Origin of the sequence: Demequina soli (assembly GCF_000971195.1) — a bacterium.
GTDB lineage: Bacteria > Actinomycetota > Actinomycetes > Actinomycetales > Demequinaceae > Demequina > Demequina soli.
In genome coordinates this window covers 395,544-451,650 of record NZ_BBLZ01000002.1, presented here as the reverse complement: position 1 = coordinate 451,650, position 56,107 = coordinate 395,544, and the positions used below count along the sequence as shown (strand labels likewise).

49 protein-coding genes and 1 tRNA gene (1 of these 50 running past the window's edge) are annotated in these 56,107 nt (G+C 74.6%); 23 read left to right on the top strand and 27 right to left on the bottom strand.

What is annotated here, in order from left to right; all coding sequences use genetic code 11:
• From AOM04_RS14805 to mtrA, 4 genes are all read right to left on the bottom strand, one after another.
• A partial coding sequence (locus AOM04_RS14805) for a hypothetical protein (RefSeq protein WP_062463510.1) occupies positions 1 to 576 on the bottom strand: 576 nt, incomplete at its 3' end.
• An 87-nt stretch (positions 577 to 663) separates the two neighbouring features.
• On the bottom strand, positions 664 to 2,391 hold the full coding sequence (locus AOM04_RS05495) for an LpqB family beta-propeller domain-containing protein (RefSeq protein ID WP_082104410.1): 1,728 nt from the start codon (positions 2,389 to 2,391) through the stop codon (positions 664 to 666).
• Positions 2,388 to 4,025, bottom strand: a complete 1,638-nt coding sequence (gene mtrB, locus AOM04_RS05490) for an MtrAB system histidine kinase MtrB (RefSeq protein WP_062463506.1) — start codon at positions 4,023 to 4,025, stop codon at positions 2,388 to 2,390. The genes AOM04_RS05495 and mtrB overlap by 4 nt, the downstream gene beginning before the upstream one ends.
• Positions 4,022 to 4,705, bottom strand: coding sequence for an MtrAB system response regulator MtrA (mtrA, locus tag AOM04_RS05485; protein ID WP_062463503.1), 684 nt, complete (start codon positions 4,703 to 4,705; stop codon positions 4,022 to 4,024). The genes mtrB and mtrA overlap by 4 nt, the downstream gene beginning before the upstream one ends.
• Positions 4,706 to 4,783: 78 nt before the next feature.
• On the opposite strand from mtrA, the gene AOM04_RS05480 reads away from it, so the two are divergent.
• Genes AOM04_RS05480 through AOM04_RS05460 form a run of 5 tightly spaced genes read left to right on the top strand, consistent with a single transcriptional unit; the run spans position 4,784 to position 10,079 of the window.
• Positions 4,784 to 5,914, top strand: coding sequence for a hypothetical protein (locus tag AOM04_RS05480; RefSeq protein WP_062463500.1), 1,131 nt, complete (start codon positions 4,784 to 4,786; stop codon positions 5,912 to 5,914).
• Positions 5,911 to 6,552, top strand: a complete 642-nt coding sequence (locus tag AOM04_RS14480; protein WP_062463497.1) for a DUF4129 domain-containing protein — start codon at positions 5,911 to 5,913, stop codon at positions 6,550 to 6,552. The genes AOM04_RS05480 and AOM04_RS14480 overlap by 4 nt, the downstream gene beginning before the upstream one ends.
• A complete protein-coding gene (locus AOM04_RS05470) occupies positions 6,549 to 7,757 on the top strand; it encodes a DUF4350 domain-containing protein (protein WP_156160623.1) in 1,209 nt (402 codons plus the stop codon). The genes AOM04_RS14480 and AOM04_RS05470 overlap by 4 nt, the downstream gene beginning before the upstream one ends.
• Positions 7,754 to 8,785: an AAA family ATPase gene (locus AOM04_RS05465; RefSeq protein WP_062463492.1), complete on the top strand. Its 1,032-nt coding sequence runs from the start codon at positions 7,754 to 7,756 to the stop codon at positions 8,783 to 8,785. The genes AOM04_RS05470 and AOM04_RS05465 overlap by 4 nt, the downstream gene beginning before the upstream one ends.
• 1 nt (position 8,786) lies before the next feature.
• Positions 8,787 to 10,079, top strand: a complete 1,293-nt coding sequence (locus AOM04_RS05460; protein WP_062463489.1) for a DUF58 domain-containing protein — start codon at positions 8,787 to 8,789, stop codon at positions 10,077 to 10,079.
• A 166-nt stretch (positions 10,080 to 10,245) separates the two neighbouring features.
• Here the strand turns inward: AOM04_RS05460 and AOM04_RS05455 are convergent, their stop codons facing one another.
• Positions 10,246 to 11,241, bottom strand: coding sequence for a stage II sporulation protein M (locus AOM04_RS05455; RefSeq protein WP_062463486.1), 996 nt, complete (start codon positions 11,239 to 11,241; stop codon positions 10,246 to 10,248).
• Positions 11,242 to 11,282: 41 nt separating this feature from the next.
• Between AOM04_RS05455 and AOM04_RS05450 the strand changes: the two genes are divergently transcribed.
• On the top strand, positions 11,283 to 12,104 hold the full coding sequence (locus AOM04_RS05450) for an RDD family protein (protein WP_062463483.1): 822 nt from the start codon (positions 11,283 to 11,285) through the stop codon (positions 12,102 to 12,104).
• Positions 12,105 to 12,210: 106 nt separating this feature from the next.
• Here the strand turns inward: AOM04_RS05450 and AOM04_RS05445 are convergent, their stop codons facing one another.
• The 3 genes from AOM04_RS05445 to AOM04_RS05435 are packed head-to-tail and all read right to left on the bottom strand — an operon-like array spanning position 12,211 to position 14,954.
• Complete coding sequence (locus tag AOM04_RS05445; RefSeq protein ID WP_062463481.1) at positions 12,211 to 13,125, bottom strand: cation diffusion facilitator family transporter; 915 nt, start codon at positions 13,123 to 13,125, stop codon at positions 12,211 to 12,213.
• Complete coding sequence (locus AOM04_RS05440; RefSeq protein ID WP_062463478.1) at positions 13,126 to 14,559, bottom strand: phosphomannomutase/phosphoglucomutase; 1,434 nt, start codon at positions 14,557 to 14,559, stop codon at positions 13,126 to 13,128.
• A 35-nt stretch (positions 14,560 to 14,594) separates the two neighbouring features.
• Positions 14,595 to 14,954, bottom strand: a complete 360-nt coding sequence (locus AOM04_RS05435; RefSeq protein WP_062463473.1) for a DUF3499 domain-containing protein — start codon at positions 14,952 to 14,954, stop codon at positions 14,595 to 14,597.
• A gap of 128 nt (positions 14,955 to 15,082) precedes the next feature.
• On the opposite strand from AOM04_RS05435, the gene AOM04_RS05430 reads away from it, so the two are divergent.
• On the top strand, positions 15,083 to 15,484 hold the full coding sequence (locus AOM04_RS05430; RefSeq protein WP_062463470.1) for a metallopeptidase family protein: 402 nt from the start codon (positions 15,083 to 15,085) through the stop codon (positions 15,482 to 15,484).
• A gap of 13 nt (positions 15,485 to 15,497) precedes the next feature.
• Here the strand turns inward: AOM04_RS05430 and AOM04_RS05425 are convergent, their stop codons facing one another.
• From AOM04_RS05425 to AOM04_RS05415, 3 genes are read right to left on the bottom strand one after another with little or no spacing between them, the layout of a single operon-like run.
• Entirely contained in the window at positions 15,498 to 16,823 is a 1,326-nt protein-coding gene (locus AOM04_RS05425) for a DUF5719 family protein (RefSeq protein WP_156160622.1), read from the bottom strand.
• Entirely contained in the window at positions 16,820 to 19,966 is a 3,147-nt protein-coding gene (locus AOM04_RS05420) for a glycosyltransferase family 2 protein (RefSeq protein ID WP_082104408.1), read from the bottom strand. Before AOM04_RS05420 ends, AOM04_RS05425 begins: the two co-directional genes overlap by 4 nt.
• Positions 19,967 to 19,990: 24 nt before the next feature.
• Positions 19,991 to 20,245: a WhiB family transcriptional regulator gene (locus AOM04_RS05415; RefSeq protein WP_439645060.1), complete on the bottom strand. Its 255-nt coding sequence runs from the start codon at positions 20,243 to 20,245 to the stop codon at positions 19,991 to 19,993.
• 337 nt (positions 20,246 to 20,582) lie between these two features.
• Between AOM04_RS05415 and AOM04_RS05410 the strand changes: the two genes are divergently transcribed.
• Together AOM04_RS05410 and AOM04_RS05405 are read left to right on the top strand one after the other, a co-directional pair.
• Positions 20,583 to 21,806: an LCP family protein gene (locus AOM04_RS05410; protein ID WP_062463447.1), complete on the top strand. Its 1,224-nt coding sequence runs from the start codon at positions 20,583 to 20,585 to the stop codon at positions 21,804 to 21,806.
• A gap of 90 nt (positions 21,807 to 21,896) precedes the next feature.
• The gene (locus AOM04_RS05405) at positions 21,897 to 23,150 is read left to right on the top strand and encodes an LCP family protein (RefSeq protein ID WP_062463444.1); all 1,254 of its coding nucleotides are present in this window, start codon (positions 21,897 to 21,899) and stop codon (positions 23,148 to 23,150) included.
• A 68-nt stretch (positions 23,151 to 23,218) separates the two neighbouring features.
• Here the strand turns inward: AOM04_RS05405 and purE are convergent, their stop codons facing one another.
• Both purE and AOM04_RS05395 read right to left on the bottom strand, forming a co-directional pair.
• Positions 23,219 to 23,719, bottom strand: coding sequence for a 5-(carboxyamino)imidazole ribonucleotide mutase (gene purE / locus AOM04_RS05400; protein ID WP_062463441.1), 501 nt, complete (start codon positions 23,717 to 23,719; stop codon positions 23,219 to 23,221).
• Positions 23,716 to 24,858, bottom strand: coding sequence for a 5-(carboxyamino)imidazole ribonucleotide synthase (locus AOM04_RS05395; RefSeq protein ID WP_062463438.1), 1,143 nt, complete (start codon positions 24,856 to 24,858; stop codon positions 23,716 to 23,718). Before AOM04_RS05395 ends, purE begins: the two co-directional genes overlap by 4 nt.
• A 34-nt stretch (positions 24,859 to 24,892) precedes the next feature.
• On the opposite strand from AOM04_RS05395, the gene AOM04_RS05390 reads away from it, so the two are divergent.
• Positions 24,893 to 25,396, top strand: a complete 504-nt coding sequence (locus AOM04_RS05390; RefSeq protein ID WP_062463434.1) for a GtrA family protein — start codon at positions 24,893 to 24,895, stop codon at positions 25,394 to 25,396.
• Positions 25,397 to 25,404: 8 nt separating this feature from the next.
• Here the strand turns inward: AOM04_RS05390 and AOM04_RS05385 are convergent, their stop codons facing one another.
• Both AOM04_RS05385 and AOM04_RS05380 read right to left on the bottom strand, forming a co-directional pair.
• A complete protein-coding gene (locus tag AOM04_RS05385; RefSeq protein ID WP_062463431.1) occupies positions 25,405 to 26,712 on the bottom strand; it encodes a HAMP domain-containing sensor histidine kinase in 1,308 nt (435 codons plus the stop codon).
• Between the two features lie 8 nt (positions 26,713 to 26,720).
• The gene (locus AOM04_RS05380; protein ID WP_062463428.1) at positions 26,721 to 27,398 is read right to left on the bottom strand and encodes a response regulator transcription factor; all 678 of its coding nucleotides are present in this window, start codon (positions 27,396 to 27,398) and stop codon (positions 26,721 to 26,723) included.
• Between the two features lie 93 nt (positions 27,399 to 27,491).
• On the opposite strand from AOM04_RS05380, the gene AOM04_RS05375 reads away from it, so the two are divergent.
• On the top strand, positions 27,492 to 29,627 hold the full coding sequence (locus AOM04_RS05375) for a glycosyltransferase family 39 protein (protein WP_156160621.1): 2,136 nt from the start codon (positions 27,492 to 27,494) through the stop codon (positions 29,625 to 29,627).
• A 72-nt stretch (positions 29,628 to 29,699) separates the two neighbouring features.
• Positions 29,700 to 32,579 carry an FtsK/SpoIIIE domain-containing protein gene (locus AOM04_RS05370; RefSeq protein ID WP_062463423.1) on the top strand — a complete coding sequence of 960 codons (2,880 nt, stop codon included), beginning with the start codon at positions 29,700 to 29,702 and terminating at the stop codon, positions 32,577 to 32,579.
• A 3-nt stretch (positions 32,580 to 32,582) separates the two neighbouring features.
• Here the strand turns inward: AOM04_RS05370 and AOM04_RS05365 are convergent, their stop codons facing one another.
• Positions 32,583 to 32,990, bottom strand: a complete 408-nt coding sequence (locus AOM04_RS05365; RefSeq protein WP_156160620.1) for a hypothetical protein — start codon at positions 32,988 to 32,990, stop codon at positions 32,583 to 32,585.
• Between the two features lie 167 nt (positions 32,991 to 33,157).
• On the opposite strand from AOM04_RS05365, the gene AOM04_RS05360 reads away from it, so the two are divergent.
• Positions 33,158 to 33,412, top strand: a complete 255-nt coding sequence (locus AOM04_RS05360; protein WP_062463418.1) for a WhiB family transcriptional regulator — start codon at positions 33,158 to 33,160, stop codon at positions 33,410 to 33,412.
• Positions 33,413 to 33,584: 172 nt separating this feature from the next.
• On the opposite strand, the gene AOM04_RS05355 is transcribed toward AOM04_RS05360, so the two are convergent.
• Entirely contained in the window at positions 33,585 to 35,048 is a 1,464-nt protein-coding gene (locus tag AOM04_RS05355) for a sensor histidine kinase (protein WP_062463415.1), read from the bottom strand.
• Positions 35,049 to 35,106: 58 nt separating this feature from the next.
• On the opposite strand from AOM04_RS05355, the gene AOM04_RS05350 reads away from it, so the two are divergent.
• Genes AOM04_RS05350 through AOM04_RS14800 form a run of 3 tightly spaced genes read left to right on the top strand, consistent with a single transcriptional unit; the run spans position 35,107 to position 36,376 of the window.
• Positions 35,107 to 35,598, top strand: coding sequence for a DUF2505 domain-containing protein (locus tag AOM04_RS05350; protein WP_062463411.1), 492 nt, complete (start codon positions 35,107 to 35,109; stop codon positions 35,596 to 35,598).
• Positions 35,595 to 36,008 (top strand): FluC/FEX family fluoride channel, encoded by a 414-nt coding sequence (locus AOM04_RS05345; RefSeq protein WP_062463408.1) that lies wholly within the window; start codon positions 35,595 to 35,597, stop codon positions 36,006 to 36,008. The genes AOM04_RS05350 and AOM04_RS05345 overlap by 4 nt, the downstream gene beginning before the upstream one ends.
• Positions 36,005 to 36,376 carry a FluC/FEX family fluoride channel gene (locus tag AOM04_RS14800; protein WP_062463405.1) on the top strand — a complete coding sequence of 124 codons (372 nt, stop codon included), beginning with the start codon at positions 36,005 to 36,007 and terminating at the stop codon, positions 36,374 to 36,376. The genes AOM04_RS05345 and AOM04_RS14800 overlap by 4 nt, the downstream gene beginning before the upstream one ends.
• Here the strand turns inward: AOM04_RS14800 and AOM04_RS05335 are convergent.
• The 3 genes from AOM04_RS05335 to AOM04_RS05325 form a co-directional block, all read right to left on the bottom strand.
• Positions 36,360 to 37,598 (bottom strand): APC family permease, encoded by a 1,239-nt coding sequence (locus AOM04_RS05335; RefSeq protein ID WP_228373622.1) that lies wholly within the window; start codon positions 37,596 to 37,598, stop codon positions 36,360 to 36,362. The genes AOM04_RS14800 and AOM04_RS05335 overlap by 17 nt on opposite strands.
• Positions 37,599 to 37,600: 2 nt before the next feature.
• Positions 37,601 to 39,043, bottom strand: coding sequence for an amino acid permease (locus AOM04_RS05330; RefSeq protein WP_228373621.1), 1,443 nt, complete (start codon positions 39,041 to 39,043; stop codon positions 37,601 to 37,603).
• An 81-nt stretch (positions 39,044 to 39,124) separates the two neighbouring features.
• Complete coding sequence (locus AOM04_RS05325; protein WP_062463402.1) at positions 39,125 to 40,111, bottom strand: patatin-like phospholipase family protein; 987 nt, start codon at positions 40,109 to 40,111, stop codon at positions 39,125 to 39,127.
• 154 nt (positions 40,112 to 40,265) lie between these two features.
• Here AOM04_RS05325 and AOM04_RS05320 point away from each other — a divergent pair, with 154 nt between their 5' ends.
• Positions 40,266 to 41,870, top strand: coding sequence for a xylulokinase (locus tag AOM04_RS05320; protein WP_156160619.1), 1,605 nt, complete (start codon positions 40,266 to 40,268; stop codon positions 41,868 to 41,870).
• A gap of 79 nt (positions 41,871 to 41,949) precedes the next feature.
• Here the strand turns inward: AOM04_RS05320 and AOM04_RS05315 are convergent, their stop codons facing one another.
• Positions 41,950 to 43,407 (bottom strand): APC family permease, encoded by a 1,458-nt coding sequence (locus AOM04_RS05315; protein WP_228373620.1) that lies wholly within the window; start codon positions 43,405 to 43,407, stop codon positions 41,950 to 41,952.
• Between the two features lie 170 nt (positions 43,408 to 43,577).
• Here AOM04_RS05315 and AOM04_RS05310 point away from each other — a divergent pair, with 170 nt between their 5' ends.
• Complete coding sequence (locus AOM04_RS05310) at positions 43,578 to 44,204, top strand: TetR/AcrR family transcriptional regulator (RefSeq protein WP_082104402.1); 627 nt, start codon at positions 43,578 to 43,580, stop codon at positions 44,202 to 44,204.
• On the top strand, positions 44,201 to 45,334 hold the full coding sequence (locus AOM04_RS05305; protein WP_062463396.1) for a DmpA family aminopeptidase: 1,134 nt from the start codon (positions 44,201 to 44,203) through the stop codon (positions 45,332 to 45,334). The genes AOM04_RS05310 and AOM04_RS05305 overlap by 4 nt, the downstream gene beginning before the upstream one ends.
• Positions 45,335 to 45,475: 141 nt before the next feature.
• On the opposite strand, the gene AOM04_RS05300 is transcribed toward AOM04_RS05305, so the two are convergent.
• A tRNA-Met gene (locus AOM04_RS05300) sits at positions 45,476 to 45,549 on the bottom strand.
• Positions 45,550 to 45,618: 69 nt separating this feature from the next.
• On the opposite strand from AOM04_RS05300, the gene AOM04_RS05295 reads away from it, so the two are divergent.
• Positions 45,619 to 46,425, top strand: a complete 807-nt coding sequence (locus tag AOM04_RS05295; protein ID WP_062463393.1) for a DUF4328 domain-containing protein — start codon at positions 45,619 to 45,621, stop codon at positions 46,423 to 46,425.
• A gap of 66 nt (positions 46,426 to 46,491) precedes the next feature.
• On the opposite strand, the gene AOM04_RS05290 is transcribed toward AOM04_RS05295, so the two are convergent.
• Both AOM04_RS05290 and AOM04_RS05285 read right to left on the bottom strand, forming a co-directional pair.
• Positions 46,492 to 49,515, bottom strand: coding sequence for a UPF0182 family membrane protein (locus AOM04_RS05290; protein ID WP_082104401.1), 3,024 nt, complete (start codon positions 49,513 to 49,515; stop codon positions 46,492 to 46,494).
• 41 nt (positions 49,516 to 49,556) lie between these two features.
• On the bottom strand, positions 49,557 to 50,660 hold the full coding sequence (locus AOM04_RS05285) for a YlbL family protein (protein ID WP_228373619.1): 1,104 nt from the start codon (positions 50,658 to 50,660) through the stop codon (positions 49,557 to 49,559).
• Positions 50,661 to 50,790: 130 nt separating this feature from the next.
• Here AOM04_RS05285 and AOM04_RS05280 point away from each other — a divergent pair, with 130 nt between their 5' ends.
• The 3 genes from AOM04_RS05280 (at position 50,791) to AOM04_RS05275 (ending at position 53,203) form a co-directional block, all read left to right on the top strand.
• Positions 50,791 to 52,128: a zinc-dependent metalloprotease gene (locus tag AOM04_RS05280; protein ID WP_228373618.1), complete on the top strand. Its 1,338-nt coding sequence runs from the start codon at positions 50,791 to 50,793 to the stop codon at positions 52,126 to 52,128.
• A gap of 143 nt (positions 52,129 to 52,271) precedes the next feature.
• Positions 52,272 to 52,430: a DUF5679 domain-containing protein gene (locus tag AOM04_RS14795; protein ID WP_169816413.1), complete on the top strand. Its 159-nt coding sequence runs from the start codon at positions 52,272 to 52,274 to the stop codon at positions 52,428 to 52,430.
• Between the two features lie 110 nt (positions 52,431 to 52,540).
• Positions 52,541 to 53,203 carry a hypothetical protein gene (locus AOM04_RS05275; protein ID WP_062463382.1) on the top strand — a complete coding sequence of 221 codons (663 nt, stop codon included), beginning with the start codon at positions 52,541 to 52,543 and terminating at the stop codon, positions 53,201 to 53,203.
• Positions 53,204 to 53,206: 3 nt separating this feature from the next.
• Here AOM04_RS05275 and AOM04_RS05270 read toward each other — a convergent pair whose 3' ends face one another.
• From AOM04_RS05270 to nudC, 3 genes are all read right to left on the bottom strand, one after another.
• The gene (locus AOM04_RS05270; RefSeq protein WP_062463379.1) at positions 53,207 to 55,189 is read right to left on the bottom strand and encodes an ATP-dependent DNA helicase UvrD2; all 1,983 of its coding nucleotides are present in this window, start codon (positions 55,187 to 55,189) and stop codon (positions 53,207 to 53,209) included.
• 63 nt (positions 55,190 to 55,252) lie between these two features.
• Positions 55,253 to 55,651: a hypothetical protein gene (locus AOM04_RS05265; RefSeq protein ID WP_062463376.1), complete on the bottom strand. Its 399-nt coding sequence runs from the start codon at positions 55,649 to 55,651 to the stop codon at positions 55,253 to 55,255.
• Between the two features lie 151 nt (positions 55,652 to 55,802).
• Positions 55,803 to 56,107, bottom strand: the 3' portion of a protein-coding gene (gene nudC / locus AOM04_RS05260) for an NAD(+) diphosphatase (RefSeq protein WP_062463373.1). It continues 622 nt past the right edge of the window; 305 of the gene's 927 nt are visible here — the last part of the coding sequence; the start codon falls outside the window, past its right edge; it ends in the stop codon at positions 55,803 to 55,805.

Below are 56,107 nucleotides of genomic sequence, written 5' to 3'. Positions count from 1 at the left end.
GGCGGGTCCCGCCGGACGGGCGCGGCGGCGCAGCACGGGCGCCCCGGCACGCCAGCGGCCGCGGTCCCCCGCGCCCCGCGAGGACCCGCGCGCGGGCGCCAGGACCGCCTCGACCCGCGCGGCCACGCCCGCATCGGCGAGGCCCGCCGCCGCCGCGCGCGCGAGCAGCAGCGGCAGGTCCGCGCCGCGCCGGCGCGTGTGCGCGGCGCGCGCGGGGCACGGGATCACCGCGACGGAGGACGATGCGCGGGCCCCCGCAAGCGCGGCACCCGCCTCCCGCGCCGCCCGGGTCATCGCGGGCCCGAGCAGCGCCCCGAGGTCGCGCCGACCCGCGTCCTTCCACGCCGCGACGATGCGGTGGGCGGCCCCGTCGAGCTCGGCGATGGACCACACAGGCAGCGGCGGGTCGAGCACGCCCAGGCGCACCGCGCCGCTCTCGCAGCGCAGGGGCGGCTCCCACCACGGGGCCTCGCACTCGTCGCACCAGCGCACGTCCGCCAGGCCGCAGCCGGGGCACTCGACGGGCACGACGAGGCGCGCCACCCGCCCCAGCGGGCCCGGCTCGCCCCGTCCCATGCGCTCAGGGTGCGGCGGCACGCCCCGGCCGCCGCCGCGGCCGCTTCCCGCCGGGGACGCGCCCGCCCCCGGCGCGGGTCGGGGACATCAGCCCGCGTAGGCGAGGTCCGAGACGCCGCTCGCGATGCTCGACCAGCCGGTGCCGGCCCGCTCGCGGACCGTGCCGTCCTTCGACACGAGCGTGATCGACCGGTCGCCGTGGCGGGCGGAGATCTCGACGGCGTCGGGGACGGCGGCGTCCTCCGTGGTGCGGCCGCCGACCACGACGGTCCACAGCGGCGGTGCCGCGCCCTTCTCGGAGGACGTGCCGAGCAGGGCGACCGTGAGGTCGTCCACCCAGATCGCGTCGATGGTCGCGCCGATGTTCGCGCCGATCTGCAGCGGCTCGCCCACGCTCAGGGGCGCGCCCTTGTCGGAGCGGACCACCTCGGCGACCTCGACCACGGTCTGCGCCCCGGCGCGGGACACGACCAGCACGCGCGCGCCGTCGCGGGACGGCACCACCTCCTGGACGGTGCGGCCCGCGAGCCAGCGCGCATCGAGGGACGTCTGGTTCCCGTCCTTGTCGACGGCGATGATCGCCTGCGGCTCCGTCGTCTCGGACGTCCACACCCAGCCGTAGCGATCGAAGCTCGGGGGCACCAGGTGATCCCCCTCGACGAGCGTGGTGGTGGCCATCGTGCCCTGCGCCTCCCCCGCATCGTCCACCGGCACGAGCGAGTCCGCGCCGCCCTCGAGCGCGTCGGACAGGACGATGGTGTCGCCGCCGACGCGGAACGCGACGCGGCGTCCGTTGTAGCCGGTCGCGAGGCCATCCGCGCCGGCGGGCAGCGCGCCCACCGAGTCGGGGACCACGCGCATCTGGTCGCCGTCCCACAGGCCGAGCCGGCCGTCGACGAAGGCCGCGGCGACGTTCTCGGGGACGGGCTCGGGGGCGAGCGTGTCCTGCGTGTGCGCGACGAGCGGCAGGCCCGCCACGGTGACGTCGACGCCCGTGATGCCGGGCAGCGCGGTGAGCGTCTGGCGCAGCTGCTGCTCCGCGAGGGCGCGCTGGTCGGCGTTGCCCGCCGACTGCGACGCGAGCTGCACCTTCGCGATGCCGTCCGTCACCACGACGGAGTCGACCGCGAGGCTCGAGCCCTCGGGGAAGCCGGTGGTGACCGCGTTGGACAGCCACGGCGACGGGCCCGCGACCAGCTCGCGTGCCGCGGACGTCGCGACGTTGCTCACCGGCAGCCACCGGAGCTCGGGCACCACCGTGCTGCCGTCCTGCGAGGCGAAGATGAGCGTGACGGGCAGGAACACGCGGTTGAAGTTCGCCTCGGCGAGCAGCGAGCCGTCCTCGAGGCCCGAGATGCGCCACTGCGCGGCGACGTCCTTGGAGACGCGGAACTCGAGCTGCGCCTGGGTGCCCGACTGGGCCTCGAGCATCCGCCCGTCCTCGTCGATCGACGCGGCGACGGGCACCGAGTAGGTGACGCGGCCGGCGGCCTCGTCGTAGTCGGGCGTGAGGGCGCCCGAGTCGAACACGGTCACCTCCGCGAGCGGGTCCCAGTCGGCGCGCGCGGGCACCGTGAGGTACTCGCGTGCCACGGAGAAGTCGGAGGCGAAGCCCGCCGCGGTCGCGCGGATGAAGCCGGACACGATCTGGTTGACGCTGTCGCCCATCTGGGGGCCCTCGGCGAAGGGCACGAACGGCTCGGCGCCGTCGACCTCGCCCGTGCCCTCGTTGACCTCTCCCGAGGTCGGGATGGTCGCGCACGCGCTCAGCGCGAGCGCCGCGGCGGCGCACACGGCGGCGAGCCTCAGCCTCATGGGGCCACCTCCCTGCGGTCGGAGTCGAGCGGCACGCGCTCGGCGCGGGTCGCGTAGTCGGGCTCGGGGATCACGAGCGGCAGCGGCGGATGCTGGCCCAGCCCGCGCGACGTCCGCGGCAGCTGGAGGCGGAAGCTCGCGCCCTTGCCGGGCAGGCCCCACGCCTCGAGCTTGCCGCCGTGCAGCTGCGCGTCCTCGCGGGCGATGGACAGGCCCAGGCCCGTGCCGCCCATGGTGCGGGCGCGCGCGGCGTCGGCGCGCCAGAAGCGGTCGAACACGCGCTGCGCCTGCTGCGGCGTGAGGCCGATGCCGTAGTCGCGCACGACGACCGCGACCGCCCGCTTGGTCGAGGCCACGACGACGTCGACGGGCCCGCCCTGCGCGTGCTCGATCGCGTTGGAGAGCAGGTTGCGGACGATGCGCCCGACCCGCGGGCGGTCGATCGACGCGAGGTGGTCCCCCTTGGCGATCCACAGCCGCAGCTCGACGCCCTGGCCGCGGGCCGCGGGCACCATCGCCTCCACCTGGTCGCGCACCACGTCCGCGAGGGACATGTCCTCGAACTCGAGCTGCGCGGCGCCCGCGTCGATGCGGGAGATCTCGAGCAGGTCCGCCAGCAGGGTCTCGAAGCGGTCGATCTGGGTGTCGAGCAGCTCCGCGGTGCGGGCCACCTCGGGCGGGAAGCCGTCGCGCGCATCGTGCAGCACGTCGGCAGCCATGCGGATCGTGGTGAGCGGCGTGCGCAGCTCGTGGGAGACGTCCGAGACGAAGCGCCGCTGCAGGCGCGACAGCTCCTCCATGCGGGTGATCTGCCGCTGGAGCGACTCCGCCATCTCGTTGAAGGTGCGCGCGAGGGTCGCCATCTCGTCCTGGCCGCGTACGGTCATGCGCTCCGAGAGGATGCCCTCCGCGAGGCGCGACGCGACGCGCGCCGCCTGGCGCACGGGCCGCACGGTCTGCCGGGTCACCTGGAAGGTGAGGAGGCCGAGCAGCGCCATGAGCGCGACGGCGCCCACCGCGAGGACGCGCTGGATGAGCTCGAGCGTCGCCTGCTCGTCCGCGAGCGAGTACACGAAGTACAGCTCGTAGTCGCCGGCGCCGCGCACGGTCACCGGCACGCCCACCACCACGCCGGGGTCGCCGGTGTCGGGCATCGCGACGTACTGCCACGACTGGGCGGCGCCGCCCTCGACCGCCGCGCGCATCTCGGGCGTGATGATGCTCACCAGCTCGGGATCGGTCACGGGCGTGGTGAGGAGCACGCCGGACGAGTTCGACGGGTCGCGCAGGAGCACGATGCCGCGCGAGCTGCCGCCGACCGTGCCGAGCCCGTCGACGAGGTCGTTGACGAGCTGCTGGAGGTCGCCCGGGCTCTCCGCGGTCGACGCGTCGACGTTCTCCTGCGCGCCGGCCGCGTCGCGCGCGGACTCCGACAGGATCCGGTCCACGCGGGTCTCGACCAGCCCGTCGCGGATCTGCGTGCTGATGACGTAGCCGATGAGCAGCAGCGCGCCGAGGCCGAGCACCGTGGTGGTCGCGACGACGCGCAGCAGGATGGACCCGCGGAACCGCCGCCAGACCCGGCGCGGGCCCTTGGCGAGGTTCGCCCACAGGGAGCGGGGCGTGGGCCTCACGACCCGACGCCACCCGCCTTGTAGCCGACGCCGCGCACCGTCACGATGATCTCCGGGTTCTCCGGGTCCCTCTCGACCTTGGCGCGCAGGCGCTGGATGTGGACGTTGACGAGCCTCGTGTCGGCGGCGTGCCGGTAGCCCCACACGTCCTCGAGCAGCACCTCGCGCGTGAACACCTGGCCCGGGCTGCGGGCGAGCGTGACGAGCACGTCGAACTCGAGCGGGGTGAGCGGGATCATCTCGCCGTCGCGCGTGACGCGGTGGCCCGTCACGTCGATCTCGAGGTCGCCGACGCGGACCACCGCGGGCGTGGCGTTGTCGTTGCGGCGCAGGCGCGCACGGACGCGGGCGATCAGCTCGCGCGGCTTGAACGGCTTGGGCACGTAGTCGTCGGCACCGGCCTCGAGGCCGACCACCACGTCGACCGTCTCGGACTTGGCGGTCAGCATGATGATCGGCACGCCCGACTCGGCGCGGATCTCGCGGCAGATGTCGATGCCGGAGCGGCCCGGCAGCATGAGGTCGAGCAGGATCACGTCCGGGTTGGTGGCCCGGAACGCGGCCACCGCCTCGTCGCCGTGGTCGCAGAACACCGTCTCGAAGCCGTCGCCGCGCAGGACGATGCCGAGCATCTCGGACACCGCGGGGTCATCGTCGACCACCAGGATCTTCGCCGTCATGCACCCATTATGCCGAGCGGTCCGCCGCGGCCCGCGCAACGCGTGGCAGGATGGGCGGGACCGCACCGAGAGGACGCCATGGACGACCGCGACGACGCCGCCGCCTGGGCCGCCCCCGCGCCCGTCTCCCCTGATAGCCCGCCGATCCCGGCACCGGCCGCCGCGGTGTCCGGCTGGGGTCCCGCGCCGACCGACGGGTGGGCCGCCGGTCCCCCGGCGCCCGCCGCATCGTCCCCGTACGCCGCCGCACACGCGGCCGCGCCCACGTCCGCCTCGTGGCAGCCCGGCTTCATGCCGCTGCGCCCGCTCGGCTTCGGCGACCTCCTGGGCCTGCCGTTCCGCGCGATGCGCTACAACCGCTCCGTCGTGGTCGGCGGGCCGCTGCTGCTCACCCTCGGCGCGACCGCGCTGCTGGCCGTCGGCATGTGGCTGGGCTTCCGCGACGCGTCGCTGCTCTTCACCGACCCCACGCAGGCCGGCTCGTTCAGCCTCGGCGGCACCACGATCGCGGTGCTGGTCATCGGGCTCGTCGCCGCGCTGCTCGCGGACGTCCTGTCGAGCGCGATCGTCGCGCCGGGAGTCGCGCGCGGCGTCCTCGGCGAGCGCATCAGGCTCGCGGACGCGTGGCACGCCGTGCGCCCCCGCATCGGCGCCCTGCTGCTCCTGTACGTCGTGGCGACCGTCGGCCTGCTCGCCGTCGTGACGCTCGGCCTGCTGCCGCTCATCCTCACGGTCGCGAACGGCGCGGGCGCGGGGGCGATCGTCGCGTCGGTGCTCCTCGTGATCGTCGTGGCGGTGCCGGCCGCAGCCGTGGTCACGCTGGTCGGCGGCATCGCGCGCCCCGTGATCGTGCTCGAGCAGCGCCGCACGTTCGCCGGGCTGCGCCGCACCATCGGGCTCCTCAAGGGACGCTTCTGGTGGTCGCTGCTCGTCGTGTTCGTCGCCACGGTCCTCATCGGCGCCGTGTCGGGCGTGGTGAGCAACCTCGGCAGCGGCGTGGGCCTCGTGGTCGGCTTCGCCGCCCCCGACAACGGGATCCTGCTGGGCATCGCGTTCGTGCTGTCGCTCGTGCTGAGCCTCGTCGTCTCCTATGTCCTCACGTACTCCTTCATGGGCTCGCTGTTCGCGCTCCTCCTCATCGACCTGCGCATCCGCAACGAGGGCTTCGACCTCACCCTCGCGGAGGCCGCCGAGGCGCGGCGCGCGTGAGCCTGGACGCCCCGCCGCTCACGCCGGACGCGGACGCCGCGCGCCGCTGGGCCGTCGAGGAGCTCGCGAAGGACGAGTACCGCCAGGGCGGCACCTCGTGGCTCGAGCGGGTCTGGCAGTGGTTCTCCAGCCTGCTCGACGGGCTCGGCAACGGCGCCGGCGGCGCGCTCGGCACCCTCGGCACGATCGCGGTGGTCGTGGTCGCCGTCGGCGCCGTCGCGCTGGTGCTGTGGCTCGTCGTGGGACCGATGCGCCGCACCAGGGCCGCCGCGAGGGCCGCCGAGGGCCTGTTCGCGGACGACCGCGGCGCGGACTCCCTCGCCGAGGCCGCGCGGGCCGCCGCCCGCGCCGGCGACTGGGCCGGCGCGACGCTCGACCAGTACCGCGCCCTCATCCGCGGCCTCGCCGAGCGCGACCTCATCGCCCTCACCGCGGGCCTCACAGCGGCCGAGGCGGCCGCACACGGCGGGCGCGCGCTGCCCGCCCTCGCGACGCGGCTGACGGCCGACGCGGACGCGTTCGACGGGATCCGCTACGGGCACGTCCCCGCCACCGAGGCCACCTACGCGCACGCCCTCGAGACGACCCGCGCGTGCGCGGCGGCGCGGCCGCGGGTGGACGCCGGGTCGCCGTCGTGACGGCCGGACCCGCCCTCGTCACCGCCGACATGGGCCCCGGCCTCGGCGAGCGGCTGCGCCGCAACCGGCTCGGGATCGTCGCGCTCGCGCTGCTCGTCGCCGTCGTGGCGGCGCTCGTGCTGGGGACCCGCGCCGGCGACGTGGACCCGCTGTCGACCGAGAACTCGACGCCCACCGGCGCGCGCGCGGTCGCGCAGATCCTGCGCGGCCACGGGGTCGAGGTGCGCCAGGTCGACCGCCTCGCGCGCGCCGCCGTTCAGGACCCGGCCGCGACCACGCTCGTCATCGCGAACCCGTCCCAGCTCACCGCGGGCCAGGCGACCGCGCTGCGCGAGTACCCCGGCGACCTCGTGCTCCTCGGCGAGTCCGGAGGCGCGCTCGCCGCGCTCGGGCTGCCCCTGACCGAGGAGCCCGTCTACCTGCCCGAGACCGTGCGGTCGGGCTGCACCGACCCCGACGCGGTCGCGGCCGGCACCGCGCGGGTCGACCTGGTCGGCCTGGTCGCGACCGACGCCACCGAGGTGTGCTTCATCGGGCGCTCCGGCGCCGGGGCCTTCGCGCGCGTCACCGACGGCACCCGCACCGTCACGGTGATCGCCTCCAGCGGCATCGTCACCAACGCCCAGCTCGCCGACGCGGGCGACGCCGCCCTCGCGGTGCGCACCCTCGGCCGCCACGCGCAGGCCGTCTGGTACGTCGCCGACGGGCTGGACCCCACCCTGCCGACGTGGTCGGGCTCGGGCTCGGGCGACGTGCCCGGCCGGGTGCCGAGCTCGGTCGACGCGCTGCCCGACTTCATGCCCCCCGGCACCGGCTCCGCCCTCTACGCGCTCGCGCTCGCCGCGCTCGTCGCCGCGTTCTGGCGGGCGCGCCGTTTCGGCGCGCTCGTGCGCGAGCCGCTGCCCGTGGTGGTGCGCGCGTCCGAGGCCACGCGCGGCCGCGCCCGGCTCTACCGGCGCGCCCGCGCCGCGGGCCGGGCGGGGGCGTCCCTGCGCGCCGCGGCGGCGCTCCGCATGGGCCGGCGCCTCGGCGTGGGCCGCGCGGACGGCCGCGACGCGCTCGTCGGCGCCGTCGCGCGCGCCTCCGGCCGCCCCGCCGTCGACGTCGACCGCCTGCTCTACGGACCCCCGCCCGCGGACGACGCGGCCCTTCTCACCCTGATCTCCGAGCTCGACACCCTGGAAAGCGAGGTTCACCGACCGTGACCGACCCCACCCCGACCACCGCCACTGCGGACCCCTCCACGCCCGAGCCGGACGCGGCCGCCCCGGCGACCGACGCATCGTCCGCCGCGCGCGACGCGCTGGGACGCCTGCGCACCGAGGTGGGCAAGGCCGTCGTCGGCCAGGACCAGATGGTCACCGGGCTGGTGATCGCGCTGCTGTGCCGCGGCCACGTGCTGCTCGAGGGCGTGCCGGGAGTCGCGAAGACGCTGCTGGTGCGCGCGCTCGCCGCGTCGCTCGACCTCGACACCAAGCGCGTGCAGTTCACGCCCGACCTCATGCCCGGCGACGTGACGGGATCGCTCGTGTACGACGCGCGCACGGCGGCGTTCTCGTTCCGCGAGGGGCCGGTGTTCACGAACCTCATGCTCGCGGATGAGATCAACCGCACGCCCCCGAAGACGCAGTCGGCGCTGCTCGAGGCGATGGAGGAGCGCCAGGTGACCGTCGACGGCGAGGCGCGCCCGCTGCCCGACCCGTTCCTGGTCATCGCGACCCAGAACCCCGTCGAGTACGAGGGCACCTACCCGCTGCCTGAGGCGCAGCTCGACCGCTTCATGCTCAAGCTCACGGTGCCGATGCCGGCGCGCGACGCCGAGACCGACGTGCTGCGCCGGCACGCCGCCGGCTTCGATCCGCGCGACCTCGCGGCCGCAGGCGTGGGCCCCGTCGCCTCGATCGGCGACCTCGACGCCGCGCGGGCGTCCGTCGCGGCGGTCGAGGTCGCCGACGACGTGCTCGCGTACATCGTCGACATCTGCCGCGCGACGCGCGAGGCTCCGTCCGTCGCGCTCGGCGTGTCCCCGCGCGGCGCCACCGCGCTCATGCAGACGGCGCGCGCGTGGGCGTGGATGCGCGGCCGCACGTACGTCTCCCCCGACGACGTCAAGGCGCTCGCCGCGTGGACGCTCGCGCACCGCATGCGGGTGCGCGCCGAGGCGGAGCTCGAGGGCGTCACCGCGATCTCCGTGCTCACGTCCGTGCTCGCCGCCGTGCCCGTGCCGCGCTGACATGCACATCACCGGCTGGACGGTCGCGCTCGCGGCGCTCGGGGCGGTCCCGGCCGCCCTCACGCAGTCGCGCGGCGTCGCGGTCCTGTGGCTGCTCGGCGTCGCCGCGCTCGCCGCGGTCGACGCGTGGCTCGCGCCGCGCACCTCCTCGGTGGGGGTGCGGCGGGAGGCGCCCGCGTCGGTGCGGCTGTCGCAGGCCGCGACCACGCGGCTCGTCGTCGCCAACGTGGGCCGGCGCCGCGTCCGCGGGGCGGTGCGGGACGCCTGGCAGCCCTCGGCGGGGGCGACCGGCGAGCGGCATGCGTTCGCTCTTGCGGCCGGCGAGTCCGCATCGTTCCGGACGATGCTGCGGCCCACACGGCGCGGCGACCGGGCCGCCGGGCCGGTGACGGTGCGCACGTTCGGGCCGCTGCGCCTCGCGGGGCGGCAGCGCTCGCTCGAGGTGCCGGCGCGCCTGCGGGTGCTGCCCGAGTTCGCCTCGCGGCGCCACCTGCCGTCGCGCCTGCAGCGCCTGCGCGAGATCGACGGCCGGACCGCCGTGCGGCTCAAGGGCGCGGGCTCCGAGTTCGACTCGCTGCGCGAGTACGTGGTGGGCGACGACGTCCGCGCGGTCGACTGGCGCGGCACCGCGCGCCGCGGCGAGGTCGTGGTGCGCACCTACCGTCCCGAGCGGGACCGCCGCGTGGTCATCGCGCTCGACTGCGCGCGGCTGTCCGCCGCGCGGGTGGGCGACGCGCCGCGCCTCGACGCATCGATCGAGGCGGCGCTGCTGCTCGCCGCGCTCACGACGCACGCCGGCGACCGGGTGCAGGCGACCGCCTTCGACCGCGCGGAGCAGGCGCGCGCGGCGGCCGGCGGAGGGGCGGGAGTGGTCGCCGCGCTCGCCTCCGCGCTGGCCCCCGTGGAGCCGTCGCTGCTCGAGCCCGACTGGCCCGCGCTCGTCCGGCTCGTCGAGTCGCGCGTGTCGCAGCGCGCGCTCGTGGTGCTGCTCACGACGGTCGACACGTCGGCGATGGACTCGGGCCTGATCGAGGCGGTGGCGGCGCTGCAGCGGCGCCACCAGGTGCTCGTGGGCTCGGTCGAGGACCCCGAGCTCGGCACGCTGCTCGACGGCCGCGGCGACGTCGACGCGCTCTACGGCGCCGGCGCGGCGGCCCGGGCGCTGCTCGAGCGCGAGGCGGTCGCGACGCGCCTGCGCCAGCTCGGCGCCGAGGTGGTGCTGGCCCTGCCGGACGACCTCGCGCCCGCGGTCTGCGACCGCTACCTCGCGCTCAAGTCGGCCGGGCGGCTGTAGCGGCGGGCCGCGGCACGCGTCGTCTCCGACCGCGTTCCACACACCCACCCGGCTGGGAGCGCTCCAACGATGCACTTCGCGCGGCGAACCCCGACGTGGCGCGGCCGAGATGCAGATCCTGTGTGAAGGGGGTCACGCGCAGGAGCGCACGGGCACAAGAGTGCGGTCAGCCGACGAGCGCCGCCTGGTCCGTCGCGAAGTCGCCCTCGGAGTCGCCCGTGGCGCCCGCCCGGACCGCCGCGCGGCCGGCCACGAAGATGTACATCCAGAACGCGGTGGCCGCGACCGCGCCGATCACCACCTTGAGCCACCACGGCAGGCTCGAGCCGGTGACGTAGCCCTCGATCAGGCCCGAGCACAGCAGCGCGATCGCGAGGCCTAGCGCGACGCCGATCGCCCCGCGGCCCTCCTCGGCGAGCGCCCGCCCGCGCGGGCGCGGACCCGGCACGAGCATCGTCCAGAACAGCCGCAGCCCGGTGCCCGCCGCCACGAACACCGCCGACAGCTCGAGCAGCCCGTGCGGCGCGATGAGCTGGAAGAACACGTCGAGCGCGCCCGCCTCGCCCATGACCGCGCCGGCGACCCCGAGCTGGAGCACCGTCTGGTACATGAGGTAGAGCGGGTACGCGCCGGTGATCCCGAACGCGATGCACTGCGCCGCGAGCCACGCGTTGTTGGTCCACACGTGGGCGCCGAAGGACGTCGAGTCGTACTCGGTGTAGTAGCTCGCGAACTCCTGCTGCGCGATCTGGGCGCGCACGTCGGGCGGCCCGACCAGGTCGAGCGAGTCCGGGTGCGACAGCGTCCACCAGCCGGTGACGAACGCGAGCCCCACCACCGCGACGGTCACGCCCACCCCCCACCAGCGCACGCGGTGCAGCGCCGCGGGCAGGCTCACGGCGAGGTAGCGGCGCACGTCGCGGGTCGAGAGCGTGTGCGCGCCCGTGAGCCACACGCGCGCGGAGGCGAGCAGCACCGACAGCCGCGACACCACCGATGGCTCGGGCGCCGCCGAGCGCACGGCCGCGAGGTCGCCCGCGGTGGCCTGGTAGAGGCGCGTGAGCTCGTCCGCCTCCGCGCCGGTAAGCCGTCGTGCCCGCGCGAGCTCCCTCAGGCGCGCCCAGCGGGCCTCGCGCACGGCGCCGAAGGAGTCGATGTCCACGCGGCTACGATGCCACAGGGGCGGCGAACCTGGGAGGACGCATGACGGACGAGGACGCGATCCTCATCGGCGAGGGCGTGGTGCTCGACTCGGGCGCCGCATCGGTCCCGCTGCGCATCCTGTCGGGCACCATCGACATCCTGTCCACCCTCACGCTCTACAGCGTCGGGACGTCCGTGCTCCAGCGCGCCGCCGCCGGCGCGAACGACGCGTGGCTCGGCGCGATCACCGTCGCGTGGACGGTGGCATGTCTCGTGCTGCTGCCCATGACCGTCGAGACCCTCACGCGCGGCCTGTCGCTCGGACGCTGGGCGGCGGGGCTGCGCATCGTCCGCGACGACGGTGGCCCGGTGAGCGTGCGCCACGCCGCGGCGCGCGCGCTGCTAGGTGTGCTCGAGCTGTACGGCACGCTCGGCATGCTGGCCGCGACCGTGTCGGCGTTCAGCGCGCGCGGCAAGCGCCTGGGCGACTACGTGGCGGGCACGTACGCGATGCGCACCCGCGGCGCGCGGCGCGCGCTGCCGCGGCTGGCGATGCCGGCGACGCTCGCGGGGTGGGCGGCGACGGCCGACATCACGCGCCTGCCCGATGGGCTCGCGCTCACCGCGCGCATGTTCCTCGCGCGCGCGGGGACGATGCACGCGCCGTCCCGGGTGCGCATCGGCACCCGCCTGTCGCAGCAGCTCGCGACGCACGTGGCGCCGCCGCCGCCCGCGGGCACCCACCCCGAGGACTTCCTCGCGGCGGTGCTGGTGGCCCGGCGCGATCGCGAGCAGGCGCTCGAGGAGGCGCGCATGGCGCGCGCCGACCGGGACGGCGCTGCGCTGCGGCGACTCCCGTACGGCATCCCCGACGCCGACTGACCGGAGGCGCGCCGGAGCGCCGAGGCCGGCGAGGACTGAGCGTCCCGAACCGTGGGTCGGGGCCGGATTCTGAGGACTGAGCGTCCCGAACCGGGGTGGGGGCCGGTCAGGCGCCGTGGCGCACGTCGGGCTCGATGAAGATGAGCCTGACGGCCGGCACCGCCGCGCGGATGAGCGCCTCTGCGCCGTCGGTGCGCGCGGCGACCTCGGCGAGCGTCTCGTCGGGACGGGCGGCAACCTTGGCCGCGACGAGGATGTCCTCGGGCCCCAGGTGGGACGTGCGCAGGTGGATGACGTCGGGGTAGCCGCCCTCGGCGAGCGCGGCACGGATGCGCGCGACGTCCTCCGGCGTCGCGGACTCGCCGAGCAGCATCTCGCGGGTCTCGCGCGCGAGCACGAGCGCGATGCACACGAGCAGGGCGCCGATCATCGCGGTGCCGAACGCGTCCCAGCGCCCGTTGCCCGTGATCAGCGTCATGGCGATGCCCACCAACGCGAACGCGAGGCCCACCAGCGCGCCGAAGTCCTCGAGGAGGATGACGGGCAGCTCGGGCGAGCGGGAGCGGCGGATGAAGCGGCCCCAGCCGACGTTGCCGCGGATCTTGTTCGACTCGCGCATCGCGGTGCGGAACGACAGGCCCTCGAGCACCATGCCGATGACGAGCACCGCGATGGGCACCCACTGCCATGACTCGATGGGCTCGGGGTGCTGCCACTTGTGCCACGCCTCGTACAGCGCGAAGCATCCGCCGAGCGTGAAGAGCACGACGGCGACCACGAACGCGTAGAAGTAGCGATACCGGGAGAAGCCGAAGGGGTGCTCGGGGGTGGCCTCCTGGCGCGCCTTCCGCGCGCCCAGGAGCAGCAGGAGCTGGTTGCCCGAGTCGGCGACCGAGTGGATGGCCTCGGCCAGCATGGACGATGCGCCGGTCAGGGCGTACGCCGCGAACTTCGTCACGCCGATGCCCAGGTTGGCGCTCAGGGCGGCGACGACCGCCTTGGTGCCGCCCTCGGTGGACACTCAGCCCTCCCGGATGACCGCGAGCACGCGGTCGCGCATCGTCTCCATGAGCGCGGCGCCGTCCGCCTCCGAGTTGAGGCGCAGCAGCGGCTCGGTGTTGGAGGGGCGGACGTTGAACCACCAGCGCTCGCCCTCGCCCGGCGCGGGCCAGTGCTCGACGGTGAGGCCGTCGAACTCGTCGGAGTACACGTCGGAGGTCACGAAGGCCGCCTTGACGCGCGCGAGCGCGTCCGGCACCGAGGCGACCGTGGAGTTGATCTCGCCGGATGCGGTGTACGGCTCGTGCGCCGCGATCATCGCGGACAGCGGGCCGTCCTGGGTGCCGAGCGCCGCGAGCACATGCATCGCCGCGATCATCCCCGAGTCCGCGTAGAAGAAGTCACGGAAGTAGAAGTGGCCCGAGTGCTCACCACCGAAGACCGCGTTGAGACGCGCCATCTCCGCCTTGATGAAGCTGTGCCCCACGCGCGAGCGCACCGGCGTCGCGCCCGCCGCGGCGAGCTGCTCGCGCACCGCGCGCGAGGAGATGAGGTTGTGGATCACGGTCGGCTTCGCATCCGGGTCCGTCGCGAGCTCGCGCGCGGTCTCCCTCAGGCCCACGAGGCACGTGATCGCGGAAGGCGTCACCACCTCGCCGCGCTCGTCGATGACGAAGCAACGGTCCGCGTCGCCGTCGAAGGCGAGGCCGATGTCGGCGCCGTGCGCCTTCACGGCGGCCTGGAGGTCCACCAGGGTCGACGAGTCGAGCGGGTTCGCCTCGTGGTTCGGGAACGTGCCGTCGAGCTCGAAGTACAGCGGGATGATCTCGAGCGGGACCTCGGGCAGGCCTGCCGCGGTGCCGAGCACCGCCGGGACCGTGTAGCCGGCCATCGCGTTGGCGGCGTCCACCACGACCTTGAGCGGGCGGATGCCGTCGAGCGGGACCAGCGAGCGCAGGAAGGCCCCGTACTCGCCCACCATGTCGCGCATCGTCTCCGTGCCCGGCGTCCCCGCGGCCGCGGGCGCCTCGACCAGGTAGCGCGAGGCGAGCGCGCGCACGTCCGCCAGGCCGGAGTTGTCCCCGACCGCGCGGGCCCGGCTGCGGCACAGCTTCATGCCGTTGTAGGCGGCCGGGTTGTGGCTCGCCGTGATCATCACGCCGGGGATGTCCAGCGCGCCGGACGCGTGATAGAGCCCGTCGGTCGAGCACAGGCCGATGCGCACGACGTCGACGCCGCGGCCCGTGAGGCCGGCGGCCACCGCGTCCGCGAGCCACGGCCCGCTGTCGCGCATGTCGTGGCCGATCGCCACGGTCGTCTCCCCCTCGGGGAGCACGATCGCGTCCGCGAAGGCGGCGCCGATGGCGGTCGCGACCTCGGCGGTGAGCGTCTCGCCCACGATGCCTCGGACGTCGTACGACTTGATGAGCTGGGACAGGTCGGGAGCGTCAGTCACGCGGTCAGACTAGCGGCACCGCGTTTGCCCTGTCTTTAGGCGTCGTTGGAGATGACGCGCAGGTGGCCGCGGCGCGGCTCGGATGCCACCGGTGCGGGCGGCGTGAACGCCGGCGTGGGGCGGGGTCGCCCGGCCTCGCGGACCGCGCGCGCGAGCGCCTCGAGGTCGTCGTCCGACGGCGGCGGCTCGACGAACTCGCTCTGGATGTGGACCACGTCCCAGCCGCGCGGCGCCGTGAGGCGATCGGCGTGGTGGGCGCACAGGTCGTAGCTGTGCGGCTCCGCGGCGGCCGAGAGCTGGCCCACCACCACCGTGGAGTCCGCGTAGACGTAGGTCAGCGTCGCCGCGGCGGGGCGCGAGCACGACGAGCGCGAGCACTGACGGGTGGCGATCACGTGAGAGACGGTACCCCCGCGCCGCGCCGCGCCGCGTCCGGCGCGCGGGCGCGCGGCCACCCGCGCGGCGCTCACCGGCTCGCGCGCCGGCCCCGCCTGCGGCGGGGCAGCCGCGTTACCCTCGCCGTATGTCCCGGCGCGATCGTCACGGCCGCGGCCTCCGCAGGCCGCTTCTTCCCTTCGGGGCACCCGGCTACCGGACGCGGGCCGAGCGCTTCGACGACCTGGTGGCCGATGCGGTGGACCGCCTCGAGCCGCGCTGGGGCGACCAGTGGGGCCGCATCGAGTTCGGCACGGAGGACGTGCCGCCGTCGGACCCCACGCCGTGGGAGGACGCCGTGCCGTTGGGCCGGCTGTTCCCCGCGGACCTCGGCCAGCCCACGCGTGTGGTGCTCTACCGCCGCCCGCTCGAGGAGCGCGCCGAGCCCGACGAGCTGCCCGGCCTCGTGCGCGACGTGGTCGCCGAGAACGTCGCCCACGTGCTGGGCCGCTCCCCCGACGAGATCGACCCGGAGTACGGCCAGGGCTGAGCGCCCCGCGCGGTCAGGAGCCCGCGCCCGGACCCACGTACGGGACCTGGCCCACCTCGACCGTCGCCGTCTCGACGCCGGTGGCGCGCGGCACGAGCGTCGCGACGAACCCCGGATCGTCCTCGAGCTCGAGGGACCACGCGAAGCGCCCCTCGGCCGTGAGCACGGTGCCGGCGGCGACGGCCACCGGGAGGGTCGCGGTGGTGTGCGCCGCCATGGCCTGCTGGGCGACGACGGCGCCGCTCGCATCGGTCAGGGTGAACCGCCCCCCGCTCGCGGTGTGGACCGTGACGGCCACGACGTGGTCGGTCGCCACGACGCTGCGCGCCTCGGCGCCGTCCACGGCCTGCGCGGGCATCCACGCGAGGTCGCGTTCGACCGCGCCGGCGGGGCCGTCGGTGACGGGTCGCGGCACGCTGCGCATCGCCGCGGCGACCACGGGAGCGTCCGCGTGGATCTCGATCGCGCCGGAGTCGATCTGCGGCACCTCGACCTCGGTGACCACCCCGGGGTCGAGCTGGAGGCTCGACACGCCGCCCCAGTCGACGGGGCCGTCGTCGCCGACGAGCGTGAGGTCGGCGGTCGCACCCTCGGGCGCCATGAGCCTCAGCGTGGTGGTGGCGTCCGCGCCGGCGCCCACGCCCGGCACGACGAGCGCCGTGGCGGGCGCGGCGCCCCGGCCCACCCAGTCGGTGCCCGCGGGTTGGAAGCCGTCGAGGCGGGAGTCCTGGAGGTGGGCGACCACGCCCGCGCCGGTCGCGCTCACCCGCACCACGAGCGCGGGCACCTCGGCGACCGTGCCCTCGAGCAGCAGATCCTGCTGGCCGCCCGGGGCGATCGACACCACCGACCGCTCCTCGAGCGGTCCGAGCGCGCCGTAGAAGGTCACGGTCGCCTCGGTCGACGCGTCGGTCGGGTTGGTGAGCACGAGCCGGGCGCTCGACCCGAGGGAGGTCGAGCCGCCCACGAGCCACTGGTCGCGCACCGGCGCGAGGCATGTCGCGGCGGCCAGGCCGGCGACGTCGCCCGAGCCGATCCGCTCGACCGAGGCCGCGGCGTCGGCCCGCGCGAGGAAGCCCGCGCCGGCGTCGCTGCGGCCGTCGCCGAGCGCCTGGTAGGTCTTGTCGCTCGAGCCGGAGCCGAGGTCCGGGTCGCCCGCGTCGATCTCCCCGACCGGCACCTCGACGGGGCCGGGGCACGCGAGCGGCTGGACGGCGGGCGTCACCTCGCCCGCGTACGGCGCGGCGTCGACGGGCGGGTCGACGGGGATGCGGCCCGACGCGACCACCGCGACGATCGCGGCGGCCGCGGCACCCAGCACCACGAGGCGACGGATCATCGGCGCACCGCCAGGTAGCGGCGGTCGTGCAGGGGGATCATGCCCACCATCGCCCAGGCCACGGCGACGAGCGCGGCCCACCACCACACGCGGTAGTCGGCGTCCTCGTAGCGGTACGCGACGTGCTGCGCGCCGGCGGGGACGGCGAAGGCCGCGCGGCCCTGCGCATCGTCCACGGCCGCGAGCGGCGAGCCGTCGGCGGTCGCGCTCCAGCCCGGGTCGGCGGGTGCCGCGATGACGAGGGTGCCCGCGGCGCCGCCCGAGGCGGTGGCGCCGGTCCACGAGTCGGAGTCGAGGGTGGTCACGGCACCGTCCTCGGTGGCGATCCACGCGCGCGCGATCGGCTGGTCGGAGCCCGGCCGCGACACGCGGTAGCTGGTGCCGACGTCGCTCGCGCCGATGAGGCTGAGCTCGGGGATCTGCGCGAGCGAGCCCGCGATGGTCGAGGAGCCGGGCGCCGCGACGAGCACGCCGATGCCCCAGTCGGCGAGGGTCCGGTCGGCGCCCTCGCCTGCGCCCGCGAGGGTCGCGACGGCCTCGGACAGCGTCGCGGGGGTGGCCGGGGACTCGCCCGGACGCGCGAGCGGGCTGCCGTCGGCGGCGACCTGCGCGCGGCCCGTGAGGGTCGTGGTGCCGTCGTCCTCGAGCAGCGTGAAGTCGACCCCGCCGGGGGTGTCGTGCAGCACGAGCACGCGCTCGCGGGTCGCGAGGCGCTGCTCGAGCTCGGCGACGAGCGGCAGCACCACGGGCGTCGACGGGTGCACGTCGCCGCGCTCGGCACGGCCGGGCCACGCCTCGACGACCACGGACGCCACGAGCACGCCCGCGGCCAGGGTGACGGCGACCGACGAGGCGAGGCGCACCGCGGCGCGGCCGCGGCCCTCGCCCGCGTTCCATACCTGGGACGATGCGGCGGCGGCGGCGCCGATCAGGCCGGCGGCGACGAGGGACGAGCCGGGTCCCGCGAAGCCGTTCGCGGCGGCGGCGCCCGCGCCGTCGGGGCTCACCACGACGACGGCCTGCGCGCCGGCGGCGGTGACGACGCCGATGCCGGCGACGATCAGGCCGGCGGCGACCGCCCAGGGCGCGCGCCCGGAGGCGACGGCCAGCACCGCGGCGGCGACCACGACGAGCCCGATGGCGCCCACCACGACGGTGCCGGGCAGCCCGGGCAGGACCGCCGCGGCTGCGGAGGAGTCCGTCAGCCCCAGCACGATGCGCCACGGCTCGACCACGCCGGACGCGAGCGCGGGGCCGTTCTCGCGGGCCAGGATCGCCCACGCGTCACGGGTGAGGGGCCCGGCGTGCCAGGCCGCGACCAGGGCCGGGCCGGACACGACGAGCGCGGGCAGCGCCGCGGACCACACGCGCCACCGCACGCGACCGGCGAACGCACCGGCGACCACGATCACGGCGAGCAGCGGCAGCAGCAGGACAGGGGACGCCGCCACGATGACGGCGAACGAGAACGCGGCGCCCATCGCGGCGCTCGGGGACGGCGTGCGGGTCGCGGGGAACTCCTCGCCCCCGCCCACGGCCTCGCCGCGGTGCCAGCCAGCGGCCCGCATGAGTCCCATGGCGAACCACGGCAGCATGACGTGGGCGATGACGGGACCCACGCGCCCGTCGGAGATCGCCTGGAGGTGCAGGGGCCACAGGCCGTAGGCGAGCGCGCCGAGGCCGCGCGCCCACACCGACCGGGTCGCGGTGCCGAGCGCGAACCACGCGGACACGGACGCGAGCGCGACCCCGAGGGCGAGCAGCAGCCCGATCCACACGCGCGTGCCGCCGGGCAGCGCCGCCGCGGGCACGAGCAGCGCGGCGAACGATCCGTCGAGCGCGGGCGAGCCGAAGCCGTCGGCGCTCCAGCCGGACCACGTGCGCTCCCACAGGGCGTCCAGCGGGACGTCGGTGACGCCGAGCGCCGAGCCGGCGAGCATGCGGCCCGAGGCGAGGGCCGTGAGCCAGGTGCCGTGCAGCGCGATCGACGCGGCGAGCGCGAGCGTCGTGACGACCCCGAGGCCGAGACGCCGGCGCACGGCCGCGTCCGCCAGCTCGCCGCGCACCATGTCGGACGGCGCCGACTGCGCGCGCCAGCGGTCGTAAGCGCGCAGCTCGCGCCCGCGGATCGTGGTGAGCACCGTGCGGGTGCCGACGAGGAACGGCGCGACGGCCGACGGGGGGCGGGTCGCGCTGCGCCTGACCCGCGCGCGCATCGCCGGCACGCGCGGCAGGCGTGCCAGGACGCGCCACGGCACCGCCAGGTCGGCGCCGACCATGCGCGACTCGTTCTGCGCGATGCGCAGCACGGCACGGAACGCGGCGGAGACGAACGACCACAGGACCAGGAAGGGGACGGCGAGCGCGGGCGCCCAGGCGAGCGCATGGACCCACTCTCCGGTGCGCCGCTGGCCGTAGGAGGAGTCGCGCCGCCGGGACGCGCCTCGATCGCGCGACGACAGGGACCGCGCGCCCGTGAGGGAGTCCTGGGCGTGACGCACCTTCGCGACGGGCACGATGACGACGTCGTGGCCCGCGCGCCACGCGAGACGGCAGAAGTGGAGGCTGTCGCCGAAGCCGCGGTAGGCCGGCTCGAGGCCGCCGAGCTCGTCCCACACGTCGCGGCGCACGAGCGCGGCGGCGAGCGAGGCGGCGAGGACGTCGTCGCGCTCGTCGTACTGGCCCTGGTTGATGTCGTCCTCGTCGACGAGGTCGATGCGGCGCGCGCCGACACGGGTCGTCGTGACGCCGAGGTTGACGAGCCGCGTCACGTCGTCCCAGCGCACGTGGGCGGGCGCGACGACCGCGGCGGCCGTGCGCTTCTTCGCGGTCGCGACGAGCTGCGCGAGCGCGGTGGGAAGCGGGGCGGTGTCGTCGTGGAGCAGCCAGAGGTACTCGTAGGGGTGGGCCGGGGCGGCCCCGAGCACCCGGGCGATGCCCTGGGCGTAGGTGCGGCCGCCCTCGACGAACTCGACGGCGAGCCCCTCGGGGACGGCGGGCCGTTCCGCATCCGCGGGGATCACCACGTCGAGGATGTCGGGGCGGAGGGTCTGGTCGGCGATCGCGCCGAGGACCTCCGGCAGCCGCGGCGAACGACCGTCGGAGACCACGATCGCGCGCACCAGCAGGCGCGCAGCACTCATCGCGCTCCCACGCAGGCCTTCCAGCTAGACAGCGCGCCGCTTGAGCTTGCGGCGCTCACGCTCCGACAGCCCACCCCAGATGCCGAACCGCTCGTCGTTGGCCAACGCGTAGTCGAGGCACTCGGAACGCACGTCGCACGACGCGCACACCTTCTTCGCCTCACGCGTGGAGCCACCCTTCTCGGGGAAGAACGCCTCGGGATCGGTCTGGGCGCACAGTGCGCGCTCCTGCCATGCCAGCGGACCGTCGTCGTCGGTCGCGCTGAAGATGTCCACCACCGACGCGAGGGTCGATGCCGGCTTGCCTGCGTCAGAGGGCACCGATCCGTCGTAGATATTCCACACGGGGCCCCACCTCCGATCACAACGGAGATCCTGCCCGTCCCCGTCACAGGAAATTACAGCCGTGTAATCAGTCCGCGTCAAGTCCAGAGGTGCACTTTGTCCCAACTATTTACACAGCCGTCACACGGCACGCCATGCCGCATCATCCCTGCGTCGGCACGCACGCGTCCGGGCGTGTCCCCGCATCGTCCCTCGCACCCCCGTCGCGGCGCCCCGGAGCCCCCCGTGCGCCATGCCTACAATGCGCCGCAGGGACCGCGAGAGGAGACGCATGGCCGACACGCCCGACACGCGGCCGCGCCACGCGCATCACAGCCGCGCCCGCCGCATCGGCCGGCTCTCGCTGCTCGCGGCCGTCGCGCTCCTCGGCTTCACCGTCTCCTATGCAGGGACCGTGATCGGGCAGCTCGACGCGACGCTCGGGGCGCGCGCGCAGGACGTGACGGACCTCGTGGGCTCCGACCGGCCGTCGGCGCCCGCGGACGCCGACGCGGGAGCCGCCCTCGACATCCTCGTGATGGGCTCCGACTCGCGCTCGGGCGACAACAGCAGCCTCGACGGCGGCTCGACCATCCAGGGCATGCGCAACGACACGACGATGCTCGTGCACATCTCCGCCGACCGCGCACGCGTCCAGGCGGTGTCGATCCCCCGCGACGCGCAGGTCGACATCCCCGAGTGCACCTACCTCGACGGCTCGACCGTCCCCGCCACGCACGGCGACTTCAACATCGCGTTCGCGAACGGCGGCGCCAAGGGCAACGCGGCCGAGGCGGCCGCCTGCACGATCAAGACCGTCGAGCAGCTCACCGGGATCCGCATCGACCACTACGTCGTCGCCGACTTCGAGGGCTTCGTCACGATGGTCGACGCGCTCGGCGGCGTGCCGATGTGCATCCCCGAGCGCATCGTCTCCAAGAAGGCGCACCTCGAGCTCGACGCGGGCCCCCAGGTGCTCGACGGCGAGACCGCGCTGGCGTACGCGCGGCTGCGGACCGCGGAGGAGGGCGGCGTGTCCGGCTCCGACCTCCAGCGCATCACGCGGCAGCAGCAGCTGCTGTCGCAGGTCGCCGCGACGGTCCTGTCGAAGAACCTGCTCACCGACGCCGACCAGCTCACCGCGTTCCTGCGCGCGGCCGCCGAGTCGCTCACCATGGACCCCGAGATGGCCGATACCTCGTACCTCGTCGGGCTGGCCTACAGCCTGCGCGGTCTCGACCCGGCGGACATCGACTTCCAGACCGTCCCGTGGGAGTACACGGAGGATCGCCTCAACGTCGACATCCTGCCCGAGGCCGAGCAGATGTGGGACGATATCCGCAACGACCGACCGATCTCCGTGACCACCGCGGGCGACGCGAGCTCCGCCTGGGATGACGGCAAGAAGAAGAGCACCTCCACGCCCTCCTCGACTCCCTCGTCCTCGGCGACGTCCAGCGATGCCCCCACCTCCGCCACCACCACGACTGAAGACCTGCTCTCGCAGTGCCGATGACCAGGGTGGAGGAACTCATGGCCGCGAGCGCGCGTTGAGTCGCCAGCAGTATCGACATCGCGTGCGCGCACGCCGGACTCAGGAGCATGAATGACCGTCGAGGTCTCGGACCATCGTCGCCGCAGGCGGCTGCGCCACGCGACTCGCGTCCCCTCCCACCGCGTCCTGGGCGCCGTGCTCGGCATCGTTGCCGCGGTCCTGGGCTTCGGCGTCGTCTTCGCCGAGACCAGCCTGAGCCGGATCAACGACTCGTTCAGCACGCAGGACATCAGCGCCCTGCTCCCGGAGACCCCGGCGATCAGCGCGTCCGCCGACGCCGACCCGGTCGACGAGGCTCAGGGCAAGGCGCAGAACATCCTGCTGCTCGGCTCGGACTCCCGCCTCGACGAGAACGGCCAGCTGAGCGGCGACTCCGTGGGCGGCATGCGCAACGACACCACGATCATCCTTCACATCTCCGCGGATCGCTCCCGCGTCGAGGCGCTGTCGATCCCGCGCGACTCGCGCGTGCAGATCTCCGACTGCAAGATGCTCGACGGGTCGACCGTCAAGGGCTGGACGGGCAAGTTCAACATCGCCTTCGCCAACGGCGGGCGCAACGGCAACATCGCCGAGGCGGCCGCGTGCGTCGCGACCACCGTGTACGACCTCACGGGCATCCTGGTCGACCACTACGCCGTGGTGGACTTCTCGGGCTTCGTCGACATGGTCAACGCGCTCGACGGCGTCCCGATGTGCATCCCCAACGACGTCGACGCGCCGAAGGCGCACCTCAAGCTCACCGCCGGCAGCCACGTGCTCGACGGCAAGACCGCGCTCGCGTGGGCCCGCGCCCGCACCGGCACCGGCCTGGGCGACGGCACCGACCTCATGCGCATCGAGCGGCAGCAGGAGCTGCTCACCAACATGACGCGCAAGGCGCTCGGGCTGAACCTCCTCACCGACGCGACCAAGGGCACCAAGTTCATCACCGCGCTGGCGAACTCGCTCACGATGGACCCGACGCTGGGCGACTCGCACTACCTGCTCGGCCTCGCGTGGAGCCTGCGCAACTTCGACACCGACAACCTCTACTTCGCGACCGTGCCGTGGCACTACCCCGGCGACGGCAGCGGCGACGTCGTGTGGACCGAGCCCGATGCGGACAACGTGTTCGCCGCGCTCAAGGCCGACAAGTCGATGAAGACGGTCCTCGAGCCGGACACGTCCTCGACCCCCAAGCCGTCCAAGACCGCCAAGCCGAGCACCTCCGCCTCGCCCTCAGCGTCGTCGTCGCCGAGCGTCAGCGCGACCCCGAAGCGCGAGACCCAGCAGGAGATCCTGGCCGACTGCACCGTCGGCTGATCCCGGACAGCACGACGGCCCGGTCCCCTCGGGGGCCGGGCCGTCGTGCTGTCCGGGGACGATGCGCGTCAGGCGTTGCGGAGCGCCTCGCCCTTCGCGTAGGCGATCTCGCGCAACTGGTCCTGGAAGGCGCGCATCCGCTCGCGCAGCGCGGCGGCCTCCTCCCCCGCCCCGGCGCCGAGGATCCGCGCGGCGAGCAGGCCCGCGTTGCGCGCGCCGCCGATCGACACCGTGGCCACGGGCACGCCGGCGGGCATCTGCACGATCGACAGGAGCGAGTCCATGCCGTCGAGGTGCTTGAGCGGGACCGGCACGCCGATGACCGGCAGCGTCGTCACCGAGGCGAGCATCCCGGGCAGGTGCGCGGCGCCGCCGGCGCCCGCGATGATGACCGACAGGCCGCGCGACTCCGCCTCGCGGCCGTACGCGATCATCTGCTCGGGCATGCGGTGCGCGGACACCACGTCCTTCTCGTAGGAGATCCCGAACTCGTCGAGCGCCTCCCCCGCGGCCTTCATCGTGGGCCAGTCGGAGTCCGACCCCATCACGATCCCCACGCGCACGCTCATGCGTCTCCTCCATCTCGAACGATCGCCGCGGCGGTCACCGCGCGCCGGTACGCCTCGTCGCGCGTGGCGGCCGACACGTTGACGTGCCCGACCTTCCTGCCCGCGCGCACGCCCTTGCCGTACAGCTGGATCTTGGCCCCCGCATCGTCCACCTCCGCGAGCGCGTCGGTGAGCGTGCCGCGGGCGCCGCCCAGCACGTTCGCCATGACGGTCCACGGGGCGGTCGGCTCGGTCGAGCCGAGCGGCAGGTCGAGGACCGCGCGCAGGTGCTGCTCGAACTGGCTCGTCACGGAGCCGTCGATGGTCCAGTGGCCCGAGTTGTGCGGGCGCATCGCGAGCTCGTTGACCAGGATGCGGTCGCCCGCGAGGAACATCTCGACCGCGAGCACGCCCGTGACGTCGAGCCCGTCGGCGACCGTCGCCGCGATGCGGGAGGCCTCCTCGGCGACGTGCTCGGGGAGCGACGGCGCGGGCGCGATCACCTCGGAGCACACGCCGGCCCGCTGGATCGACTCGACCGTGGGCCACGCGAGCGACGCGCCCGAGGGGCGGCGCGCGATGAGCACCGCGAGCTCGCGGTCGAACGGCACCTTCTCCTCGATGAGGACGCGCGGCCCGCCGTCGGCGGCGGCGCGCAGCCAGTCGGTCGCCTCGGCGGGCGAGGCGACGACGCGCACGCCCTTGCCGTCGTAGCCGCCGCGCGCGGTCTTGAGGACGCCGTGGCCGCCGTGGCGCGCGAGGAAGTCCTCGACGTCGGCCTCGGTCTCGACGTGCGCCCACGCGGGGTTGGGCAGGCCGAGCTCGTCCATGCGTGTGCGCATCTCGATCTTGTCCTGCGCGAACAGCAGCGCGTGCAGGCCCGGGCGCGCGGGCACGCCCGCGGCGGCCGCGGCGTCGAACACCTCGGCGGGGATGTGCTCGTGCTCCCAGGTGAGGGCGGCGGGACGCGGGTGCGCGAGCAGGCGCGCGACCGCGTCGGGGTCGGTGGGCAGGCCCACCACGGTCTCGTGGGCGGGCAGGGCGGCGGCGGCCTCGCGCGACTCGACGAGCACGCGCAGGGTGACGCCCAGGGCGGTGGCGGGAGCCGCCATCATCCGGGCGAGCTGGCCACCGCCGACGACGGCGACGATCGGGGTCATGGGAACAAACTACCGGGGGCTAGGCTCGTCCCTCGTGACTGCAGTGTGGCGCTGGGTGCGCGGACGCGCGGGAGAGCTCACGCGGTTCGGCGTCGTGGGCATCGTGGGCGTGCTCGTCAACCTCGGCGTGTTCAACCTGCTGCGCCTCGGCCCGCTCAGCCCCGACGCCGAGGTCGCGGGCGGCGTGGATCGCGTCGTCACCGCGAAGATCATCGCGACGCTCGCCTCGATCCTGTTCGCGTGGGTCGCGCACCGGGAGTGGACGTACCGCGGCCGCAGCCGTCACCGCCCCGCCCGCGAGGCGGTCCTGTTCGCGCTCATCAACGGCGTCGCGCTCGTGGTCGAGGCCGGGGTGCTGTTCGTCTCGCACCACTGGTGGGGGCTCGACACGGTGCTCGACGACAACCTGTTCTCCCTGGTCGGCATCGGCCTGGGCACGGTCACGCGCTACGTGGGCTACGGCTTGTTCGTCTTCCACCCGCCGGTGGACGATGCGGCGCGCACCGCATCGTCCGACGACGGCGACGCCGCGGCGTAGGCGGGCCGCTACCGGCGCCTGCGGCGCCGATCCTCGCGCGCGTGCGGCACGATCTCGTCGATGCCGACCATCTTCGGCACGCCCTGGAGGAAGATCGCGAAGGTCGCGGGCACGCGCTGCGCGAGCTCGAGGCGGCCGCCGTCCGCGGTGACGAGGTCGCGCGCGAGCGCGAGCCCCAGGCCCGTGCCGCGGCCCGACGTCACCTCGCGCTCGAAGATGCGGGGCGCAAGCTCCTCGGGCACGCCGGCGCCCTCGTCCGTCACCTCGATCACCACGGCGTGGTTCTGCCCGGAGTCGCGCGCGGCGACGCGCGTGGTGCCGCCGCCGTGCTTGAGCGAGTTCTCGATGAGCGTGGCGAGCACCTGCGCGAGCCCGCCCGGGGTCGCGAACACCGTCGACCCGGTGGGCGCGATGATGAGCCGGCGGCCCGCCTGCGCGAACGGCTGACCCCACTCCTCGCGCTGCTGGTCGAAGACCTCGTCGAGCTGGACGAGCTCCGTGCCGGAGCCGAGCGCGCGGCGCGAGCGCCCCAGCAGCTCGTCGACCACGCCCACGAGGCGCTCGACCTGCTCGAGGGAGCGCTCGGCCTCCTCGCGCACGTCGTCCTGGTCGGTGAGCGCGGAGATCTCCTCGAGGCGCATCGACAGCGCGGTGAGCGGCGTGCGCAGCTGGTGCGACGCATCGGCCGCGAACTGGCGCTCCGTGGCCAGGCGCGCCGCCATGCGGTCGGACGAGCGCGCGAGCTCGTCGGCGACGAGGTCGATCTCCTCGATCCCGGTCCGCTCGAGCCGCGGCCGCACCTGGCCCGAGCCGAGCTGCTCGGCCGCGCCCGCGAGGTAGACGAGAGGCGCCGACAGGCGGTTGGCCTGCCAGATCGCCATCGCGGCGCCCGCGACGATCGCGACGATCCCGCTCGCCAGCACGAGGCCGACGATGCGGGCGGCCTGCCAGAACACGTCCCACTGGGACAGGTACGCGTTGACGGTGATGCCGGACTCGGTGGTGTAGCCCTCGGCGTAGGCGTGCGACGGCTTCTCGCCCGCCGTGAGGATCGACCCGTCGGGCAGCACCACGGAGATGTACTCGGGCGCGCCGGGCGTGGTCGACACGAACGACGCGACGTTCTCCTCGCTGATCGACTCGCCCGACTGGTAGCGGACGTCGAGCGAGCGCGCGGCGACGGTCGCGCGCGTGTCGAGGTTCTGGAGGGCGTCGTCGCGCATGATCTGCGCGGCCGCGACCGCCAGCGGGATGCCGAGCATGACGACCGCGACGGCGAGCGCGGAGAACGTCGCGGCGAGGACGCGGCGGCGCACGGGGCCCCTCAGGCGCCGTTCTCGAAGCGGAAGCCCATGCCGCGGACCGTGGTGATGAAGTGCGGCCGCGACGCGTCGTCGCCGAGCTTGCGGCGCAGCCACGACACGTGCATGTCGAGGGTCTTCGACGGCGCGCCCGGGTCGGCGGACCACACCTCCCGCATGAGCGTGTCGCGCGACACGACCGAGCCGGCGTTGGCGACCAGCACCTGCAGCAGGTCGAACTCCTTGCCGCTCAGCTGGAGCTCGTCCCCGTCGAGGTACGCGCGGTGGCCCGCGATGTCGATGCGGACCGCGCCCGCCTCGATGTCGCCGCCCGCGTCGGAGCCGGTGCGGCGGCGCAGCAGGGCGCGGACGCGCGCGAGCAGCTCCGCGAGGCGGAACGGCTTGGTGACGTAGTCGTCGGCGCCGGCGTCGAGGCCCACCACGAGGTCCACCTCGTCGGCGCGCGCCGTGAGCATGAGGATGGGCACCTGCAGGCCCTTGTCGCGGATGCGGCGCGCGACATCGACGCCGTCGATGTCGGGAAGGCCCAGGTCAAGGATCACCAGGTCCGCGTCATCCGAGGCCCCGACCCCTCCCGCGCCGGTGCCATGCCACTCGACGTCGTACCCCTCCCTGCCCAAAGCACGGGTCAAGGGTTCTGAAATGGTCGGGTCATCTTCGACCAAAACAATTCGCGTCATGCAGACACAGTACCTGGGAGTCCGGGCTTTGCAACGACCCCCTCCGGCCGCGCCAGCGGGCCGCGGCGGCGCCCGCCGATACGCTGGGTGGCCGTGACGCACCCCGCACCGTCCTCGGCCCCCGCCGGGGCCGCGCCCCGCTCCGCGCGGGCGCTCGTGACCGCGCCCGAGCGCGTCGTCCTCGTCCTGGTGATCCTCGCGCTCGCCGCCGGCGGGTGGGCCGCGGTCGGCCTGCATCAGCCCTGGACCGTGCTGCCGACCGCCGCGCTGGGCGCGTGGGCGGCGTGGCGCATCGTCCCCTCCCCCGCCGCCGTCACGGCCGCGGACCGGCGCGGCGCCCTGGCCGCGCTCGTGGGCACGGGCGTGTGGACCGTGGTCAACGGCGCCCTGTACGCCGAGTACCTCATCGTGGTGCGCGACCCGGGCTTCCTCACGCTCGCGGGGCTGTGGCTGGTGCACCACCCGAGCTCGGACATCCCCACGCTCGGCGCGATCGATGCCGCGGGCGTCGACGGCAGCGTCCTCGCCGACGCGTCGCAGGCGTGGAACCTGCGCGGCGACGCGGTCCAGCCGCAGGGCGCGCGCATGCTCTCGGCGCTCATCGCGGTCGGCGGCTGGCTGGGTGGCGACCACGGCGTGCTCGTCGCGAACGTGGTCGTGGGCGCGGTCGGGATCCTCGCGGTCTACGCGCTCGCCCGCCGCGTGCTCGGCCCGCTCGCGGCGCTCGCGCCGGCCGCCGCGGTCGCGCTGTCGGTGTCGCACATCGGGCTGTCGCGCGCCGCCTACACCGAGCCGCTCACGCTCGTGCTCGCGCTCGCCGCCGCGCTGTGGCTGTGGCGGGGCGTGGAGGAGCGCTCCACCGGGGCGCTGCTGCTGGGCGCGGCCGCCGCGGGCGCGACCTCGTTCATCCGCATCGACGGCGCGCTCATCGCGGCGGGGCTGCTCGCGGCCACCGTGCTCGCGCTCGCCCTGACCGAGGGGTCGCGGCGGCGCCGCACGCGCGACGCCCTGTCTGCGATCGGGCTCCAGGCCGCCGTCCTCTACGCCGGCTACGCGGCGCTGTGGCGGTGGAGCGAGGGCTACGCGGACCGGCTCGCCGACCAGGGTCAGCGGCTCATGGCCGGCTACGGCCTCCTCGCGGTCGTGCTGGCCGCGTGGGCGCTCACGTGGCTCGCGGGCGGCGACCGGCTCGCGACCGGCACGTGGCGCCTGCTGCGCGGGCGCGGCGCGATCGCCGCGGGCGCGGGCGTCGCCGGGCTGCTGCTCCTGCTCGCGTCGCGACCGCTGTGGATGGTGGCGCGCCGCAGCACCACCGACCCGGTGGACCAGTTCACCAACTCCGTGGTCGAGTCGTTCCAGCGCGCGCAGGGCCTGCCCGTCGACCCGACCCGCACGTACTACGAGCAGTCGGTGGCGTGGCTCAGCTACTACCTCACGTGGCCGCTCGTGCTGCTCGGGATCCTGGGCTTCGCGCTCATCACGGTGTGGATGGTCCGCCGCCGCCCGGGCTGGGCGCTGCTGCTCGGCGCGGTCATGCCGTCGTCGCTCCTGTACTTCTGGAACGCCGAGGTGGTGCCGGACCAGATCTGGGCGTTCCGCCGCTTCGAGCCGGTGACGCTGCCCGGGTTCGCGATCGCGGCGGCCGTCGCGGCGTGGTGGATCGTGGACCGCCTCCGACCCTCGTGGCGGCTCGTGGGCCGCCGCGTGGCGGCGGGCGCGTTCGTCGTGCTGCCGCTGACGACCTGGGTGTCGATCCAGCCGGCCTCCGACCTGCCCGTCTCCGGCGCGACGCCGGTGTTCGTGCGCGAGATGGGCGGGGCGTACGACCAGATCAGGGCGCTGTGCGACGTCGCCCCCGACCGCCCGATCATCCTCGCGGGCACGTCGTCCCACTTCGGCTCGCTGCGCGTGATGTGCGACGAGCCCACCGTGCTGCAGCTGGCGGCGCTCGACCCCTCCCAGGTGGCGGACATGGCGTCGGCGTGGGACACGGCGCCCGTGGTCCTCACCCGCAGCCCCGACTGGTTCGACTGGACCGCCGACCCCGAGGTCGTCGTGACCTCGACGGTGCGCCAGGCCAGCTACCAGCTCCAGGCGATCCCGCGCACCTACTTCGACCGCGACTACGCGTGGTACGCGGGCATCGTGAACGATGACGGCACCCTCACCCCCGTGGCGCCGGGCGCGGCCGCGGCGGGACCGGCGGACACCGAGGTCACCAGCCCCTGACGCCCACCCCGCCATCCACCGCCGCGGCGCACGGGCTCGCGCCGTGCGCATCGACCCGGGTCCCCTGGGGGCATGCGGATCACGGTGGAGGGCGTCGGCGACGTCGACGTGGACCCGGGCACGACGCTCGGGACGGCGCTCGCCGCCCTGCGCGCGCCCGCGGCCGTGTGGTGCGGCGGCGCGCGCCTCGACCCGGACCATCGCGCCGGCCTGGCGCCCCTGCTCGAGGGCGCGCTGCTCGCGAGCGTGCCCGGGCCCGGCGCGCTCCCGCCCGACGGCCCGCACCTGCGCGTGGTCGTGGGACCCGACGCCGGCGCGATCGTCGAGGTGCGGCGAGGCGAGGCGGCCCTCGGCCGCGCCGGCGTCCCGCCGCTGGCGGATCCGCGCCTGAGCCGGCGTCACCTCGCCCTCGACGCCGCGGGCCGTGTGCGCGACGTCGGCTCGCGCAACGGCACGGTCGTCGTGCGGCGGGCGCACCGCCGACGCCTGGGCCGCACGCGCCGCCGCCTGCGGCCGGACGACCTGCTCGAGGCGGGCGCCACCGCCCTGCGGTGGGTGGATCCCGGGGACGATGCGCGGCGGGCCTCCGACGCGCGCACCGGCCCCGCGGCACGCCCCGCGCCGCTCGCGTTCGGGGCGGGCGGGGCGCTCGCCGGGGCCGTCGCGCTCGGGGCGCTCACGGGACGCTGGTCCGTCGCGCTCGCCGCGGCGGCCGTGCCCCTCGCGATCGCCGGCGCGAGGCTGCTCCGGCACCGCCGCGCGGGCGAGCCGCCGCCCGCGGGGCTCGAGGCGCTCGCCGACGTGCCCCTGCCGGTCGCGATCCGCGGCGACGACGCCACGGCGCGCGGCGTCGCGCGTGCGGTCGCGCTCGCGCGCGGCGCGGGACCGCCGCCGTCGCTGGGCGAGGCCTGGGGACGCTGGCTCCCGGACGCGCTGCCCGACGACGCGGTCAGGATCGTGCCTCCCGGGGCGCCCGCTCCCAGCGAGACGGCGGCCCTGGTCGACGCCATGGCCGGCACCATCGAGGCGGGCGGCCGCGAGCGCCCGTGGCGCGTCGCCTGCGTGACCGAGGCGACCGCGGGTCGCCTCGCGCGCGCCGCCGCCTCGCATCGTCCCGCGGGACTGCCGGACGCGCTGCGCTGGGCGGACCTCCCGCCGCCGCCCGCGGCCGCGCCCGCGCGCTCGGATGCAGGGGGCGCGCCGCGGCGCCTCGTCGCGACCATCGGCGTCGGGGAGGACGGCCCGGTGACGCTGGACCTCGACCGCGACGGGCCGCACGTGCTGGTCGCGGGCACCACCGGCTCGGGCAAGTCGGCGCTGCTCGAGACCCTCGTGTGCGCGCTCGCGTGGGCGCACCCGCCGGACGCGCTGGGCGTGGGGCTCGTGGACCTCAAGGGCGGCGCGGGCCTCGCGGCGTGCGCGCGCCTGCCGCACGTGCGCGGCGTGCTGACGGACCTGGACCCGGCGTCCGCGCGGCGCGCGCTGCTCGGCGTCGCGCACGAGCTGCGCCGGCGCAAGCGTGCCCTGGCCGACGCGGGGCTGCCCTCGTGGGAGGCGTGGGAGCGGCGCGACGGCGCGGCCGCTCCGGCGCGGCTGCTCGTGGTGGTCGACGAGTTCCAGGAGCTCGGCGCGCTCGACCCGGGCCTCCTGCCCGAGCTGGCGCGCCTCGCCGCGCAGGGCCGCTCGCTCGGCATGCACCTGGTGGCCGCGACGCAGCGTCCCGCAGGCGCCGTGACCCCCGCCATCCGCGCCAACGTCGCCACCGTGGTCGCGCTGCGCACCGCGTCGCCCGCCGAGTCGCAGGACCTGCTCGGGGACGCGGCGGCGGCCGCGCTGCCCGCGGGGCGGCCGGGCCGGGCGATCCTCGCACGCCCCTCGGGCCGCGTGACCGTCCAGGCGGCGCTGCCGCTCGCCGACGCGCGCCCGCCCGTGCGGGTGGTGGGCCGCCCGGAGGCGCCGGGACGGCCCCTCGCGCTCGTCGTCCGCGACCGCTGGCCGGAGCCGCCGCCCGCGCCGCTGTGGCTGCCGCCCCTGCCGCCCGACATCGGCGCCCCGCCGGGCGCGCTGGGCTGGGTCGACCTGCCCGAGGAGCGCGCCCGCGCGCCGCTCGCCTGGGATCCCGCCGAGGGACCGCTCGTGGTGGTGGGGCCGCGCGGGTCCGGACGCACGGGCGTGCTCGCGGCGGTCGCGGCGTCCCTGCCGGGCGTGGTGATGCTCCCGGCGGACCCGCGGGAGGCGGCCCGCGCCCTCGACCTGTGCGCGGCCGCGGCGCCCTCGGCCCTGCTCGTCGACGACGCCGACCGGGCGTGCGCCGCCATGGAGGGGCACCTGCGCGGCGCCGCCCAGGCGCTCGAGGACCTCGCGCGCGTGGTGCCCGTCGCCCTCGCCTGCGGTCCCGGGTGGGGATCGCGGTGGGCCGCGCGCGCCGGGCTGCGCGTGGTCCTCGCGGGGCTCGACCGCGTCGAGCAGGCGGTGTGGGGGGTGCCCGCCGTGCTGGCGACGCTGCCTCCCGAGCCGGGACGCGGCGTCGCCCTGGGCGCCCGGGTCGCCGGCGAGTGCCGCATCGTCCGGGCGGAGGCCGTCGCGACGCGCGCGCTCGTGCGCCCCCTCGCGTGGGACGGGGACCTGCCGGCCGGCGCGGCGGGAGTGGTGGGCGACGATGCGCGGCCGCTCGTGCTGCCGCCGGACGGGGTCACGGTGGTCGGGCCCGCCGGTCCCGCGCGCGAGGCCGCGCTCGCGGCGGTGCGGTCGGCAGGCTGCGCCGCGCACCCGGCGGACCCGCCGGGGTCGGGCGCGACGGTCGAGGTCGTGGTCGACCCGACGCCCGCGCGGCTGCGCGAGCTCGGGATCGTCGCCGCGCCGGGGATCGCCGACCCGGCGCCGTCGCGGGGCCGGGTGGTGATCCGGCGCGCGGGCGCGGTCGAGGCGGCGCTGCTGCGGGTGCCCCGGTGAGGGTCAGCCCTCGGCGGGCCGCAGCGCGGGCCGCCCCGCGACGACCACGAGCACGCCGACGACGACGCCGGCGGCCGCGAGCGCGATGCCGAAGCCGGCACGTGCGCCCACGAGGTTGAGGCCCGCGAGGGTCTGCAGCACCTGCCACGTGAGCGCGGCCGAGATCCCCCAGCGGGCGCCGCGCACGAGCGCGCGTCCGACGAGCAGCAACCCCGCGCCCGACAGCACGCAGAACGCGCCGAGACCCACGGCGTAGGCCGGCTCGGGCAGCGACAGCGCGTGGATGCCGTACGCGAGGCCCGCGACAGCGAGGGCGATCCCCTCCGCGATGACGCCGATGCCCGCGGCCCTTCCCCAGGCCCGCAACGGGCCGTCATCCTGGGACTTCCGGGGCTTGCGCACGTCCGTCAAGTCGTGGCCTCCCGCGCTTGTGAGGGAACCCACAGGAAACACCTCTTGAAACATGATCGTTACTTATGCGAATCTTAACGAAGTAGAAACGCGACGGCGCGACGAAATCCCCGAACCACCCCCTGGGGAAGCCCCGTCGCGTCATGCTATCCCCCCAAGGAGACCCCATGGATTGGCGCAGCAGCGCAGCATGCCTCGAAGTCGATGACCCCGAGCTCTTCTTCCCCGTCGGCAACACCGGCCCGGCCCTCTCGCAGATCGAGAAGGCGAAGGCCGTGTGCCAGCGTTGCGAGGTGCGTGACACGTGCCTGCAGTGGGCGATGGAGCACAACCAGGACTCCGGTGTCTGGGGCGGTCTGTCCGAGGACGAGCGCCGCTCCCTCAAGCGCCGCGCCGCCCGCGCGCGTCGCGCCGCGAAGTAGCACCCGCGTCGAAGCCCCGTCCGGCCATGCCGGGCGGGGCTTCGTGCTGCGCGGGGACGATGCGCGGCCGGCTCAACTTTGAGATCGCGCTATGCAGACGGCGGTGCGTGCCGAGGCGATCCTCACAATTGCGGCGCCCGCCGTGCCGCCCGCACCGCCCTCGCCCGCGCCGCTAGAGGCGCGGGTCGGACACGCGCTCCTCGACGCTCACGTGCAGGTCGACCACGGAGCCGTGCTCCACCTTGGTCCACTCGATCGTGCCCGAGAGCTCGTTCTGGACCAGCGTGCGCACGATCTGGGAGCCCAAGCCGGTCGGGTCGCCCTCGATGCCCACGCCGTCGTCGGCGATGCTCACGTGCAGCTTGCGCCCGTCGCGCGTCGCGGTGACGGTGATGGTGCCCTGGGCGCGGCCCTCGAAGCCGTGCTCGACGGCATTGGTGATGAGCTCGGTGATGACGAGCGCGAGCGACGACGCGTACTGCGCGGGGATGAGCCCGAACTCTCCGGTGTTGACGATCCGCACCTGCGTGTCCGGCGACGCGACGTCGGCGGCCATGCGGATCGAGCGCGACACCAGCTCGTCGAAGTTGACCAGCTCGTCGAGCGTGCCGGACAGGGTCTCGTGGACGAGCGCGATGGTCGCGACGCGGCGCATCGCCTCCGCGAGCGCCTCCTTCGCCTCGGGCGCCTCGACGCGGCGCGACTGCAGCCGCAGCAGCGCCGCCACGGTCTGGAGGTTGTTCTTCACGCGGTGGTGGATCTCGCGGATCGTGGCGTCCTTGGTGACGAGCTCGCGCTCGCGGCGGCGCAGGTCGGACACGTCGCGGCAGAGCAGCACCGCGCCGACGCGCGCGCCGTGCTCGGTGACGGGGATGGCGCGCAGCGACAGCGCGGCGCCGTTGGCCTCGAGGTCGGTGCGCCACGCGGCGCGGCCCGCGACCACCATGGCCAGGGTCTCGTCGACCACGCCCTGGTCCTCGAGCAGCTCGCTCGTGACGCGCGGCAGGGACTTGTTCATGAGCGAGCCGTGCACGCCCAGGCGGTGGAAGCAGGACAGCGCGTTCGGGGACGCGTAGGTGACGTGGCCGACCGCGTCGAGGCGCAGCACGCCGTCGCCGACGCGCGGGGCGCCGCGGCGCGGGCCCGTGATCGACGTGTGCATGGGGAACTCGCCGCGCGTGACCATCCGCAGCAGGTCGTCCGCCGCGCCCTTGTAGTTGAGCTCGAGGCGGCTCGACGAGCGCGACACCGCCTGCGACACCTCGCGCGTGAGGATCGCGATGGCGCGGCCGTTCATCACCACGGGCAGCGCGTCCTCGCGGACGGCGTACGTCTCGTCCCAGCGCGGCTCGCGCGAGCCGACGATGCCGCCCTCCTCGAGCGCGCGCCGCAGGTGCGCGACCCGGCCGCCGGGCGCCTGGGTGCCCACCACATCGTCCAGATGCACGGTGGGTCCGGTCGAGGGGCGGCACTGCGCGACCGCGACGAACCCCTCGCCGTCCTCGCGCCACAGCACCAGGTCCGCGAAGGACAGGTCCGCGATGATCTGCCAGTCGGACACGAGCAGCGCGAGCCAGTCGGCCTCCGCATCCGTGATGGGGCCGTGCTCCTCGATGGTCTCGCGCAGGGTTGCCACGGGACAAGCCTAGGGCCGTCTGCGAGGCACGCTAGCCTGAGCCGAGGGGGTGACACGGGTGAGGATCACGCACACGCACCGCTTCGACGCGCCGTTGGAGGACGTCTGGGCGATGATGACCGACCGCGGCTTCGCGCACGCGCGTGCGGTCGCCATGGGCACCGAGACCGCGGAGGTCGACGTGGACGAGCCGGCCGACGGGTCTCGCGTGGTCGTGCTGCGCGCCGACGTGCCCACCTCGTCGATCCCGCCCGAGATCCGCTCCCTCGTGGGCCGCTCCCTCGCGGTCACGTACACGGAGGCGTGGGAGCCGCCCACCGAGGCCGACCGCGTGGGCACCTTCGCGGTCGAGATCGCGGGCGCCCCCGGCCACGTGGCGGGCGCGATCGGGCTGACCGCGGACGGCGAGGCCACCGACCTCCTGGCGACGGGCGACGTCACCGCCCACGTGCCGCTCATCGGGTCCATGGTGGAGCGCGCCGTCGCGAGCGCCGTGGAGCGCGCTCTCGCGGCGCAGCTCGAGGCGGCGGACGCCTGGCTGACGCGGTGAGCCGGGCCGCGCAGCTCGGCCTCGTGCTCGTCGGCGGCGCCGTGGGCGGCGCGCTGCGCATGGCGGTCGCCGCCGCGTTCCCCGAGACCGCCGGGATGGTCCCGTGGGACCTCGTGCTCATCAACGCGGTCGGCTCGTTCGCGCTGGGGTGGGCGGTCGCGCGCACGCAGGCGCGCGGTCCGTGGCGGCTCTTCCCCGCCGTGGGGCCGGGCCTGCTGGGCGGGTTCACCACGTTCTCGTCGATGGCCGTGCTGCGCTGGTCGGCCGAGGCGCCGGCGGTCGAGGCCGTCGCGATCCTGCTCGCCACGGTCGCGATCGCGGTCGCCGCGGCCGGCGCGGGCTGGTGGGCGGGCGACCGGCCGCCCACGCCGATGGACGAGCGCGCCGTCTTCGTCGAGGAGAACGAGTGAGCGGGTGGGCGTACGCCGCCGCGGCGCTCGGCTGCGGCCTGGGCGCCTGCGTGCGCTTCGCGCTCGGCTGGCTCGACGCGCGCAAGGTCTTCCCGTGGCCCACGATCCTCGCGAACATCCTCGGCGCGGCCCTGCTGGGCGGCGTGGTCGCCGCGGGGGACGATGCGCTGCTCGGGCCCGCGGGCGCGTTCGCCCTGGGTACGGGGGTCGCGGGCGGCCTGTCGACGTTCTCGTCGCTCGCGGTCGACGTGGTGGTGCTCGCCAAGGACGGCCGCCTGCGCGCCGCGACCGGCTACGTGGCGGCGACCGTCGTGCTCGGCCTGGCGGCGGCCGGCGCAGGCTACGCCGCCGTCAGCGCCCTGGCCTGACGCTCGCGCGCGCCGCCGCCCGCGCGAGCCCGGCGACGGCGAGGGCCCCGAGCCCGGCCACGATCGCGAGCCACGGCAGCGACGCCATGAGCGCGACGCACAGCGCCACGCCGAGCGCGCTGAGCGCGCGCGGCATGCGCCACCCGGCGACCCGGCCGGCCCCGGACGCGCGGAACGCCGCCGCACCGGCGACGGCGTAGTACAGGAGCACAGCGAACGACGACACCCCGATCGCGAGCGTGAGGTCGCCGGCCCACGCGAGCGCGACCGCGACGGCCGCGCACAGGCCCTCGGCCCAGGCGGGCACGCCGTGCGCGTTGGTGCGGGCGAGCGGTCGCGGCAGGTCGCCCTCGCGCGCCATCGCCATCGCCGTCCGGCCCAGTCCGGCGGTCAGCGCGAGGAGGGAGCCCGCGGCGGCCGCGACCGCGGCGACCGTCACCACGGGTGCGGGCAGCCAGGTCCCGGCCGCCGCATCGGCCACGGGGCGCGCCGCGTCGGGCAGCGCGGCGCCGAGCGCGCGGGGCAGCGCGACCGCGAGCGCGAGGTACAGCGCCACGACCACGGCCAGCGCGACGCCGACGGCGCGTGGGATGGTGCGCGCGGGGTCCACGACCTCCTCCCCCATCGTCGCGACGCGCGCGTAGCCCGCGAAGGCGAAGAACAGCAGCGCGGCGGCCTGCGTCACGCCCGCGATCGCCCCGGCCGGGGTCTCCCAGCCGAACGTCGCGTCGCCGGCCGCCCCCGCGCCGGACATCGCCGCGACGGCGGCCACCAGGACCGCGACGGCGACCGAGGCGAGCACCACGGCGCCGGCGCTCGTGCGCGTCACGCCCCGCGAGTTGAGGGCCCAGCTCGCCGCGATGGCCGCGGTCGCGACGGCGGCCGCGTGCGCGGGCCACAGGTAGGCGCCGATCGCGAGGCCGATGGCGGCGACGGACGCCGTCTTGCCGAGCACGAACCCGATCCCCGCGGCGAAGCCCGGCCACGCGCCCAGCTCGGCACGGCCGTAGGCGTAGGCGCCGCCCGCGACGGGGTGCACGGCCGCGAGCTGCGCCGTCGAGCCGGCGTTGAGCGCGGCCACGAGCGCCGCGAGGACGACCGCCGCCACGAGGCGCGAGCCTGCGGCGGAGGCGGCCGGGCCCCACACGACGAAGACGCCCGCGCCGAGCATCGAGCCCACCCCGATGGCGGTGGCCCCGACGAGCCCGACGCGGCGCTCCACGGTCAGGCCCCGGTGGTCCCCTGCGGCGCGGCCGCATCGGCCGGCGGGCCGTCGGCGGCGGGCAGCTCGTCGCCGGCCTCCGCCTCGGCCACGGCGAGCGCGGCGCCGCGCGGACGGCCCGCGCGCACCCACGCCCAGTACAGGCCGCCCGCGACGATCGCGGTCGCGGCGAGCGAGCCGATCGCGGCGGGGCGCATGAGGTTCGCGACAAGCGTGAAGCCGACGGCGATCGCCGCGACGACGTTGAGCACCACCCAGCCGGTGCGGCCGTCGCGGTGCGAGAACTTGGCCATCGCGACGAGGCCCATGAGGAAGCTGACGAACACCGCGACGGCGTAGAAGAGCACGAGCCGCTGGTCGTACGCGCCCGCGGCGATGACGACCAGCGCCGAGGCGACCAGGAACACGCCCACGCCGATCATCGGCACGTGGTGCTTGTTGGTGCGGCCCAGGATCGCGGGCAGCACCCCGTGGCGCGACGTGCCGTCCTCGGAGCGGGCGAGCGCCTTGAGCAGGCCGGGTCCGGCCTGGAAGGAGGACGATGCGGCGGACAGCAGGAGCATCGCGGTCGCCGCCTGGAAGGCGGCGAAGAGGCCGTGGCCGTCCGCGGCGCGGGCGAGCTCGGACACGAGGGTCGACTCGTCGCCGGGGATGCCGATACCGAGCCACACGACCGCGGCCGTGATGGCGAGCGTGAGGGTGCCCACGATGCCGAGGGTCAGCCACAGCGCCCAGCGGCCGAAGCTGCGGCGGCCCGCGTCGTCGAGCTGGGCGAGCTGCGCGATCGCGGACGAGGGCGCCTCGATGCCGGTCGCGAGCGCCATGGCGACGGGGAACGCGAGCGCGACCGCGAGCGGCGCGCTGTGGGTGAGGCCGTGGACGGGCGCGAGCGTCGCCTCCTCCATGCCGGGCACCGGCAGCAGGACCGCGACGGCCGTGCCGATGAAGACGATGGTGAGGAGCGCGAACACCGCGCGGCCCAGGTGGCCGAACCACATGAGGCCCGCGACGAGCACGAGCAGGCCCAGCGCGAGCGGCAGGCGGTACTCCGCGAGCCCGGGCAGGTAGCTGATGATCGCCGACGATCCGGCGGACACCGAGATGGAGATGGTGAGCACGAAGTCGACGACGAGCGCGCCCATGGGGATGAACGAGAAGCCCTCGCCGAAGGCCCCGCCCGCTGCCGCGGCCGAGCCGCCTCCCTCGGGGAAGCGTGCGACCAGCTGGTGGTAGCTCGCGACCACGAGCCCGACCACCAGGACCACGAGCGCCATCGCGGGCAGCAGCAGCTCGAGGTTGCCGTCGAGCGCGCGCAGCGCGGCCTCGATCGCGTAGGCGACCGAGGAGACCGGGTCCGCCATCACCGAGAAGGCGAAGGCGATCAGCAGGGCGGTGCGGCCGTGCAGCCAGCCGGAGCGGGCGCGCGGGGCGGCGGTGGTGGACAAGCGGACCCTCCATCGGTCACGGCACGGCACGGATGCGCCTGAGCCGCAGGACATGCTAGACCCGTTCGCGCGGGACCGGTCTCAGGCGGGGGCGCCCTCCCAGTCGTCGAACGCGTCGCGCGCGAGCGCGCGGCCGAGCTCGATCATCTCGGTGGCACGGTGGAAGTCGAGCGTGCCGCACGCGTCGGCGGGCACGTCGACCATGACGTCGGGCGGGTACCCGGCGAGACGGTAGCGCTGGACGGTGTTCTGCAGGGTCTGCAGCGAGCGGTCGATGACGTCGAGGGTGCTGACCTCGGGAGGCGCGCTGCCCTCGAGGGGCGGGACGATCTCGGGCTCGCCCAGCGCATCGTCCTCGCTCTCGCCGCGCGCGCGCAGGCGGTGGGTGATCATCCCCATGAGGCGGGGCTCGGCGATGTGGAAGGCGGGCAGGCGCAGGCGCGGCAGCCGGACGAGCGGCACGCCCGGCTCGACGGGTGGGCCGGCGGCGTTGCCGCCGCGCGCGTTGCCCGCGAGGTTGACCGCGATGATCGCGTCCGCATGCACGGGCGTGAGCGCGATGACGGGCACGGGGTTGAGCAGCCCGCCGTCGGCGAGCAGGCGGCCGTCGCGGCGCACCGGCGTGATGACCGTGGGGATGGCGATCGACGCGCGGATCGCGTCGACCAGCGGGCCCTCGGTGAACCACACCTCGGACTGGGACAGCAGGTCCGTGGCGACGGCGGTGAACGGGATCGGGAGATCCTCGATGCGGCGCCCGTCGAGGATCTCGTCGAGGCGGCGCATGATGCGATCGGCACGCATCGCGCCGGCGCCCTTGAACGCGGGGTCCATCATCCGCAGGACGTCGCGGCGGGTCATCGACTCGACCCACTCGCGGTAGGCGGGCAGCCCGCCGGCGGCGTGGAGGCCGCCGACCAGCGCGCCCATGGACGTCCCCGAGACGCCGACCACGTCCCACCCGCGGTCCTCGATCTCGTCGAGGACGCCGATGTGGGCGTAGCCCCGCGCGCCGCCGCTGCCGAGCGCGAGCGCGATGCGGGGCCGGCGGGGAGCGGGGTCGGTCACGGGCTCAGGCTAACCCGCGCGCGCATGATGTCCCGGACCTCAGGCGGGACCTCCGGTGACGTGGCAGGCTCGAACTGCCCGTATGGTTTTGTCGAACGTTCACATCGGAGTCCCGCGCCGCGCGCGCGGGCACATGACAAGGGAGTTGGAGCCGATGGCCCAGCACAGCAACGCCGCCGCGATCGCGGCCCTCGAGGCCGGCGAGACCTCGCTCGGCATCGAGCTCGGATCGACCCGCATCAAGGCGTGCCTCATCGGCCCCGACCACGAGGTCATCGCGACCGGCAGCCACGCGTGGGAGAACCAGTTCGTCGACCGCCTGTGGACCTACTCCGTCGAGGCCATCTGGGACGGCGTCCAGGCCGCGGTCGCGGACCTCCTCGCGACCGTGGAGCGCGAGCACGGCGTGCGCCTCACGTCGCTGGGCGCCATCGGCGTGTCCGCGATGATGCACGGCTACCTCGCGTTCGACGCCGCCGACGAGCTGCTCGTGCCCTTCCGCACCTGGCGCAACACCAACACGGAGCGCGCCGCCGCCGAGCTCACCGGGGTGCTCGGCTTCAACTTCCCGCTGCGCTGGTCCGCCTCGCACCTCTACCAGGCCATCCTCGACGAGGAGGCGCACGTCCCGCAGCTCGCGTACTTCACGACGCTCGCCGGCTACGTGCACTGGCGCCTCACCGGCCGCAAGGTGCTCGGCGTCGGCGACGCGTCCGGCATGTTCCCGATCGACCCCGCCACGCGCGGCTACGACGCGGGCATGCTCGCCCGCTTCCAGGGCCTCGTCGCCGCCCGCCAGCCGGGCCTGGACGTCGCCTCGCTGCTGCCCGAGGTGCTCGTCGCAGGCGAGGAGGCCGGCACGCTGACCGCGGAGGGCGCGGCGCTGCTCGACCCGACCGGCACGCTGCGGCCGGGCGCCGTGGCCGCGCCGCCCGAGGGCGACGCCGGCACCGGCATGATCGCCACCAACGCCGTCGCCCCTCGCACCGGCAACATCTCGGCCGGCACGTCGATCTTCGCGATGGTCGTGCTCGAGAAGGCGCTCGAGAGCGTCCACGAGGAGCTCGACATCGTCACCACGCCCGCGGGCGACCTGGTCGCGATGGTGCACTGCAACAACGGCGCGTCCGAACTCGGCACGTGGGCGGGGGTCTTCACGGAGTTCGCCGCCGCGATGGGCCTCGAGGGCGGCGCGGACGAGGTGTTCGCGACGCTGTTCGCGGCGGCGCTCGAGGGCGAGGCGGACGGCGGCGGCCTGCTCGCCTACAACTACCTGTCCGGCGAGCCCATCACGGGCCTCGCGGAGGGTCGCCCGCTGTTCGTCCGCACGCCCGGTTCGCGGCTCACTCTCGCGAACTTCATGCGCACCCAGCTCTACGGCGCCTTCGGCACCCTGAGCCTCGGCATGCGCGTGCTGCACGACGAGGGCGTCCAGCTCGACTCGATGTTCGCGCACGGCGGCATGTTCCGCACCGCGGGCGTGGCGCAGCGCCTCCTGGCCGCCGCGATCGATGCGCCCGTCACCGTGGGCGACACCGCCTCCGAGGGCGGCGCATGGGGCATCGCGGTGCTCGCGGAGTACCTGCGCAAGGACACCGGCACCGCTCTCGACGCCTACCTGAACGGGTCCGTGTTCGCCGACGCATCGCTCGAGGTCGCGCAGCCCGACCCGGCCGACGTCGCCGGCTACACCGCGTGGCTCGAGCAGTACGAGGACGGACTCGCGATCGAGCGGGCCGCCACCGAGGCGATCCGCTAGGACGCACCGGCGAGGCACGCGGAGGGCGCGGACCCCCGAGCGACGGGGGTCCGCGCCTTCGTGGCGTCGGGGGCGCGCGTCAGCGCGCCGCCGGCTCGGACTCGCCCTCGTGCACGCCGGGCTCGACCGCGGAGGCAACCGGCGCATCGTCCTCGGCCTCGTCGTCCTGCGGGTCAGGAAGCGTCCAGCGGTCGCCGCGGCGCGGGTGGATGAAGCCGACGTACCAGAGCCCGCCCAGCACGATCGCGGCGACCGAGATCAGCAGCGACGTCGCGTCCGCCTCGATGGTCTGATACGTCACGTAGGCCATGATCGCGAGCACGATGATCGGCGGCAGCGGGAACAGCGGCATGCGGTAGCCGTCCGTGCGCCCGGACCTGGCGCGACGCACCCGCAGTGCGGCGAGCGCCACGGTCGCGTACATGAAGATCGCGCTCGCGCCGGTCGCGACGAGCAGCCAGTCGAACGGCAGGAAGCCGGCGGCGACGGACACCACGCCCACGAGGACGGTCGCGACGATCGGGGTCTTGGTGCGCGGGTTGATTGAGCCGAGGATCCGGTCGACGGCGCCGGGCCACGAGCGGTCGCGGGCGGACGCGTAGATGAGTCGGGCGATCTGGATCTGGACCGCGATGACGGCGTTGAAGATCGCGACCGCGACCGACAGGCTGATGACGACGTTGAGGGTCTCGTTGCCCCGGTCGAGCAGGAACCAGTTCATGGGCGACTCGGCCGACACCAGGCCCTCGAGGTCGGACGAGCCGAGGATCACGGCGGCGAGCGGGACGATCTCGGCGATCACCGTGATGACGAGCGACACCATGATCGCGCGGCCGATGGTCTTCGAGGCGCCCTTGGTCTCCTCGGCGTAGTACACGGCGCCGCCGTAGCCGTTGAACGCGAAGAGCGCGACGGGCACGAGCGAGAACAGCACGCCCCACGTGACGGTGTCGAGGCCGCCGTCGGCGCCGAGCGTCTGCGGCATCACGAGCGTGTCCAGGCCGCGGCTGACGTGGCTGAAGCCCATCCAGGCGAGCACCACCAGGGCGATGACCTCGAGCGCGAGGCACACGCCCGTGACCCACGCGTTGGTGGAGATCGTGAGCGCGGACACCGCGGTAGTGACGGCCACGACGAGCACCGTGGTCCACATGCTGTCGAAGCCGGGCCACAGCACCGCGAGGTACGGCGCCACGCCCGACGCGATGACGGCGATGATGAGCACGCCCGAGACCAGGCTCAGCACGAACACGCCGAAGCCGTAGCCGCGCCCGAGCAGCCGCGCGGCCCACGTGTACTCGCCTCCCGTGATGGGGAAGCGGCTCGCGAGCTCGGCGTAGCACCAGCCCACGAACAGCGCGATCACGGCGCCGATCGCCATCGCGGCGACGCTGCCGCCGGCGAGGCCCACGATGAGCGCCGGGACGATGATGAACACGCTCGAGCCCGGCGTCACGGACGACAGCGTGATGAGGATGTTCTCCTTCAACGACAGCGAACGCGACAGCTCCTGTCGGTACCTCTCCTCTGCGGCCACGGCGTGCTCCCTCCCTGGAACGATGTGATGTTGACGCCAGAGTCAAAATCACTTGACCCCTGCTGTCAAGGCTTTCGGAGCATGAAATTTGCCTGTAACTTTCGGAAACAAGGCGGATATCCACGAGGTGCAGACTCATTCGGAATCCCTACTTTGACGCGGAGGTCAGGATGAGACGAAGCGACGGCGACGCGCGACGGGCGCAACTGCTCGAGGCCGCCCTCCACGCGCTGAGCGAGCGTGGGATCGTCGACCTGCGGATCCGCGACATCGCGGACGCCGCGGGCGTCGCCACGGGCACGGTCCACTACCACTTCAAGGACCTCGACGACCTGCTCGTCGCGGTGCACGAGGAGGCGGTCGACCGCTTCGTGGGGGCGCGTCAGGAGATGGTCGCCGCGCTGCCCGACGCGCGGGACAAGGCCCTGGCGCTCATCGACACGGGCGTGCCGGAGGACGCGTCGGACATCCTGGTCAACGCGCTCTACGACCTCAACACGCTCGTCCGGCGCCGCGCGGTCCACCGCACCATGAGCCGCGCGCTGACCGATCAGCAGGTGACGCTCTACGCCGCCGTCATCGAGGTCGGCATCGCGCAGGGCCACTTCTCCCCCGCGGCCGCATCCGCCGACGTCGCCGCCAACGCCGTCGCGCTCGAGGACGCGTTCGGCATCTACATCACCAGCTTCGGCGGCCGCTTCACGGCCGCCCGCGCCCGCACCCTGATGCGGGTCCACCTCGCCGAGGCGCTGCGCTGCCCCGGCCTCGCATCCGACCTCAAGGAGGACATCGCATGAGGGCTCGCGACCTCGGGATCGACCTGCCGGGCACGCCCGGTCCGCTCAACGGCATCACGGACGTCCCCGGCGTGCTCGTCGGTGCCGTGACCCACCGCTTCGACACGGACGATGCGGCGGTCGCCGCGCGCACCGGCGTCACCGCGATCCTGCCCCTGGGCCGCGACGGCGTGGGCGCCACGGTGCCCGCGGCCGTCCACTCGCTCAACGGCAACGGCGAGCTCACCGGCTCGCACTGGATCCGCGACGCGGGCGCGTTCGCCGGCCCCATCATGCTCACCAACACCCACGCAGTGGGCACGGTGCACCGCGGCACCGTCGACTGGACGGCACGGAACCGCCCCGACCTCGCCGCCGAGTGGCTGCTGCCCGTGGTCGGCGAGACGTGGGACGGCTACCTCAACAGCATCAACGAGCCGTTCGTGACGCTCGAGGACGCGGGTCGCGCGATCGACGCCGCCACGTCGGGCCCGGTGCCCGAGGGCTCGCAGGGCGGCGGCACCGGCATGAACTGCTACGGCTTCAAGGGCGGCAACGGCACCTCGTCGCGCCTGGTCGAGATCGGCGGCGAGACCTACACGGTCGCGGTGTTCCTCCAGGCGAACTTCGGCGAGCGCGCCGAGCTCACCATCCAGGGCGTGCCGTTCGGCGACGCCGACGTCCCCTACCCGATGGGCGACGTCGGCTGGTTCCTCGAGGACCGGCGCGTGCCCGGCGGCTCGGGCTCGTGCATCGCGATCGTCGCGACCGACGCCCCGCTCATCCCCACGCAGTGCGAGGCGCTCGCGAAGCGCGTGTCGCTCGGCCTGGCCCGCACCGGCACCACGGGCGGCCACTTCAGCGGCGACATCTTCCTGGCGTTCTCGACGGGGAACGCGGGCGCGCTCGACAACGGCTTCCCGGCGACGTCCGCCGCCGACGCCGAGCTCGCGACGATGCGCGTGGTGCCGTGGTCCTGGATGGACCTGCTGTACACGGCGACGGTCCAGGCGACCGAGGAGGCCGTGCTGAACGTGCTCGTCGCCAACGAGGACGCGACGGGCCGCGACGGCCACTTCAGCCCCGCCCTGCCGCACGCCCTGGTGCGCGAGCGGATGGCGGCGGCCGGACGGCTGCGTTCGCAGGTCTGAGGGGCTCCGGGGCGGAAACTTTGCGTTTCCGCCCCGGGAACCGCGCGATTCTCCGGGGCGGAACCTCAAAGTTGTCGCGGCGGCGGCACGCCCGGGGAACGACGAAGGCCCGGACCAATGGTCCGGGCCTTCGTTCTCTCGTAGCGGGGACAGGATTTGAACCTGCGACCTCCGGGTTATGAGCCCGGCGAGCTACCGAACTGCTCCACCCCGCGTCGGCCTGATAACTCTAGCGGACGCGCGCCGCAGAACCAAATCGGCCCCGTCTCGCTAGGGTCGAGCGCATGGCAGACAACGATCCGTTCCTCCAGCAGCCCGGCGAACCGCAGCAGCCGGAGCCGCCCCGCTACCACCCCGCATCCGGGCTGAACCCAGGCCAGACGCCCGGCCCGCCGCCCGCATCGTCCGCTCCCGGGCTCATCCCCGGCGCGACCCCGCCGGCGCCCACCTACGACGTCACGCACCAGGTGCCGCTCGACCGGAACGGCGTGCCGCTCGAGGCGCCCCGGGCGCTCGGCAATGCGCTCGTGTGGATCGCGGCGGCGTACACGCTCGTCATGATCCTGCTCGCGGTCTTCGCGCAGGGGGAGGTCGACGCCACGCGTCGCGCGGCCGACACGGGCGAGATCGCCTTCGGCGCGGGCACGTTCATCAGCCTGCTGTCGACCCCGCTCATGATCGCGTCGTTCGTGGTCTACGGCATGTGGATGTCGCGCATGCGCCGCAATCGCGAGGCGCTCGGCACGCGGCCCGGGCTCACCGCCGTGGAGTGGTGGGGCTGGCTGGTGCCGATCGGCTCGCTCGTGCTCGTCCCCATGGGCGCGCGCCGCGTCGCGGGGCGCACCACGAGCCTCGGCGTGCTGCTCGGCTGGTGGATCGTGTGGACGCTCGCGCAGGGCGTCGGGAACGCCGCCTCGTTCGCGCTGACCTTCTCGATGGACCTCACCACGGGCGCCATCAACAACGGCGACCTGCTCGACGCCTACCCGTCGCTCATGTGGGCCAGCGCCGCGATCACCCTCATCGCATGGGTGCTGTTCCGCTCCTTCATCCGTCAGGCCACCGAGCGTCACCTGCAGCCGGACGCCTGAGCCCCGCGCAGACGACGGAGGGGACCGGTCCGCTGGACCGGTCCCCTCCGTCGCGTGCGGCGCCGCTCAGGGCGAGGTCACGTCCGGCGACGGCGTGACGCTCGGCGACGCGCTCGCCGAGGCGCTCGGCGACGGGCTGGCCGAGGTCGACGACCCGGAGCCCGCGGTGAGCTCCGCCTCGGCCGTGATCGCGTCCGAGATCGCGGTGCTCAGGCGGTCCTGCGCCTCGCCGTAGGCGGCGAAGTCGTTGTTCGCGAGCGCCTTCTGGCCGTCCGTGAGCGCCTGGTTCGCGCGGTCGAGCGCATCCTTGAGGTCAGCCTCGGCGGTCGGGTTGACCGACTCGCCGGAGGTGCCGGAGCCGTTCCCGGAGCCCGTGTCGGTCCCCGAGCCCGTCGACCCGCCCGTGCCCTGGTCCGTCGTGCTGCCGGCCGCGCCGTCGCCCGCGCCGTCGCCGAACACCTGGTCCAGCGCCTGCGGGAGCGTGTCCGCGAAGCCGACCTGGTCACCGAACGCCACGAACACCTTCCGCAGGAGCGGCACCTTCGTGCCCTCCTTCGACTGCACGTACACCGGCTGGACGTAGAGCAGGCCGCCGCCCACGGGCAACGTGAGCAGGTTGCCGTTGATGACGTCCGTGGAGCCCTGACGCAGCAGGTTCAGCGTGGTCTGCGCGTCCGAGTTCGAGTTGAAGTTGTTCTGCACCTGGCCGGGGCCGGGGATCGTCGTGTCGCGCGGCAGCTCGAGCAGGCGCAGCTTGCCGTAGTCCGCGGACACCTTGCCGGCCTCCGAGCCGGTCTCGGAGTCGACGGCGAGATAGCCGGTGAGGATGTTGCGCGGGTTGTCGCCGCCCTGGATGTAGTTGCTCGTGAGCGAGAACGTCGGGGCGTCCTGGTCGGGCATCTGCAGCGTGAGGTAGTACGGCGGCTGGAGCTGCGTGTCGTCCGTCGGGTCCGCCGGGCTGCGCCAGAAGTCCTGGCCCGAGTAGAAGGAGGCCGCGTCGTTCACGTGGTACCGCGTGAGCTGGTAGCGCTGGATGGTGAACAGGTCCTCGGGGTAGCGCAGGTGGCTCATGAGGCTGCCGCTGATCTCGGACAGCGGCTGGATCGACGCGGGGAAGACCTTCTCCCACGTCTGGAGGATCGGATCCTTGGTGTCCCACGCGTAGAGGGTGACGTGGCCGTCGTACGCGTCCACGGTCGCCTTGACGGAGTTGCGCACGTAGTTGAGCACCGTGCCGGTGCCCGTGACCGTCGAGTCCTTCGCGAACAGCGAGTCCGCCGCGACGGGGGCCGAGTAGGGGTACTGGTCCGTGGTCGTGTAGCCATCGACCACCCACACCACGCGGCCGTCGACGACGGCCGGGTAGGTGGTCTGGTCGAGCTCGAGGTACGGCGCGACCTTCGCGACGCGCTCGAGCGGGTCGCGGTAGTACAGGATCTGCGAGTCGCTCGTCACGCGGTCGGAGAACAGGATCTGCTCCTCGCCCATGCGGATCGCGAACATCGCCTTCTCGAAGACGTTGCCGATCGACGGTCCGCCGTCACCCGTGTAGGTGGTGTTGACCTGCCCGTTGGCCGAGTTGTCGTCCGGGTAGTCGAGCTCCCACGGGGTGGTGCCCTCGGGGGCGCCCACGATCGAGTAGTTCGGCAGCGTGCGGCCGAAGTAGATGCGCGGCTCGTAGTCGCCGAGCGCGCCGCTGGACGGGATGCCGCCCTCGAAGAACGAGGGCTGCCCGTCCGCGGTGGTGGTGTTGCCGTACGCGGCGACGACGCCGAAACCGTGGGTGTAGACCGTGTGGTCGTTGACCCAGTTGCGGCTCTCGGAGCCGAGGCCGTCGAGGTTGAGCTCCCGCACCGCGATGACGGTGTCCTCGAGCTTGCCGTCGACCTGGTAGCGGTCCACGTTCAGGAGGTCGGCGAAGTTGTAGTACTGCTTGTTCTGCTGCAGCTGCTGGAACGCCGGCGACACCACGTTGGGGTCGAGCAGGCGGATCTGCGCGGTCGTGTCAGCGTCCTGGCGCAGCGCATCGGCCTTCGCCTGGGTCGTGGCCTTGTAGGGCGTGGTCTCGACTTTGTCGAGGCCGTACGCGTACAGCGTCGCGTCGATGTTGCGCTGGATGAACGGCGTCTCGAGCTCCTGCTCGTTGGGCGTCACCTGGAAGCGCTGCACGATCGACGGGTAGATGCCGCCGATCACGATCGCGGACAGCAGCATGAGGCCCACGCCGACGGCGGGGATGCGCCAGTCGCCGCGCCAGATCACCACGAGGAACACGAGCGCGACCAGCACCGCGATGCCCGCGAGGATCGAGCGCGACGGCAGGATCGCGTTGACGTCGGTGTACGAGGCGCCGTAGAACTTGTCGCCCGCCTTGGTGAGCAGGCCGTACCGGTCGAGCCAGTAGTTCGCGGCGACGCCCAGCATCACGACCGCGCCGAGGACCGCGAGCTGGATGCGCGCGCCCTTCGAGGCGACGAACGTGCGGCCCGTGCCGGCGATGCCGCCGTAGAGCAGATGGACGAAGGCGGCGATGAGCGTCGAGATGACCGCGAGCGCGAGGACGAGCGTGACGACGAGGTTGAGCATCGGCAGCGTGAACACGTAGAAGCCGACGTCGAGGCCGAACTGCGGGTCCTTCTCGCCGAACGGCTGGTGGTTGATCCACGCGACCACCGTCTCCCACTGCGAGGACACCGCGAGACCCACGACGAGGCCGACGACGCCGGGCAGCACGATCATCGCGAGGCGCTCGATGGGCTCGATCTGCTCGCGGACCTGGTCGAGCTGGGTGCGCCCGCCGGTGCGCGCGGGGCGCACGCGCTTGGCGATCCACAGGTTGAGCCAGATGATCAGGCCGGACACGCCGGCCGCGATGATGAAGAGGACGATGCGCGCGAGCCACTGCGTGCGCCACACCTCGCCGAAGCCGAGCTGGTCGAACCAGACGACCTCGGTCCACACGTTGGCGGCCGCGATCACGGCGAGCACCAGCGCGCCCAGCACGACCGCGGTGATCGCCAGAGGAGAGCGCCGTTGCGGCACCGGCGCGGGCCGGACCGGGCGGGCGGAGCGGTCGTCGTCGAACGTCACGTGGCTGTCCTTCTGCTCGGGTGGTCTCTAGCCTGCCATGCTCAGCATCCGGGCAGGTCCGCGGTGTCGCCTGCGCCGATGCGGGTGATGGCCTGGTACGCGTCGTCGAGGGTGTCCACGGCCACAACGTGCAGGCCGTCGGGGATGTTGCCTCGCACGTCGGCGCAGTTCTCGACGGGCGCGAGGAACCAGTCCGCGCCGGCCTCCTGCGCGCCGTACAGCTTCATCCGGATGCCGCCGATGGGGCCCACGTCGCCCTTCACGTCCATCGTGCCGGTGCCGGCGACCCGGGCGCCGTCGAGCTCGTCCACGGGGGTGAGGCGGTCCATGATGCCCAGCGTGAACATGAGGCCCGCGGACGGGCCGCCCACGGAGTCGATCTGGACCTTCACGTCGATGGGGAGGTCGAACGTCGGGTCGATGAGCACGCCGATCGCGGCGTTGCCGCTGCCATCGTCCATCGTCGCGAACGTCTCGGTGACCTCCGCGCCGTCGCGCTTGACCGTGACCGCGATGTCCTCGCCCGGCTGGTGCGCGGCGATCGCGTCGCTCAGCTCGGCGTACGTCTTGGTCGCCTTGCCGTCGACCTTGACGATCACGTCGCCCTTCTTGAGCAGGCCCTTCGCGTGCGAGCCGTCGACGGTGCCCTGGATGGTGAGCACCGCGGGGACGGGGTGGCCGAGCGCCTCGAGCGCGGACACGGTCGCGCTCTCCTGCGAGCTGATCCAGTCCTGCTGCGCCTGCTTCTCCGCCGCCTTCTCCTCGTCCGCGGTGCCGAAGACCTCCTCCTGCGGCACCACGTAGCTCTTGGGCGACGCCCATCCCGCGAGCACGCGGCCGAGCGTGAACGGCGCCGAGCCGGCGCGCGACACCGACACCGTCGTGAGGCGCAGCTCGCCCGACGACGGGTAGGTCGGGGCGCCCGAGATCTCCACGAGCGGCGTGCCGTCGACCTCGCCGAGCGTGTCGAAGGTGGGGCCGGGGGCGCCGATCGCGTACGGCGACGGGATCACCGTGAGGAACGCGATGAGCACGCTCGTCGCGAGACCCGCGATCGACATGACCGTCGAGCGGCGGTTCGACGCGGGGCGCGCCGCCGTCTCGTCCGGCTCGGGGGCGGCGTTCGGGTCCTCGGTGGTCGTCACGTGCCCCATTGTGTCCGATGCGCGACGCGGCACGATGCGGCATCGCTGGTAGTGAACGCCGACGCGCGGGCACACCCTCCTTCGTTACCGTTGAGGAGGCACGCATGCGGCGTGCATGGACGGAGTGAGCGTGAGCGACGAGTCGACGCCGTGGATGCGGCTGCTGCGAGAGCTGTTCGGGGACGATGCCGAGCTCGCGCTGGAGGAGCTCCAGCGGATGGGCATGGACCCCGAGGTGCTCGCGGCGCAGGCGGGGCTCGCCTCGAGCCCCGCGATGATGGAGCACGTGCTGGGCCAGATCCGGAACCTCGTGTCGCAGTCCGCGGGCGAGGACGTCAACTGGTCCCTCGCGCACGACGTGGCGCGCGGCGTGGCCGCGCAGGGCGGCGACCCGTCGGTCAACGCCGCGCAGGCGTCCGTGCACCGTCAGGCGGTCTCGCGCGCCGAGCTGTGGCTCGACGCCGTCACCGACTTCGACCCGACGCGCCTCGAGCCGCGCGTGTGGAGCCGCGCCGAGTGGGTCGAGGCGACCCTGCCCACGTGGCGTGTCCTCGCCGGCCCGGTCGCGGTGAGCGTGTCCCACGCGCTCGGCGGGCTGCTGGCGGGCGAGCTCGACGAGGACCGGGACGCGGGCGGGCTCGACCCGAGCGGCCTCATGCGCTCCGTCAGCCCCACCGTGTGCGGCATGCACATGGGCCAGGCGGCCGGCGAGATGGCGCGCGAGGCGTTCGGCGCCACCGACCTGGGCATCCCGCTGCTGGCCGAGCCGCGGGTGGTGCTCATCCCCTCGTCCATCAGCGAGTTCGCGAAGGGCCTCGACGTCGACGAGGACGAGGTCCGCTCGTTCCTCGCGCTGCGCGAGGCGGCCCACGTGCGCCTGTTCGCGGCGGCCCCGTGGCTGCCGGGCCAGCTGCACGCGCTCGTCGAGCGGTACTCGCAGGGCATCACCATCGACCTCGACGCGCTCGAGGAGGCGGTCCGCGAGGCCGGCATGGGCGACCCGGCACGCCTGCAGAAGGCGCTCAACCGGGGCATATTCGCGTCGCAGCACACGGACGAGCAGAAGGCCACGCTCGAGTCGATCGAGACGCTGCTCGCGCTCATCGAGGGTTGGGTGGACGACGTGACGATGCGCGCCGCCGCCCCCCACCTGCCGAACCTGGGCGCGCTGCGCGAGATGATGCGCCGCCGTCGCGCGGCCGGCGGCCCGGCGGAGGACGCGTTCGCGAACCTGCTCGACCTCGAGCTGCGCCCGCGCCGGATGCGCGACGCCGCGGCCATGTGGGCCGCGCTGCACGCGCGGCTCGGCGCCGAGGAGCGCGACGGCGTGTGGTCGCACCCCGACCTGCTCCCGACCTCCGACGACCTCGGCGACTGGACGGCGTGGGTCGAGGCCTACGTCACGCGTGGCGAGAAGGACGAGATGGACGTCGAGCTGGAGCGCCTGCTCGGCTCCGACGACGGGTAGGGTGCTCGGAGACCGCGGCACGACACCCGCCCGCCGATGGGAGGAATTCGTGCTCGCGCGTCTACGCTGGGGGACCAAGGGCCCCCGTTGGCCTGCACACGTGCGGCGCGTACCGCCGCGCCACTGATGAGAAGGAGAGCCGAATGGCTGACAAGTACTCGGGCGAGTTCTACTGCGTGAAGTGCAAGGAGAAGCGCGAGACCGAGGGCGACGTCGTCGTCTCGGAGAACGGCCGTCGCATGGCGAAGGCGGTCTGCCCGGTGTGCGGCACCAAGCTGAACCGCATCCTCGGCAAGGCGTAAAGCCAGCAGAGCTCGCAGAAGGGCCGGCCCCCACGGGGACCGGCCCTTCTCGCATGTCCGGGCTGTGGACAGCCGCCGCGCGGCCACGCGTCCGTGCGACGGTGGGTGCCATGGACGATGCGCCGGCCCCGCCCCTCCTGTGGCGCGGCGACGGCACGGACCAGGCCGGGATCGTCCGCCCGCCACGGCCGCGGACGCTCGCCGGGCGGCACGTGCGGGTGCGCGGCCTCGACGCCGCGGGGCTCGCGGCCGCGGAGGCGGCGGCCCGTGCGGGCGCGGTCGCGCTGAGCCTGATCGAGTCGGCGCCCGGAGCGACGCGCCGCGCCGCCCGCATGCTCACGGGCCTCGCTCCCGGCCTGCGGGTGCACCTCGACACGGAGCGGCGGGTCGACGGGGAGATCGTCACCGCCTACGCCGCCGTGGCGCCCGCGCTGCACCACCGGCTGCTGCTCGACGGCCCGCACGTGGCGCTGCTCACGGACGAGGCCGGCGTGACCGTGCTTCCCGTCGCACCCGGCGCGACGGCGTGCCTGCGGTGCCTGGAGCTCGCGCGCACCGACCGCGACCCCGCGTGGCCGGTGCTGGCGCGGCAGTGCGCGGCGCTGCCCGCCGCGACCGATCCCCTGTCCGCGTCCGTCGCGGGCGCGCTCGCCGCCGCCTTGCTCGCAGCGCTGCTCGACGGCGCCCGGGCGACCCCGTGCCGCGTCGAGCGCGGGCTGCCCCGGAGGCCGCGCATCGTCCCCCATCCCGCGTGCGGGTGCGGGGCGGCGTGACGGCTACTGCCCGGCGACGATCTCCAGGATCTGCGCGCCGTACTTGTCGAGCTTGGATGCGCCCACCCCGCTGACGCGCGCGAGCTCGCCCAGCGTGCCAGGGCGGTCGCGCGCGATCTCGACGAGCGACGTGTCGACGAGGATGGTGAACGCCGGCTTGGAGGTCTCCTGCGCGATCGCGAGACGCCAGGACTTGAGCGACTCGAACAGGCGCAGCCCCTCGGGTCCCAGCTCGGCGGCCTTCGCGGACGACGACTGCCGCTGCACGCGCGCGGGCCGCGCGTCCGGCCACTGCTGCTCGAGGAACCGTGTGCGCTTGCGGGTGCCCTTGCCGCCGGCCTTGCGGGAGCGCGCGAAGGACAGCGCGAGGTGCTCGCGGGCACGCGTGATCGACACGTAGAGGAGCCGGCGCTCCTCCTCGATCTGCTCGTCGGTCTCGGCGTGAGTGATCGGCACGAGCCCCTCGGAGCAGCCGATGATGAACACGGCGTCCCACTCGAGACCCTTGGCCGCGTGCGCGGAGGTGAGGGTGACGCCCTCGACGGCCGGCGCGTGCTGCGCCTGCGCGCGCTCGGCGAGGTGCTCGACCAGGTCGCGCATCGTCGCCGCGCCGCCCGTGTCCGTGACCAGGTCGTCGGCGAGGTTGACGAGCGCCTGCAGGGCGTCCCAGCGCTCGCGCACGGCGCCGCGTGCGGCCGGCGGCTCCTCGGCCCAGCCCAGCTCGCTCAGGGTGTCGCGGACGCGCTCGCCCAGCGGGCGGTCGTCGTCGGCGACGGCGGCGCCGCGCAGCAGCACGATGCCGCGGCGCACCTCGTCGCGGTCGAAGAAGCGCCGGCCGCCGCGCACCAGGTAGCCGATGCCGCGCTCCGCGAGCGCCTCCTCCATCGCCTCCGACTGGCTGTTGATGCGATAGAGGACGGCGATCTCGGACGGCTTGACGCCGGTCGCGATGAGCCGCTCGATCTGCGCCGCCACGCCCTGGGCCTCGGACTCGTCGTCGTCGTACGCGCGGTAGTCCACCGCCGGGCCGGTGGGCCGCTGGGCGACCAGCTCGACGCCCACGCCGGCGGCACCGCGGCGGCGCATCAGCTCGTTGGCCAGGCGCACCACCTGCGGCGTGGAGCGGTAGTCGCGCACGAGCCGCACCTGGGTGGCGTCGGGATAGGTCCTGGCGAACTGGAGCAGGTGCTCGGGGCTCGCGCCCGCGAACGAGTAGATGGTCTGCGCGGGGTCGCCCACGACGCACAGCTCGCGGCGGCCGCCAAGCCACTGCTCGAGCAGGAACTGCTGGAGCGGGGAGACGTCCTGGTACTCGTCGACCACGAAGTGCCGGTACTGGCGGCGGATCTGGTCGCCGACCTCGGGGAAGCGGCCGATGATGTCCGCGAGCAGCAGCAGGATGTCCTCGAAGTCGAGGACCACGGCGTTGGTCTTGGCGTCCTCGTAGGCGCGCATGACGTCGGCGACCTGGCTCGCGGGCAGGTTCGCGGGCGAGGGCCGGCCGAGGCGGGCGATCTTGGCGGCGTACTCGTCGGCGGGGATGAGCGAGACCTTCGCCCACTCGATCTCGGCGGCGAGGTCGCGCACCGTGAGGCGGTCGGCGTTGATCCCGACGTCGCGCGCGGCACGGCCCACGAGCGGCGCCTTCTGCTCGACCAGCTGCGGGATCTGCCCGCCGACGGCCTCCGGCCAGAAGTAGCTGAGCTGGCGCAGCGCCGCAGCATGGAACGTGCGCGCCTGCACGCCCGTCACGCCGAGGCTCCGGAGACGCGTGCGCATCTCGCCCGCGGCGCGCGCGGTGAACGTCACGGCGAGCACGGACTGCGGGTTGTACGCGTTGACGCGCACGCCGTACGCGATGCGGTGGGTGATCGCCCTGGTCTTGCCCGTGCCGGCGCCGGCGAGCACGGCGACCGGCCCGTGGAGCGCGGTGGCGACCTCCCTCTGCTCGGGGTCGAGGGCGTCGAGGATCTGGTCTGCTGACATCGCCGCCATTGTGTCAGGCACCCCCGACAGCCGGGTGCCGCCTGTGGACGATGCGGGGCGCGGCTACCGCGGCAGGCGGCCGCGGCGCACGTCCTGCCACCGACCGTGGTCGCGCGCGAGCGCCTCGAGCTCGCCGATGCGGTTCAGAAGGAGGTCGACGGCCTCGGGAGAGCCGTCGTCGGCGGGGCGGGGCTCGCCGCGCCAGTGCGCGATCACGGCCGGCCCGATCGACCACCGCCACCACTCGGCGCGCCGGGCCGCGGGGTACGCCGCGCATCGTGCCTCCGACCAGTCCCACGTGACGCAGAACCCCAGGGACCCGTTCTCGACGAACACGTGGAGGATGTGACTCGACGCGCCGTTCTCGACCGCCGCGACCCGGTAGCCGCGGCCCGCGAGGCGCTCCTGCAGCGGGCCGGTGACGAGGGCGACCGTGCGCGAGAACGAGTCGAGCTCGATCATCGGTCCTCCTCGGGGCGGCGGATGCCGCCGGCCGGGCGGCCGCGGCTCACGTGGGGCTCGCGGCATCGTGGACCCTCGTCTTGGGGCGAGGGTAGCGGCGGAGGACGGCTCGCGGGAGGGGGCCCGCCCCGACACGCGGGGCGGCGCCGCGTCAGACGTCGATGGTCGCGTCGGGGCGCGGCTCCGGCATCATGCCGCCGTACCAGTCCTCGAGCATCCGGCGGGCGACCGAGCCCTTGGGGGCGAGCACCACCTCGCCGGCGGCGATGAGGTCGGCGATCTCCTCGCGCGTGACGAAGCGCGCCTCGGAGATCTCGTCCATGTCGAGGTCGAGCTCATCCGGGCGCGGGCAGGTCGCGCGGAACGCGACCATCACCGACGCGGGGAACGGCCACGGCTGTGAGCCGAGGTACTCGAGCCCGGTCAGCGTGAGCCCCGCCTCCTCGCCGACCTCCC

Coding starts and splice junctions, on each gene's coding strand:
- AOM04_RS05495 (WP_082104410.1), bottom strand. CDS start 2,391: ATGAGGCTGAGGCTCGCCGCCGTGTGCGCCGCCGCGGCGCTCGCGCTG.
- mtrA (WP_062463503.1), bottom strand. CDS start 4,705: ATGACGGCGAAGATCCTGGTGGTCGACGATGACCCCGCGGTGTCCGAG.
- AOM04_RS05480 (WP_062463500.1), top strand. CDS start 4,784: ATGGACGACCGCGACGACGCCGCCGCCTGGGCCGCCCCCGCGCCCGTC.
- AOM04_RS05460 (WP_062463489.1), top strand. CDS start 8,787: ATGCACATCACCGGCTGGACGGTCGCGCTCGCGGCGCTCGGGGCGGTC.
- AOM04_RS05450 (WP_062463483.1), top strand. CDS start 11,283: ATGACGGACGAGGACGCGATCCTCATCGGCGAGGGCGTGGTGCTCGAC.
- AOM04_RS05430 (WP_062463470.1), top strand. CDS start 15,083: ATGTCCCGGCGCGATCGTCACGGCCGCGGCCTCCGCAGGCCGCTTCTT.
- AOM04_RS05425 (WP_156160622.1), bottom strand. CDS start 16,823: ATGATCCGTCGCCTCGTGGTGCTGGGTGCCGCGGCCGCCGCGATCGTC.
- AOM04_RS05420 (WP_082104408.1), bottom strand. CDS start 19,966: ATGAGTGCTGCGCGCCTGCTGGTGCGCGCGATCGTGGTCTCCGACGGT.
- AOM04_RS05410 (WP_062463447.1), top strand. CDS start 20,583: ATGGCCGACACGCCCGACACGCGGCCGCGCCACGCGCATCACAGCCGC.
- AOM04_RS05405 (WP_062463444.1), top strand. CDS start 21,897: ATGACCGTCGAGGTCTCGGACCATCGTCGCCGCAGGCGGCTGCGCCAC.
- purE (WP_062463441.1), bottom strand. CDS start 23,719: ATGAGCGTGCGCGTGGGGATCGTGATGGGGTCGGACTCCGACTGGCCC.
- AOM04_RS05395 (WP_062463438.1), bottom strand. CDS start 24,858: ATGACCCCGATCGTCGCCGTCGTCGGCGGTGGCCAGCTCGCCCGGATG.
- AOM04_RS05380 (WP_062463428.1), bottom strand. CDS start 27,398: ATGACGCGAATTGTTTTGGTCGAAGATGACCCGACCATTTCAGAACCC.
- AOM04_RS05370 (WP_062463423.1), top strand. CDS start 29,700: ATGCGGATCACGGTGGAGGGCGTCGGCGACGTCGACGTGGACCCGGGC.
- AOM04_RS05360 (WP_062463418.1), top strand. CDS start 33,158: ATGGATTGGCGCAGCAGCGCAGCATGCCTCGAAGTCGATGACCCCGAG.
- AOM04_RS05320 (WP_156160619.1), top strand. CDS start 40,266: ATGGCCCAGCACAGCAACGCCGCCGCGATCGCGGCCCTCGAGGCCGGC.
- AOM04_RS05310 (WP_082104402.1), top strand. CDS start 43,578: ATGAGACGAAGCGACGGCGACGCGCGACGGGCGCAACTGCTCGAGGCC.
- AOM04_RS05305 (WP_062463396.1), top strand. CDS start 44,201: ATGAGGGCTCGCGACCTCGGGATCGACCTGCCGGGCACGCCCGGTCCG.
- AOM04_RS05295 (WP_062463393.1), top strand. CDS start 45,619: ATGGCAGACAACGATCCGTTCCTCCAGCAGCCCGGCGAACCGCAGCAG.
- AOM04_RS14795 (WP_169816413.1), top strand. CDS start 52,272: ATGGCTGACAAGTACTCGGGCGAGTTCTACTGCGTGAAGTGCAAGGAG.
- AOM04_RS05275 (WP_062463382.1), top strand. CDS start 52,541: ATGGACGATGCGCCGGCCCCGCCCCTCCTGTGGCGCGGCGACGGCACG.
- AOM04_RS05270 (WP_062463379.1), bottom strand. CDS start 55,189: ATGTCAGCAGACCAGATCCTCGACGCCCTCGACCCCGAGCAGAGGGAG.
- AOM04_RS05265 (WP_062463376.1), bottom strand. CDS start 55,651: ATGATCGAGCTCGACTCGTTCTCGCGCACGGTCGCCCTCGTCACCGGC.